Genomic DNA, 57,671 nt, shown 5'->3' with positions numbered 1-57,671 from the left:
GGCTCATCGAAATATTTGTTTAGTTTTGCCTTAGCAACTAAAAGCACTCCACCTCGAACAGCAGTTGTATCCGTATAAGTAGCGGCTACCTCATCACAAGCTTTTGAAAAATCCTCTACACTTTCTGCCAAACGGATTCTTTGAAATAAATTATAATTTGGGTTGGAGCCTAAATCATAGCCTTGTTCCACCATAAACCGACCTATCTTTGTAGGAACCTGTTCGTTTTTGGGATGTCTATCTACTTTTCTTTTCGATATTTTCATCAGTTCACCATCAAGAAAATCTTTAAGCGCACTTTCTTCATACATCGCTTCATCTAACACAGACATTTGCTTGAACTGTTTTTTTGCATTATCTCCACTGCCTTCTATTTCAATAACATAAAACGCAAGAGACTTAATATCAAAATCCATTGTTTTCACCATACTTCAATATAATCTATTTTTCTACCTATCTAAGTATAGATAGGGGATGGATGTAGGTCAATGTTAGCTATTCATTTCTCTAATTTTTCTATCCGAGGGCAATAGGAAGGTGAGGAGTCCTATCATTGGTAGACAAACGGTAAAAAAGATCGTATTTTTTAGCCCAATCCAGTCAGCTAATACACCGAGTGCCACTGAACCAACTGCACCCATTCCAAATGCCAAACCAACAATTAATCCTGATACTAATCCAATTCTTCCTGGAACAAGCTCTTGCGCATATACAACTGTCACGGAAAAGCTAGACAAAATAATAAATCCAATGACCGCCATCAACACATAGGAAAAACTCGGGCCTACAAATGGGAGTAATAATGCAAGGGGAGCAGAGCCTAGCATGGATAACGATATCACAACCCTTTTACCAAATCGATCAGCAAGCGGTCCTCCAAAAAAGGTTCCTATTGCTCCAGCACCTAAAAATACAAAAATATAAATCTGTGAATCTGCAATCGGTAGACCGTATTGTTCTATGGCATAAAATGCATAAAAATTTGTGATTCCAGCATGAAACCAAGAACGAGCAAACACGAGAAACACCAAAAGGCTAATGGAAAAAATAATCACTTGTTTATGCGTAACAGTGGATTTCTCATTTGATTTTATTGCAACAACTTTTTTAACTGGCTTACTTTTTAACACTTGTTGTTTGTACCAAGCTGCGATGAAAAGGAGAAGGAAAACAGCAGCGGCTGCTACAAGCGTAAACCATAACGCCCCTATCTGACCTAGTGGCAATAGAATGAAGGCTGCCATTAAGGGAGCTAATGCTTGCCCCGAGTTTCCACCAACCTGATAAATGGATTGTGCGAGTCCTCTGCGGTTTCCTGCAGCCATATAAGCAACCCGAGAACCTTCTGGGTGGAAAGCTGCAGAGCCAAGTCCGATAAATAGGACAGAAAGTAAAATAATCCAAAATGATGGAGCCAATGCTAGCCCGACGATTCCAAACAAAGATAAGGTAAGTCCAATAGGCAAGGCATAAGGGGAGGGCTTTTTATCTGTATAAATACCTACAACAGGCTGAATCAAAGAAGAAGTTGCATTCAAAGCAAATGCGATAAGTCCTAATTGAGTAAAAGTTAAACCCATGGATTGCTGAAGCACTGGAAATAAAGCAGGGACCACTGATTGTAGTGCATCATTCAGAAGGTGGGCAATGCCAATGACTATAAGGATAGGATAAACCGTTTGAGATTTTTCTTGTGTTGCAGAGAGGGAAAGTTTTTGTGCCTGCATCATTTGAACTCCTTTATTTTTCGATAGCACTATGATAGCACGAAAGAGGAAGGGTTGTGGGATTTTTTTCGAGAGTCGAAATATTATTATATAAAAGGAAGGGCCTACTCAGCCCTTCCACAAATGATCAAGGAGTTACTAAAGTTTTTACAGCATGCTCTCGCAATTTAAATTTCTGGATTTTACCAGACGCAGTCATTGGGTATTCTTCTACAATTTCAATATAATAAGGAATTTTAAATTTAGAGATGTTTCCATTGCAATAAGCTTTAATTTCTTCGCCAGACAGGGTTTCCCCAGGTTTAACTTTTATAAATGCGGCAACCTGTTCACCAAATCTTTCATCCGGAACACCAACCACCTGCACATCAAATACTTTCGGATGGGTATAGAGAAATTCCTCAATTTCACGGGGATAAATATTTTCTCCACCTCTAATTATCATATCCTTTAGTCTTCCTGTTATGACTACATACCCTTTTACATCCATCGTTGCAAGATCCCCTGTATGAAGCCAGCCTTCAGCATCAAGCGTATCATTCGTTTGATCTGGCATCTTATAATAGCCTTTCATAACTAGGTACCCTCTTGTACACAATTCACCCTGAACGCCATGAGGAACGGTGTCTCCTGTGACAGGGTCTATTACCTTTACTTCAACATTATCTAATGCCCGTCCAACAGTGGATACACGTCTTTCAATGGAATCATTTGGCCTTGTTTGTGTAATCACAGGGGATGCTTCTGTTTGACCATAAGCAATCGTTATCTCTTTTGCACCCATATCATTTACGACTTTTTTCATTATTTCTGTAGGACACGGAGAGCCAGCCATGATGCCTGTTCTTAGGCTTGATAGGTCATAATTTGAAAAGTCTGGATGGTTTAATTCTGCAATAAACATCGTTGGAACCCCATATAGTGATGTACATTGCTCTTGTTCTACCGCTTTTAACACAAGAAGGGGATCAAAGACTGTAATAGGCACCATGGTGGCACCAGTTGCAACTGCAGCGAGTGTACCCATTACACATCCAAAACAATGGAAGAAGGGGACAGGGATACAAATTTTGTCTTCTGATGTGATATTTTGACATTCAGCCACATTAAGCGCATTGTTAATAATATTAGAATGTGTTAGCATTACACCCTTTGGAAATCCGGTCGTACCGGAAGTGTATTGCATATTAATGACTTCATCTGGTGAAGTTTGTTTTTGTCTTTGAATAAGCTCCTCGTCGGAAATCCCTGTGCCGTTTGTTAGGAGGAAATCCCAATTATACATTCCTGGGTGTTGTTCAGACCCCATGTAGATAATATTTTTTAGCATGGGTAGCTTTTCAGAATGCATTTGTCCTTGGGCCATTTCTTTTAGTTCTGGACATAGAGAATAAATCATATCCAAGTAACTTACACCTTTAAATTCATCCATCAGTAAAAGCGTAGTGGAATCCGATTGACGTAATAAATATTCTAGCTCTTTTGTTTGATAGCTTGTGTTCACGGTGACAAGCACTGCGCCAATCTTGGCACTTGCAAACTGCGTGATGACCCATTCGGGTTTATTTGCCGCCCATACCGCAATATGATCCCCTTTTTTTATCCCTAAACTCATAAGACCTTTCGCAACTTGATTACAAATTTCTTGAAAAGCCCGGTAAGAATACCGTAAATTGTTTTCTACATAAACAACGGCATCTTTATCTGGATATCGGTCGGTGGTTTCATCTAACAATTGTCCAATGGTTTTATGTATAAGTGTTGCCATGTTACCAACCTCCAATTTTTATCATATTCTATTAGTATATTAGAATGAATCTTCAGAAAAATCAATTAAAAATTCAAAAGCGCAATGCGCCCGCTTTGCGACGTACAAACTGGACTGAGCCGTATGAGATATAGAAAACACGAAGAGCGAAAGCTTTTTCGTGTTGCCTTATCGTAAGGAGGCGAGGGAAGTTTGCTAGTCGCTGGCGCATGGAGCTGGACGCTGCTACCATGAGTATCCTAAAATTCAAAAGCGCAATGCGCCCGCTTTGCTAGTCGCAGGCGCATGAAGCTGGACGCTCCTAATTTTTGTTCCAGATATCCCAAAAGACTAAAAAAACAGAAGCTAGCATAGTGCTACTTCTGTTCAACTTCTACTTTTTCTTCATTTATTTTTTCATTAGAAGTAGGTTGTTTTTGAATAACACGTTCTTGCAGTCCAAAAATCCCACTAAAATAATGAAGGGTTTGTTTGTATTTTGTATCGATAGAGGTAATAGCAGATTCCACTTTTTCCATGAGGTTTTTCTTCAGAATTTCCAGCTGTTTAGTCATGTTTTGTGCTACTTCATCCTGATGAGCTAATCGTTCCATTACAGACTGATGAAACATTTCTTGAATTTCTAACTTTTCATTAATCCGCTTAAACAAAAGCTCTTGGTCTGATATTTTTGCGCGTATATCTTTATACAACTCCTCATAATTTTCTAGTCTGGAGCTGATGCTTCGTGTTAAATTTTCCTGACATGCTAGTTGATCGATCGTTGCTTGGCTTAACAGCTTTTCTTCTGCGAAAATAGTTTCCAATTTATCTAATCTACTTTGTAATTCAAGGCTGATTTGCTCATTAATTAACACGTGTAGACTTTCAATTTTTTGCTCTACTATTGCTTCATTGGATAAAATATTTTCTTTTATCTCATCACTTTTCGTTTCTTGTAATTGAATGATTTCCAATAGCTGTACAAAATGTTTCTCCTGTGTATCAAAATTTTCGTTAAAATTCTCTTTCATCTCATCAACAGAGGAAGACACAGTTTTGTTAATTTCTGATTGTTCTTCTAAAATGGCTGATAGATAGTTTTTACGATACTCCTGCTGATTAGATGAGATAGCGTGAGTATTCATAAATATTCTAGGTTCTGCAGGAATATTGTAATTGTGAAATTCCATAGACAAACTCCTTTTTGACGTCATTATTTTTTGTGTGCTAATGTATGGTATGAAAAAAACTCCACTTTGCCTATGGATTTAGGAAAACTAGGCATTTGTCTATCATTTTTTAGCGAGAAGTGGGGTATATTACTGCAGCAACAAAAGAAGAAAATCACAGTGATTTTCTTCTTTTATTGGTTTTGTAGGTGTGTATAGGTGGGGTGTAAGATGGGTTTAATAAAGCCAGAGGCAAAAACTTTTTTAGAGATGGGACGATAAGAGGATCGTTACCAATAAAAATTAGAAAGAAGTAGGACAAAGCAAACTCCCAGCTTAGATGAGCTGGGAGTTTTTTTCTACTATTTTTGGTTATCTGCAGGATAGATAATCCCAGTTTGTTTTCTAACATCTTCCATTATTGTTGCTGTATTTAAAGAGTGGGAGAGAGAATCACTTTTTTTGCTACCTTTTTGAATAGCATGGATAAATTCTTTTGCTTCATAATACATTGACTTGCTTTTTTGTGGAACTGAAATATCTTCTTCCATCCCATTGCGATAGATGATTTTAACATTCTCTGGGGTGTGAATTTTATCAATAATCATACTGCCATTTTCCCCTTGTATTTCGGAAGGAAGGTGGGAATTTGCAATTTTTGAATAGTGAACAGTCGCATCCATTTCTTCATATTGAAATACAATGCTTCCTTGACCATCCACACCGGTATGTAATTTATAACTTGTGGCTTGTATCTTCTTCGGCATACCAAAAAGAACGACCATTGGAAAAATGGTATACACTCCAATGTCCATTAATGCACCATTTGAAAACTCCGGTTTAAAGGCATTAAGAATTGTTCCTTCCTTAAATTTATCGTACCTAGAAGAATATTGACAATAGCTAGCAATATACTTTCTTACTTTTCCAATTTTGTGAAGATTAGCTTTGATGGCAAGAAAGTTTGGCAGGTAAATCGTTTTCATTGCTTCCATAAATATAACATCATGTCTTTTTGCAGCTTCTATCATGGCAGTGACTTCTTGTGTGTTAGAAGCAAGGGGTTTTTCACAAATCACATGCTTCCCTGCTTCCATGCAGGAGATCGCTTGTTGGGCATGAAGAGAGTTTGGACTTGCAATATATACGGCATCCATATGTTCACTTGAGGTGAAATCCTCAAGATTAGTAAATATATGTTCTGCACCATGTTTTTCAGCAAAGCTAGCTGCGGTTTCGCTATTTCTAGAATAAACTGCCGTTAACTTGAATTCATTTATTTCCTTTGCAGCTTCAATAAATGCTTCGGTAATCCAATTCGTACCGATAATTCCAAAACGTATCATTATCGTTTCCCTCTTTCTATCATAATGAAGAAAGTATAGCAGAAATGAATAGGAATATAAAAAAAGAAGGCACCTGAGGTAGGTGCCTTCTTGCGTATTGAGGCGATGAACAGCATGACCACATTCATGCCTTGCTCAAATAGCGTGTTCATCGACTTACACAATTCAGCTCATCGCCAAATAAATATAGCATTTCTTCATTAATAATGCAAGATAACAGTTTGTTCAGAAAACGATAAAAAATTCATCATTTGTTATTGTATTTTTATTCATAAGTAGTTATAATAATTCATATTATTAATCCATGGAGGGGATGAAAGTATTGAAGGTGGGAATAATTGGAGCCAATGGTTATAGTGGAGTGGAACTTATTAGGATTTTATCACAGCATCCTCAAACAGAAATATCATTTCTTGCTTCACATTCGTCAAGCGGAAAAATGGTTACAGAACAATATCCTCATTTACAAGGGATTGTAGAGGAAAAAATGGATGAAATGACGATGGAAAACCTAAAAGAGAAAGCGGATTTCTTCTTTTTTGCCACACCTGCAGGAGTAGCGAAGGAATGGATACCAGTTTTTTTAGAAGCAAAAATTCCAGTAGTTGATTTGTCAGGAGACCACCGATTGAAACATGCTGAATTATACGAAAAATGGTATAAATATTCATCTACACCAAATTCTATTTTGGCTAAAGCAGCTTATGGTTTACCGGAAATTAACAAAGAACAAATTAAGAAATCGTCCATCATAGCTAATCCTGGTTGTTATCCGACTGCGACGTTACTAGGGCTTGCACCGGTCATCAAACATCAAAAAATTAAGTTGAATTCCATCATTGTGGATGGAAAATCTGGTGTAACTGGAGCAGGTAGAAAAGCGACCTTGGGAACTCATTATTGTGAAGTGAATGAAAATGTTAAAGCATACAAATTAGGTAAACATCAACATATTCCAGAAATGGAACAGGTGTTGCAATCTCTTTCAGGAGAGATGGTGAAAATGACATTTTCGACGCATTTGATTCCGATGTCGAGAGGGTTGATGTGCACCATTTATGCTGATTTAAAGGAAACTGTAACCTCTATGGAATTGCTTGATTTGTATCAAGATTTTTATAAGAACCAATACTTTGTCCGGATTCGGAAAGAAGATCACTTTCCAGCAACAAAGGAAGTGTATGGCTCCAATTATTGCGATATTGGGTTAAAAGTAGACACACGAACAAACCGACTGATGATTGTTTCTGTTATTGATAATGTAATGAAGGGTGCCTCCGGTCAGGCGGTACAAAATATGAACATTATGAAAGGCTGGGAAGAGCATACAGGATTACAAATGACCCCGGTTTATCCATAAAGGGAGGTGCAATAAATGAAAACAACCGCATTAAAAAATACTACCTCATGGACAAAAAGTGATGGTGATATCTGTACACCTAAAGGTTTTACAGCAGGAGGGCTTCATTGTGGTGTGAAGCGGAAAAGAAAGGATTTGGGATGGATTTTTTCTTCTGTGCAAGCAAATGCAGCTGCTGTTTATACAACCAATCTTTTTCAGGCTCCTCCATTAAAAGTAACGCAAGAAAGCATTCGAATAGGGGAAACCCTTCAAGGAGTCTTAGTTAATTCAGGAAATGCAAACTCTTGCACAGGGCAAAAAGGACTTGAAAACGCATATGAAATGAGACGGATGTTCGCTTACAAAATTGGCTTAAACGAAGAGGAAGTTGCTGTTGTTTCCACTGGTGTAATAGGTGAGCAGCTTCCCATGCTAGCTATTAAACAAGGAGTGGAATCGATTACAGATGTCAAATCCAAAAAGGAGGCGCATTTTTTTCAAGAAGCCATACTAACTACAGACACCTTTACAAAAAAAGCCAGTGTAGAACTAAATTACAACGGATGCATCCTTACGATTGCAGGTGTTGCCAAAGGATCTGGTATGGTACACCCAAACATGGCAACCATGCTTGGTTTCATTACGACAGATATCCATATATCAGCATCTGCCCTAAATTTGGCATTAAAGCAAGTAACAGAGGAAACCTTCAACATGATTACGGTCGATGGAGATACCAGTACAAATGATATGGTACTTGTTATGGCAAACGGCCTTGCAAAAAACGAGGTATGGACAGAGCACGATGATCAGTTTCAACTATTTAAAGAAGGCTTAAAAATGGTTTGTGAATCCTTGGCAATGCAAATTGCAAGAGATGGGGAAGGCGCAACAAAACTAATTGAAGTTCATGTAAATGGAGCAAAAACAAAAGAGGAAGCACAAAAGATTGCAAAAACGATTGTTGGCTCAAGCCTTGTGAAAACAGCTGTATTTGGAGAGGATGCCAACTGGGGGAGAATTGTTTCTGCGATAGGATATAGTGGGGTAGCATTAACAAACGAAATTAATGAAGTGAGGATTGGTTCCACCGTTGTTGTAAAGAACGGTTTACCTTTTCCATTTAATGAACAAGAAGCAGCTGCATCATTAAAAGATGAAAAAATAATTATAACAATAGGGCTTGATGAAGGTATTCAACATGCGAAAGCTTGGGGATGTGATCTCTCTTATGATTATGTAAGAATAAATGCATCCTACCGAACGTAATGAGGAGGAAGTCTCATGAATGCGCTTGTTATAAAATGCGGTGGAAGCACCATCGATAAACTGCCAACTTCGTTTTTCACAGACCTTGTGGAGTTAAGAAATAAAGGGTTTCATCCTATCATTGTACATGGTGGAGGACCGAATATATCTTCCCTTTTATCGAGTTTAAATGTCGAGACCTTGTTTGTTAATGGCTTAAGAAAAACAACGGAACCGGTATTAGAAGTGGTGGAAATGGTGCTCTCAGGAAGCCTGAATAAACATATTGTCCGTAAAATCCTAAAAGCTGGAGGAAAATCCATGGGGTTGAGCGGAGTTGATGGCAGGCTCTTAGAAGCAGAACCAGTTGCCAATACAAATGAGTTGGGGCTAGTTGGAGAGATCATTCAGGTAAATATAGAGCTGCTATCTATGTTACTACTTCAAGACTACATCCCTGTCATTTCACCAGTGGCTGTGGACAAAGCAGGACAGCATTATAATATCAATGCCGATTTAGCAGCTGCAGCAATTGCTAACGAGCTTTATGCACCGCTTTGTATGGTGAGTGATGTAGATGGCGTGTTAGTGAATGAAAAAGTAATTCCTGCTATATCAGAAAACGAAATTGCTAGATTAATAGAGGAAAAACAAATAACAGGTGGTATGATTCCTAAGGTCCAGGCTGCCGTAATATCCCTGCATGCAGGTGTAAAGAAGGTCAGTATATTAAATGGGGAAACACCCGGTGCTCTGCAAACTTTTGTTGCTACAGAGGGTACTGTTGGCACAACGTTTTATATAGAGGAGGTCACTAGCAACCATGCTTAACACGCTAAATCAGCACACATCCATTATGTCTACATATAACCGTCTTCCCCTAAGAGTAATAAAAGGAAAAGGAGCGTACGTATGGGCAGAGGATGGCGAAAAGTACCTTGATTTCACATCAGGCATAGCCACATGTAACCTTGGTCACTGTCATTCAGCAGTTAAAAATGAGATTAATTTGCAGTTAGAAATGATTTGGCATACGTCTAACCTTTATGAAGTGCCAAAACAAGAAGAGTTGGCCTCCCTATTAACAGAACGGTCTTGCTTGGATCAAGTTTTCTTCTGTAATAGTGGTGCTGAAGCGAATGAGGCTGCGATTAAGCTTGTTAAAGCACATGAACAAAAATCATCAGGGAACGCAGCAACGATTGTTACCTTCCACCAAAGCTTTCATGGAAGAACTCTCGGAACGATTGCTGCTACGGGCCAAGAAAAAATCAAACAAGGATTTGAACCCTTACTAGAAGGCTTCGTACATTTACCCTTTAATGATGGGGAGGCACTAAAAGCAATTGAAGCGTTAAAACCTTCTGCCGTAATGCTTGAACTTTTGCAAGGAGAAGGTGGTGTTATCCTTGCAGACCCAATCTGGGTTAAGGCGCTTGCTTCCATTTGCAAGAAACAAAACACACTCCTTGTTGTGGATGAGGTTCAAACAGGAATAGGACGAACAGGGAGTCTTTTTCTCTATGAGCAATATTCCATCGAACCAGACATAATCACACTTGCAAAGGGGTTAGGCTCAGGCTTCCCCATTGGTGCAATGCTCGCCAAAAAAGAAGTGGCATCTGCCTTTAAACCAGGAATGCATGGAAGTACCTTCGGTGGTAATCCGCTTGCATGCTCAGCAGGAATAGGCACATTATCTGTCATGACGCAGGAATTTTTAGATAATACAAAGAAAGTGAGTGAGCTTCTATTTCAAGAGTTACAGCAACTTGCAAAAAAATTCCCAACCATAAAAGCGATTAAAGGCAAGGGTTTTCTTCTCGGTTTAGAAATGGAAGAAGATGTATCATCCTTCCTATTGGAAGCTTTACAACAGAAGCTTCTCCTATTAAGTGCTGGTCCTTTTGTTATTCGAATGCTCCCACCAATTAACCTAGTGGAGTCAGAAGTGCATGATTTCATTCACCGGTTTCAACAAGTATTACATAATTGGGAGGCGGCTAAGAATGACTAAGGGCTATTTAATATTGGAAACAGGAGAAGTATTTTCTGGAACGCTAATTGGAAGTGAGAAGGATTCCACAGGTGAAGTTGTTTTCAACACGAGTATGACAGGCTATCAAGAAATCATGTCTGACCCTTCCTATGCGGGACAAATCATCGTATTTTGTTACCCTTTGATTGGAAATTATGGGTTTAATCCAGCAGGTTATGAAGGAGATGCACTTCACCTCAAAGGAGTCATCATGGGGGAAGCTTGTAATCTGCCCAATCATTATTCCTCAGAAGAGGCTACACATCAACTTCTATATAAGCTTGGGATTGCTGGACTGGCAGATGTGGATACACGAGAGCTTGTTAAAACTATTCGTCACCATGGAACGGTAAAAGGTTTCATTACCAAGGATCCTCATCACATCTTTGTGGAAAAAGAGGAGACAAATTGGGTTGATGTCGTTTCTACGAAAGAACAGAAGCTTTACAGTGGTTATGGTCCACATATTGCTTTAATTGATTTTGGCTTCAAAAAATCCATTCTAAATGCCCTATTAAAGGAAGGATGTCAGGTTACCTTAATGCCATACTATACTTCCTTTGGGGAGGTGCAAAAACTCAACCCTGATGGAATTGTTTTTAGTAACGGTCCAGGAAACCCTAAGACATTAAATGCTCGCTTACCAGAATATAAAAAGATGGCAGAAACGTATCCAAGCTTGGGGATTTGCTTAGGTCACCAGCTTCTAGCCCTGGCATTCGGTGCAGACACTACGAAACTATTGTTTGGGCATCGGGGAGGAAATCATCCAGTAAAAGATTTGAAAACAGGGAAAGTGTTTATCACCTCACAAAATCATAGTTATGTGGTATCAGAGTCCTCCATCAAAACAAATACTTTTAAGGTTACGCATCGAAACATCAATGATCAAACAATAGAAGGACTTGCACACCAAAACCTGCCCATCCTAAGCGTGCAGTTTCACCCAGAAGCACATCCTGGTCCAGAGGATACCCATTATCTTTTTCAACAATTTTTACAAAACATCAAAGAAAAATCAGGAGTAATGTCATATGCCATTAAATAAAACGATAAACAAGGTGCTTGTGATTGGATCTGGACCTATAGTCATCGGTCAGGCAGCTGAGTTTGATTATGCAGGAACACAAGCTTGTCTGGCATTAAAAGAAGAAGGACTAGAAGTTATTCTTGTCAATAATAACCCAGCAACCATTATGACAGATTCTAATATTGCAGATAAAGTATATATGGAGCCGCTCACCTTAGAATGTTTAACAGAAGTAATTAAAACAGAGCTTCCTGATGGTATCATTGGAACACTAGGAGGCCAAACCGCATTAAATTTAATTGTGGCTCTATATCATGAAGGAATTCTAGACAGATTCAATGTCAAGGTATTGGGCACCTCTGTCGCTTCGATTGAACAAGGAGAGGACAGAGATAAGTTTCGTCAATTAATGAAGAGATTGAACGAGCCAATTCCAGATTCTATGATTATTCAAACAAAAGAAGAAGGAAAGAACTTTGTAGAATCTATTGGTTATCCTGTCATCATAAGACCAGCATACACACTCGGTGGGGAAGGTGGAGGCTTTGCTAATAATGAAAGGGAACTAGATTTTCTATTACAAAATGGACTTCAGTTAAGCCCTATTCATCAAGTGCTTGTGGAAAAAAGCATTAAAGGCTGGAAGGAAGTAGAGTATGAGGTAATGCGTGACGAAAATGATACATGTATAATCGTTTGCAACATGGAAAATATGGATCCAGTCGGTGTTCATACCGGTGATTCCATTGTGGTCGCACCATCTCAAACATTAACAGATAGACAATATCAAATACTGAGAAATGCATCCCTTCATATTATTAGAAATTTGAAGATTGTTGGAGGCTGCAATATTCAATTTGCGATGGATCCATATTCAGATGACTATTATATCATCGAGGTTAACCCTCGGGTTAGCAGATCCAGTGCTCTTGCTTCCAAGGCAACAGGCTATCCAATTGCTAGTATTGCTGCAAAATGCGCTATAGGTTACCACTTAGATGAAATCACGAATCCCATCACTGGGAAAACGTTCGCTTCCTTTGAACCAGCTCTTGACTATGTGGTAGTAAAGCTTCCGCGTTTTCCTTTTGATAAATTCCCAGAGGCAGATCACAGCTTAAGCACCCAAATGAAGGCTACTGGAGAGGTCCTTGCTATCGATCGTTCCTTTGAAGGTGCCTTGAATAAAGGAATTCGGTCGTTAGAACAAAAGCTAGATTCGGTGCTACATCCATCTTTTGATAGCATTTCAGAAAAAGAATGGAGAAAGCATCTTACAGAACCTACCCACATGCGGCTTTTTGCTTTAGCGCATGGATTAAAAACTGGGAGAAATGTCGAGGAACTCTACAACCTAACCAATATTGATAAATGGTTTCTATACAAACTAAACAATATTGTTCAGCTAGAAGAAAGAATAAATACGAAAACTCTTTCTACCATTTCATATAAACTATTAAAGAAAGCGAAAAAGTACAACATGAGCAACAAACGACTTTGCACTCTTTTAAAATGTTCAGAAGATCTTCTACAATCCGCTTTGCAGGAACATAAGCTTTTGCCTTCCTATAAACAGGTGGATACTTGCGCAGCGGAATTTGATGCCATTACCCCATATTATTACTCCACCTTTTGCGGAGGGGATGAAGGAAAGGTGACACCAATCAAAAAAGCCCTTGTTATTGGTTCAGGTCCAATAAGAATAGGGCAGGGAATAGAATTTGATTACTGCTCTGTTCATGCGGTGTACTCATTGAAGAAGGCAGGCTATGAAACAATTGTTGTCAATAACAATCCAGAAACAGTTAGTACTGATTTTTCTGTCGCAGATAAGTTATATTTCGAGCCGATTACCATTGAGGATGTAGTACCAATCATTCAAAAAGAAAAACCTGAATTGGTTTTCATTCAATTCGGTGGGCAAACAGCCATCAATCTAGCAGAAGAGCTTGAACGCTTAGGAGTAAGAATAGCTGGTACAACAGTAGATGCCATAGATATGTTGGAGGAACGAGCACGCTTTTACGATATGCTGGAAACTATTGACATTCCTCATATAAAAGGAAAAATGATAACAACACCAACAGAACTGAAAAAAGCAGCGGCAGAGCTCGGCATGCCCATCCTCGTTCGTCCATCCTATGTTATTGGCGGGCAATCAATGTACACTCTTTACGACGAAGAAGACATAGAATCTTTTATAAGAAAACAAGTAAACGACGATAGATGGCCGTTGTTAGTAGATCAATTTATTCCTGGACTAGAATGTGAATTAGATGTCGTATCTGATGGAAACGATGTGTTAATACCAGCTATTTTTGAACATATAGAAAAAGCTGGTGTTCATTCCGGAGACAGTCTTGCAGTTTTTCCAGCCTTAACACTTACACATAACATAAAGCAAACTTTGGTAGATTACACAAAGAAAATTTGTTCCTATACAAACATCGTGGGAATTGCAAACATTCAATTTGTTATTTCAGGTGATACTGTTTACGTATTAGAGGTGAACCCTCGTGCATCTAGAACGGTACCCATTACAAGTAAGATTACTGGTATTCCAATGATTGATCTTGCCGTTCAAATGCAATTAGGCAAAACACTAGAAACGACTGGCCTCTTACCAGAGCCTAGCTTTTGGACAGTGAAAGCTCCTGTTTTTTCAGGAACGAAGTTAAAGGATGTGGACCACATTCTCGGACCTGAGATGAAATCAACAGGGGAAAGTATCGGGATTGGAGCAAGCTTTGATGAGGCGCTAAATAAAGCTCTTTTTTCAAAAGAACGAAACCCTTTTACAACAGAAAATCCAAATGCGATAATCTTTTGCTCTATCACGGATCGAGAAAAAGAGAATGCTCTTCCATTACTAAAGGAGCTAAACGCTAGAAAATTCACCCTTCATGCAACAAAGGGAACAGCGGAATTTTTAATAAAAAACGAAATTCCTGCCATGGCAATAACATTTGAGGAAACAGTAGACCTTGTCAAGAAAGAGAAATGTCAAGCAGCCATCATCATTCCTACAAAAGGAAGAGAAAAGAACCGAAATGGAGCTAGCTTAAGATCGCTATTTTTAAAGCATGGGATCATATCCTTTTCAAACTTAGATACAGTTAAACACGCCATACTTTTGAAAGCATACATGAAAGTGGATTACCTTACCATCAACCAATTTGTAAATTTACCAAAAAGAGAGGTTGAATATTTATGCAAAGTGTACTAAGATGGGAAAATGAAAAAACATATAGAATGAGCCAATCACATTTTCTAACCTTAGGCTCTTTAACAGCAGATGACTTGCATTTTTTACTTGAAGAAGCTAGTAATCTAAAACACTTACAAAAAGAAGGCATCCCTCATCCTTACTTAAAGGGGAAGGTGCTTGCGATGCTTTTTGAAAAATCCTCCACTCGAACTAGAGTTTCATTTGAGGTAGGAATGCTTCAACTAGGTGGAAATGCCATTTTCCTTAGCTCCAACGATATTCAACTTGGAAGAGGAGAAACACCAGGAGATACCGCTAAGGTTTTATCAAGATATGTTGACGGAATGATGATTCGAACCTTTGGGCACAACATCCTTGAGGAATTTGCTACAGAATCAACCGTTCCTGTAATTAATGGACTCACAGACTTACATCATCCAGCTCAAGTACTTGCCGATCTCTTAACCATTAAAGAAAAGAAGGGCAAGTTAAAAGGCTTAAAGCTATGTTACCTTGGAGATGCAAATAATAATATGTGCCACTCATTAATAGAAGGTGCGGTAAAAACAGGCATGAATATTACTATTGCTTGCCCAAACGAATATCAACCTAACCAAGAGCTTGTAACGAAAGCAGAACAAGAAGCTAAACGATCTGGCGCATCCATTCAAATCTCAAGCTCTCCAGAAGAGATGATAAAAGATGCCGATGTTGTTGTGACAGATGTATGGACCAGTATGGGTCAGGAAGAAGAAACAAAGGCTAGACTCTCTATATTTAAACCGTATCAAGTTAATTCTGATATATGTAGCTTTGCGAAGAATGATTTTATTTTTTTACATTGTTTGCCTGCGCATCGTGGAGAAGAGGTAACCTCAGAGATACTGGATGGTCCTCATTCGGTCGTTTTTGATGAAGCGGAAAATCGTCTTCATACTCAAAAAGCAATATTAAAAGCATTAATGGGAAGCTAAATTTTTTTACAGAGAAATGTATAAAAATACAACAAATCATATTTTTATACCAGAAAGGGTGTTTCAAAATGGCAAAAGAAAAAGTAGTATTAGCATATTCCGGAGGTTTAGATACTTCTGTTTCCGTAAAATGGCTACAAGAGAAATATGGCTACGATGTTATCGCACTTGGTTTGGATGTGGGGGAAGGAAAGGATTTAGAGTCCATTAGACAAAAAGCATTGGATGTCGGTGCCATCAAGGCAATTATGGTTGATGCTAAGCAACTGCTTGCAGATGGTTTTATCGCTCCCGCATTAAAATCAAACGCAATGTATGAAGGGAAATACCCGCTTTCCTCTGCCCTATCCCGACCCTTAATTTCTAAGTTGCTTGTGGAAGTGGCAGAGCAAGAAGGAGCGGTTGCCGTTGCTCATGGCTGCACAGGGAAAGGAAATGATCAAGTGCGCTTTGAAGTGTCCATTCAGGCGTTAAATCCTAACTTGAAGGTCATTGCTCCTGTTCGTGAATGGGGAATGACTCGTGATGAAGAGATTGAATATGCGGTAAAACATAACATTCCTATTCCTGTAAATTTGGATAATCCGTTTTCCATAGATGCCAATATTTGGGGAAGAGCATGTGAGGCTGGAGTTCTTGAAAATCCCTGGAATGAACCACCTGAAGCTGCCTTTGCGTGGACAAATCCTATTGAATTAACGCCAGATGAAGCAGAATATGTGGAAATATCGTTTGAGAAAGGGATACCTGTTGCCCTAAATGATAAGCAGATGGGACTTGTCGATTTAATTGAAGAATTAAACCTTCTTGGTGGAAAGCATGGTGTGGGACGAATTGATCATATTGAAAATCGTCTTGTAGGAATAAAATCCCGTGAAGTATATGAAAATCCAGGAGCCCTTATCTTAATACAAGCACATAAAGAGCTGGAATTTCTAACGCTTCCTAGAGAAGTAACACAATTTAAATCATCGGTAGACGATCAAATGGCAAAAGCAATATATGAAGGTCTATGGTATTCCCCACTTGTCCATGCACTTAGTGCTTTTATTGAAGAAACACAACAATGTGTATCAGGAAAAATCCGTGTAAAGCTCTATAAAGGAAATCACACTGTTGTTGGACGCATGTCCCAATATAGTCTCTACAACGAGGAGCTTGCCACCTATTCTAAGGGTGATATGTTTGACCATCAGGCAGCAGTAGGATTCATTAAGCTCTGGGGCTTACCAACAAAGGTATACGCAGATATTCACAAAAAACAAAAAATGCCGATTACTTGATAGGAGGGAGCAGCGATGACGAAATTATGGGGCGGAAGATTTACGAAAGCAACGGATAAGCTAGTTGAAGAATTCACAGCCAGCATTGAATTTGATAAAGAACTTGCCCTAGAAGATATTCAAGGGAGCCTTGCCCATGTGCAAATGCTTGGAGACACTGGAATCATTCCTTTAGAAGATGTTGACACCATTAAATCTGGACTCTCAACTATTGAACAGAAGATACTATCAGGAGATGTAGAGTTCTCGGTTTCCCATGAAGACATCCACATGAATATTGAAAAAATGCTCATTGATGAGATTGGACCTGTAGGGGGGAAGCTTCATACAGGACGAAGCCGCAATGATCAGGTTGCTACTGATATGCATCTTTACTTGAAAAAGAAAACAAATACCTTAATTGAACTTCTAGAGTCCGTTCAACATGCCATTCTAAAAAAAGCCAAAGAAAATGTTTACACCATCCTACCTGGTTATACGCATCTTCAGCGTGCACAGCCTGTGTCCTTTGCACATCATCTTTTAGCATATTTTTGGATGCTAGAACGTGATAAGGAACGCCTGCAAGACAGCTTAAAAAGAATCGGATGGTCGCCTCTAGGTGCTGGTGCATTGGCTGGGACACCTTTTCCTATCGACAGACAACAAACGGCAATGTTGTTAGGTTTTGATAAAGTATATCCCAATAGTATGGACGCGGTGAGTGACAGAGATTTCATCGTCGAATTTTTATCACATGCATCGCTTATCATGACACATGTATCCAGATTATCGGAAGAACTCGTAACATGGTCTAGTCATGAGTTTAACTTTGTTGAGCTAGATGACTCGTTTTGCACTGGATCAAGCATTATGCCGCAAAAGAAAAATCCAGATGTTCCTGAGCTTTTTCGGGCAAAAACAGGAAGAGTTTATGGGAATTTGATTGGTTTACTTACTGTCTTAAAAGGTCTGCCTCTTGCCTACAATAAAGACATGCAAGAAGATAAGGAAGGCATGTTTGATACTGTTAAGACACTTGATGGTACCTTAAGATTGCTCGCTCCAATGATTGAAACAATGACTGTCAATCAAGGCAATATGTACAAGGCGGTGTCACAGGATTTTTCCAATGCAACCGATATTGCAGATTATCTTGTTACAAAGGGGCTGCCCTTTAGACAAGCACATGAAATCATTGGGAAAATTGTCTTGCATGCGATAAATCAACAGAAATTTCTTTTGGACCTTAACTTAGAGGAGTACCAACAATTCTCTCCTTTATTTAACGAGGAGATCTATCAAGTGCTTCAACCTAAACAAGTAGTGGAGGCTAGAATGAGTGAGGGCGGGACGTCATTTGCTCAAGTAGAAAAACAAATGGAACTTGCCGAAACATTTCTTTCAAAATGAATTGCAACCTATTTGCAAAAGATACTTCCCTCGTTCACAATGAACCTATAACATTGTGAAGGAGGTTTTTTTGTGAAACTGCAAAATATAAGAGTGATTCAGCTAGTAAGTGATGATTTTGAAGACTTGGAGCTATGGTATCCTGTTTTACGACTTAGAGAAGAAGGGGCAGAAGTAGTAATTGCAGGAGAAAAACCCAACACAACGTATACAGGAAAATATGGAGTTCCGATTGAGTCAGACATATCCTTTCACGATGCCGATCCAGGTAATTTTGATGCAGTTTTAGTTCCAGGTGGCTGGTCACCTGACAAACTAAGAAGATATGACGATGTCTTACATTTAATTCAGCAAATGAATGAAGATAATAAACCGATTGGACAAATATGCCATGCGGGATGGGTATTGATATCCGCTAACATTCTGAAAGGTAAAAAAGTCACAAGCACCCCAGGAATTAAGGATGATATGATGAATGCAGGTGCAGAATGGGTGAATGAAGCCGTAGTTGTGGATGGAAATATTGTTTCCAGTCGTCGCCCACCAGATCTTCCTGACTATATGCGCGAGTTCATAAATGTTCTAACACAAAACAACTAAAACAGAGAATGGGACAGCTCGAACTGGGCTGTCCTTAAAAGGGAGAAGAAACAATATGCATACATATAAAGTGGGGATTGTTGGCCTTGGTGTCGTCGGTCAGCGATTAATTTCACAATTCCAAAATAGTACGAATATTCAAATCGCATCATTGTGTGACACAAATCTTGAGATATTAAACAATACAGCAAAAATAATGAAAAATGTGAACGTATATACTAATTACCAGGAGATGTTCAGCAAGGAAGAACTAGATTTCGTCTATATTGCAGTTCCTCCTGCATATCATCACCCTGTAGTAATGGCTGCTGCACAGCATGATCTACATATTCTTTGCGAAAAGCCTTTAGCAAATTCTATAGAAGAAGCGGAGCAAATGCTTAGTGTTGTGCAGGAAAAGAACTTAGTGAACGGCATCCATTTTCCAATGGCTTATGAAAAAGCATTTGCAACAATTAATAAAATGATGACAGATGAAGCATTTGGTGAGCTAAAAAGAATTACGCTAAAAATGCATTTCCCAGAATGGCCCCGACCTTGGCAAAAAACAAGCTGGATTTCTTCGCGATTACAAGGTGGCTTTATTCGAGAGATCTCGCCTCATTACTTGCACCTAATCATGCATTTTTTTGGAGATGTCAAAAGGGTCATTACCTCTGTTGAATTCCCTGATGATCCAAATGTTTGTGAAGAAGGCGTTTTAGCTATTTTGGAGCTTGAAAACGGCAGGAAAGTATTAGTTGATGGTATGAGTGGGCAGGCAGAAAAAGAGGAAATTGCTTTCACTATCCATGGTACAGAGAAAAGCTTTCGATTGGAAAACTGGCGCACCGTTAAAACGGCAGCAAAAGGAGAAGCCTGGACCATTGTGGATGAAGCACATTTAGCACCAGCAAAATTTGATTTGATTCAAGAGTTTGTCAAAAGTTTAAACGGGGAAGACGCCCACCTTGTCAACTTTAAAGATGGACTTAACATTCAATATACTTTAGAACAATTACTGGGACACCAGTAATCCCTTTCCTAAACGCTGTTTTCGTAAACTTGGTTGACCCGAAATCAACATTTCTGTCGTGCTCATTTCGTGAAAGAAGTATGAAAGATGAGGCAATTTTCTTTGCTAAAAGATTTGATAAGCTCTAAAAGCTCATTTTTTCCTGGTAAATAGCAACAAACTTTTTTGAAAAAAGCCTTCCAAAAATCTCATTTTTTCTTGTTTTTTACCAATTATAGTTTTGAAATTTAAAGCAAAACTAAAGGGGTATCAAAACAAGAAAAGGAGATGTAACATGAAAAAAGCATTACAATTTACAATCATATTTACCCTTTCTCTATTGTTGCTTGTTGCTTGTAATAATCCTAATGACGCTCAAAATGATTTGAACAATAACAATACAGCATTTGATGATAGAGATACTGGAATTACGAGAGTAGGGTACAACAACGCTCAAGGTGGCCATGAAGGACAACACGCTGAAATTCAAGAAATGAATCATGGTTATTTAACAATTGACCAGAACTCTTTTAGCACGACCATTCCAAGTGAAAAATTCCCTCATTTTGAGAACTTTGCGCACAAAGGACCTTTTGATATCTATAAGTTTCAGCAGGAAGTACCTCAAGGGCAACAGCCTGGTGGTGGGCAAGAAGCAGCTCCTGAAAATCAGCCTCAGCAAGAACAAGCTGAAGGGGATACCAATAAACAGGCCCAAGAGTCTACAGAAGGAATTTCTGAAACAGAAATGAAGGTCATTGAATTGACCAATGCAGAACGCAGAAAAAATGGTTTATCTGATTTGAAAGCAGATGCATCCCTAAGCAATGTAGCACGTGATAAATCTAAGGATATGCAGCAAAATAATTATTTTTCACATACAAGCCCAAACCACGGATCTCCATTTGATATGATGCGTGACTATGGAATATCCTACAGAACAGCAGGGGAAAACATTGCAATGGGACAACGTTCACCTGAGGAAGTAGTTCAAGCTTGGATGAATAGTGAAGGACATAGAAAGAACATCTTAAATGGCCAATTCACGCATATTGGTGTAGGATACGTAGAAGAAGGAAACTATTGGACACAAATGTTTATTGGAAAATAAGTTAATACTAATGAAAAGCAAATTTAATGTAACCGTTAGATTTGCTTTTTTTTCTATCATGTTTAAACAACCTTTAGAATTGGGAATGTATCTTAAGACAAATAAAGTTGAACGGAGGAAAGATACGTGAGCCTTAATCTTGAACAGGAGACGTTTTCAGTGAAAAACACTTGTAAAAATGAGTACAATGAATTAAAAAAAGTGCTTGTTTGCCCACCCTTACATATGAAAATTGATGAAATTATCAATGAAACACAAAAGCATTTTGCTGAAGAAAACATTGACGAAACGCTCGCAACAAAGCAGCATCGAAAATTCGTAGATACCATGATTGCTCAAGGAATTGAAGTTTACAGCTTACCTCCAGCTGAACACTTTCCAGAGCAGGTCTTTACGCGAGATATAGGCTTCACATTAGGGGAAAAGGTCTTTGTTTCACATATGGGCAGTGAGATTAGATCTGGAGAGGAAGAGATTCTTAAAGGATGGTTAACAAAGGAGAACATCTCCTTCACCCCACTAACCGGAAACAGTGTGGAGGGTGGAGATGTGATCATAGATAACGACGTAATTTATGTTGGCATCAGTGGTAGAACCACCATGGAAAGTCTTGACGCATTAAAGATGGAACTTCCTGGATATGAGATAATTCCCATCCCTATTGATAAATCCTATCTTCATCTTGATTGTGTCTTTAATGTAATTTCTGAGAACGAAGCAATTATTTATCCAGACGCAATTGGAGAGAAAAAATATGACTATCTCTCAAACAGATATCACCTCCTGGAAGTCACGAAAGAGGAACAATTTACGATGGGAACGAATGTTTTATCCATTGGAAATAAGACCGTCATCAGCTTACCATGTAATAAAGATATTAATGCAAAGCTGAAAATGCGAGGTTATCAAGTACTGGAAGTAGATATATCAGAAATAATAAAATCCGGCGGATCATTTCGGTGCTGTTCCATGCCTTTAGCAAGAGGGTAAAGAGAAGAGAGGAGGAGCCTTGGCATGAAAAGATTTGTTATTTTTTTAAAGAGGCTTTGGCGGGAAATGGAGGAGGACAGAGCAACAGGCCTTGCAGCAGAACAAGCATATTATTACATGCTCTCTCTTTTTCCATTATTAGTATTAGGGCTATCCTTAATGCCTTACTTAAATATTGATCCACAAAAGGCGATTGAATTCCTCCAAACGATGATGCCTTCAGAAACAGTAGCTGTTTTTGAGCAAAACATTGATGAATTTTTAAACAAACCTAATGGAGGACTCCTGACTGTTGGAATCCTCGGGACAATTTGGTCAGCATCCAATGGAATTAATGCTTTTATAGGTGCAATGAATCAAGCATTTAATGTCGAAGAAACAAGGCCATTTTATCTAGTTAGGCTGCTATCCATTGGGCTTACTATTGGATTGATTTTTGCCTTTCTCATTGCTTTTTTCCTTCCTGTTTTTGGAGGCATTATCATAAAACGACTAGATTCCATGTTATTTTTAGAAGAATACACCTCCATTTTGTTGAATGTATTCAGATGGATTATCGCATTTATTGTTATTTTCACCATCATTACACTTTTATATCGAATCGCACCTAATATTAATAAGACCATAAAAGAGTTACTACCTGGAGCTCTAGTTGCAACCATTATATGGCAGACGGTATCGTTAGGTTTTTCCTTTTACATCAGCAATTTTGGAAACTATTCCGCAACGTATGGAAGCCTTGGTGGTGTTATAATTTTAATGCTATGGTTATTTTTAACGGGCCTTGCCCTTGTTATCGGTGGGGAGATTAACGCTATCTATCATAAAGACAGGCTAACGAGGCCACCACACTATAAAGATGAAACGTTTACTGCATTATAAGAAAAGCACCGAATCAGAAAGTGGATTCGGTGCTTTTTACATGCTTCGATCATATTGTGTGTGCTTTTTTCTAGTAGAGCTTTTAAACGAATATGGCAATTTTTTCAGTTCTCCTAGCGTGAACTGAAATACTGATTTCTTCCAGTCTAAATCATTTTTTAAGTTCGTTTGTTTTTCCTTCATTTTTTCCATCTGTAATTGAATCGCCTCTTTTTCTTCCGTAATCCGTTCATTCATTGTATTTAATGCTTGAAAAGTCGGTTCGGATTTCTTTCGGAAAGAAAGATAGGCAACCACCAATATACTAACGGAGACAATAAATATCACGACACTTAAGTAAACAGCAAGCATTCTCTCATCCTCCTTACTTTTTATCTTCCCAATTATTGAGATGGATGAAACGTAAACCGTCCATTCAAAAATAGTAGACTAAAAGATAAAATGCTGGTACGATAGTTTTTCTTAAATTGTATACCTAGAAGGAAGAAAAAAATTGAAAACCTCTCAACATATAAAAGAATGGAAAAAAGCATTACAAGCAGAAATTTTTCACATGAAGAAGTTCGGCAGCACCGAGTATTTGCTTTTAAACGGAAGAATGGTCAATAGCGGTCCGCCATACAATTACTATTTTGATACAGTATTTTCCATTAGCCTCCCACCAAACTCTCTAGTCACAGTAGAGTGGGGAGAGATAAAAACAGAGGCAAGAGTGTTATCGTCTGATGGGAAAAACCTTATTCTCTCCTTTGAAAAGAATCTAGGAGATATACTAACCAAAGCATATTTGTCACACAACCCCTGGGAATTGTTAGATCAATTAATACAACGATTAGATGAAATCAAAAAAGAGAAGAAGAAACGGGGAAGAGTAAGAAAGCTTTTACAACCTGATATAGAGCCTAAGCATCCCACTTCCATTATAAAATCAAATGTTCACGAATTAATTCTCCGAAGTAAGTATAATCCGGTCACGTTTGTATGGGGACCTCCCGGAACAGGAAAAACCTACACTTTAGCCAGAGTAGCAGCCAATAAATATTTTAAGGCAAAGAAGGTACTCCTGCTTTCTCACAGCAATCAATCCGTTAATGTCCTTATGAAAGAGATAACCTCCTTTATCGTAAAAAAGAGAAAGTTTAAAGAAGGGGATATCCTTCGGTTTGGTACTGTGACACCAGAATTCGAATTAAACTTTCCACCTATTACAAGCACAACACTTATACAAGCACAAGATCCTGAGCTTGCAAAAGAAAAAGGAGCAAAGACAGAAGAACGAAAACAGTTGAAGCTTGAGCTATCCGAATCCTATTCTGAAAAGAGTTCCGAGCGATTATTGAAACTAGAAGCTAACCTTGCAAAAATATTGGAGAAGGTCAGACAGAAAGAGCTGAAGCTAATAAAAAGTGCTCAAATTATCGGTACCACCTTGTCAAAGGCAGCAACTGATCCGTCTGTTTATGAAGCGGATTACGACCTTGTAATTATAGATGAAGCGAGTATGGCCTATATTCCACAGATTGCTTTTGCGGCTTCCCTCGCCAAACACATTATTGTATGCGGAGACTTTAAGCAACTACCGCCAATTGCATCAGGAAGACATGAATTAATTGATAGATGGTTAAAAGAAGATGTATTTCATCTAACAGGGGTAGCTGATTCGATTAATAGCGGGACTTTACATGCACATCTATTCTTATTAAATGAACAAAGAAGAATGCATCCAGAGATTTCAGCTTTCACAAATAGGTATATCTATTCTTCTTTAGTTGGTGATTACCCAGGACTAAAAGAGGTACGGGAAAAAATTGCTAAACAAAAGCCTTTTCCTAACACAGCTTCCCTCATGCTTTCCACTTCAGGATCAGGCGCGTATGCTTTTACAGAAAGAGACTCTAAATCTAGAGTAAACATATGGCATTTAGTGCTATCTTTTCAAGCTATGTACGAAGCCTATATTGATGGAGTAAGGTCTATAGGATTTATTACACCATACAGGGCACAAGCAAGTTGGATGCAGGAGCTAATTGAGGAGATGCTGCCACAGGAGCAGGGGAAGGATACTATCATTGCTGCAACGGTTCACAGATTCCAAGGTAGTGAGCGCGACATGGTCATTTTCGATTCTGTTGACAGCCATCCATTTGAAAGGCCAGGAATGCTGTTAACAGGAAAAAATAGTGAAAGATTAATCAATGTTGCTATCACCAGATCTCGTGGAAAGTTTATTCATGTGGGTGACGCTGACTTTATTCAATCCAAAGCATATAGGGACAAAACCGTGCGAAAACTGGTCGACTTCCAAAAAAACAATCAATTATCGGTCCTTCCACATCATATTGGGAAATGGGTCAAGCAGCAGCATCCCAACATGCAATGGATGCATGCACAAAAATTAGATAGGCTTTTTTATGATGTTGAAAATGCTACCAATTCGGTTTGTATTTACCTTCCTAATAACAAGGAACTTCCTGTTGATTGGAAGCAAAGATTGGATAACATGAGAATCTCTGTCCATTTGGAGAAAAGCAAGGGGGTCTACCCTTTTCCATTTGTTATCATTGATCAAGCTACTCTATGGCTTGGTGTACCATTTGAAGCAGTACACTTGGCGCAACCACCACATGTATGTGTGCGTGTACAATCAAGATTACTGTGTAGGAGACTGCTTGAGTCCAAAGAATGATCCTTTGAGCACATACAAAGAGCTTTTAAGATAGATATGTTATGATATACCCAACAGGAAAGAGAAGAGGTGCAACAATGAAAATAGAAATCTGGTCTGATTTTGTTTGTCCATTCTGCTATATTGGGAAACGCAGATTAGAAGCAGCGTTGGAAAAATTCCCTCACCGAGAAGAAGTGAAGATTGAATTTAAGAGTTTTGAACTTGATCCAACTGCCAAGGTGGACCCAGACTTTACAGTATACGAAATGTTAGCAAAAAAATATGGCATGCCAGTCGAAGAGGCGAAGAGAATGAGCGCAAACGTCGCCAAACAAGCAGCAGAGGTTGGTTTAACCTTCAACTTTGATACAGCCATTACAACAAACACGTTTGACGCTCACAGGCTTGCAAAGCTTGCAGAGAGCAAGGGAGTAGAAAAAGTGGTGACAGAAAGACTGATGCAGGCTTATTTTACCGATTCAGAACATATTGGAGACAGAGAGTATCTAAAAGAACTCGGTACAAGCATTGGTCTTGAAGAAGCGAAAATAGAGGAAGTTTTAGAAAGTGATGCCTATGAAAAAGAGGTTCGATTTGATCAACAAGAGGCAAGAGAAATAGGCGTACAAGGTGTACCATTCTTTGTCTTTAACAGTAAGTATGCCATTTCAGGAGCACAGCCAGGTGAGGTTTTCCTAGAGGCACTTGAAAAAGTTTGGGAAGAAGAAAACGGGAAACCAACGCTCCAAGCTTTTGAATCAAAAAAGAAAAGTGACACATCTTACTGTTCAGATGATTGTTGTGAATAGATAAAAGGAACTCCGGCCACTAAGGTGAGACCGGAGTTTTTATTTTGTTTAACATAATTAAGTTATGTTAACTTTTTTAGTTTTCGGACCTATATACTTCGATAAAGGCCGAAAAATCACATTTTCCTCCGCCTGCTCCAAGACATGCGCTGTCCAGCCTACCATTCTGCTGGCAGTAAAGGTAGGTGTAAACAAACTCGGCTGCATGGCTAGGGCCTTCATAATTGCTGCAGCATAATACTCTACATTTGTATGAAGGCTTTTACCTGGCTTTTCTCCCGCTAAAACCTTTAACACATATTGTTCTACTAGTATTGAAAAATCTAACCAATCGTTTTTTCCAAAAGAATCTGTTAAAAGCTTCTTTAAAGCTACTGCTCTTGGATCGCTTGTTTTATACACACGATGTCCAAATCCCATTAGCTTTTCGCCTGCTCTAACTTTTTCCCTTAAATGCATCTCTATATTTTCTACCTGTGAAAGCTCATCGAGAAGAGCTATCACTTCAGATGGCGCACCACCATGGAGAGGGCCTTTCATCGTACCAATAGCGGAGATTACAGCAGATACCATATCTGATTGAGTGGAGGTTGTTACTCTAGCAGAAAAAGTTGACGCATTCATCCCATGCTCCATAGTTAAATTCATGTACGTTTCTAGAACCCTAATAGATGCTTGTGGAATTCTTTCACCTGTTAACATATATAAATAATTTTCAACATGACCTAGATTTGCATCTGGTGCAATCATTGTTTGCCCTTTTAATTGTCTAAAGCGAGAGGCGATAATGGTAGGGGTAACAGCTGTGAGTCTAATCGCCTCCTCTATTGTTGGTTTGCTCGAGTATGTGTTATCACCCTCAGCAGATAACACGGTTCTAAGAACATTCATGAGCTCCATGTTTTTTGGAAGTGCTTTTAAAACATTTTCCATTACAGGCGAGAGACCTCGCTTTTCTTTAAAGGACCGCACGATTTTTTTCCTTTGTTCAGGTGACGGTAACTCTCCATGCCAGATTAAATATGCTATTTCCTCAAACGTATAGGCTGACGCAAGCTCACCAATTTCATAACCCCTATAAACAAGCCTCCCATTCGTTCCATCTACTTCTCCTATTTGCGTTTCTGAAACCACAACACCTTTTAACCCTTTTTGAATTTCCATTTGTATCCCTTCCTTTCTTTACGTAAATTGTATAAAATTTAATTAATTATGAAAATTAAATTATTTTAAACAAAATAATTAATAACTTTAATCAAAAGGAAATGAATGCATATGGACTTTAACTGGCTCCAAACATTTGTAGTGGCAGCAGAGCATAGCAACTTTCGAAAAACTGCAGAGCTTCTATTTTTATCTCAACCTACCGTGACTGTTCATATTAAACTTTTAGAAAAAACGGTTGGGGCAAAGCTATTTGAACGAGTGGGGAGAAAGGTCATTCTTACGGAAGAGGGGAGAAGGTTTCTTATTCATGCGAAGGATCTTTTAAAGGGGTATGAAGCAGGATTAAGAGACATTCAAACGATACAACAAGGCTTTCAATCATCTTTCATCATTGGAATTTCCCCTTCAATAGCAGATACTATTTTACCTTTTGTGCTAAAGCAATTTATCAAAAAGCACCCTACCATTGAAATAACTGTCAAAATTATTGAATCCACATTCATTGAGGAAGCACTTTTTGAGGAGACAGTTGATTTTGGTCTATCTTGTCTGGATGCTATAGCTTCTCCAATCATCTCTTATCCCGTTTCTTCTGATACGCTCGTACTCGTTGTACCTCATGATGGTTATGATTTAGAACGAGGTTCGCCAATGGATGAAGAATTAATTTTTAAGGAATATTCATTTCTCACTCATAATCATCCAGGTTACTGGGATGATCTTTGTCAGCAGATTAAAATAAAATACCCGAATACCAAAATGATGAAGGTTTCTCAAACACATATCACCAAACGATTTATTATCGAGGGCCTTGGTGCTTCCATTCTTCCTCGCTCGACCGTTAGACGCGAGCTTTTAGAAGGGAGTTTATTGGAAGTGAATGTACATTCTATCAGCTTACCAGAAATCGGTACCTACGCCTTAATGAAATACGAACACTCTATTCAAAAAGAATTTCTTACTTTTATATCAAAATATCATTTCTAAAGGAAATACCATCTATTTATCGAAGTATGTCTTATTATGAAAAAGGAGTGTATCTATGTCAGACAAATGGATAGAATGGATCAAACAGCTTCAAGCAATTGCTCAAGCAGGGCTAACTTATTCCAAAGATAAATACGATATGGAGAGGTTTGCGCAACTAAGGGAAATTAGCGTGGAAATGATGGAGGATAGAACGGGAGTACCAAAAGAAAAGCTTCGAACCATTTTTGCAAATGAAACTGGCTATCAGACCCCAAAAGTTGATGTAAGGGCTGTTGTCTTTAAAGATGGAAAGCTTTTATTAGTAAAAGAACAACAGGACGGGGCATGGGCATTACCTGGTGGATGGGGAGACATTGGTTACTCTCCCAAAGAGGTTGCGGTAAAAGAGGTCTATGAAGAGGCTGGCCTACATGTAGAACCTGGAAAACTTTTAGCTGTAATGGACAAAAAGTGTCATCCACACCCTACATCTCCCTACCATGTTTATAAAATGTTTATCCGTTGTGAAATAATTGGAGGGAAAGCGCAGGCAGGTATGGAAACCTTGAATGTAGATTTCTTTGGAAGAGATGAACTTCCAGAGTTGTCCATAGATCGAAATACATATACCCAATTACAGAAAATGTTTGCTTATTATGACAATCCCAATATGGAAGTGTATGCGGATTAATAGTTAGAGAGTGTCTATAAACAAAACATGGAGATGAACATCATCGTGAGGTGCCTTGACGCCTCTTTTGATGTTCATTATCTTTTTCCAGGATTAAATCTCCCCAACAACACAACCTTCAAACAATTCTATAAAAATCGTCATTTTCTCCGTACAAGCTTTATATAGTAATAGTAGTGGGACAAATATACCTATCTATTGCTCTCTACAAAAGGAAGGTAAGGAGGGATTGACTTTGCTTCATATTGTTGCCTGTATTAAACAAGTTCCGGACACCAAGGTAATAAAAATGAACCCCAAAACAAACACCATGGACCGGGCGAGTGCCCCAGCAATTTTAAATCCATATGACGCACATGCAGTAGAAGAAGCCGTGCGTTTAAAAAACAAATACGGCGGAACCGTGTCCGTCTTAACAATGGGACCACCACCAGCAGTGAAAGCCATCCGAAAATGCATAGAAATTGGTGCGGATGAGGGATATATGATTTCTGACCGAGCATTTGCAGGCGCTGACACCCTAGCTACCAGCTATGCACTAACAAAAGCCTTAGATAAAATTGGTGAGATAAAACCAATTGACCTTATCATTTGCGGCAAGATGACCATTGATGGAGATACAGGTCAAGTTGGGCCTGGAATTGCAAGACGTCTTGACATACCGCCACTTACCTCTGTAAACAAAGTAGTAGAAGTAAATAAGGACGAAGCGAACATGGTCGTTCACAGGAAGCTAGAGGATGGCTACGAGGTTATTCGTACCTCCTTACCATGCCTGCTAGCAGTAGAAAAAGAAATAAATGACGTTCCTTACTCCACTTTTCCTAATATGTTAAAGGCTGCCAGGTATCAGCCGCATATCTGGTCTGTGAACGATTTAGATGAAATTGACAGAAAACAGCTTGGCTTAAAAGGATCACCTACGATCGTTGCAAAAGTGTGGGCACCTCCTAAACCAGAAGGCGGAAAAATTTTAGAAGGTTCTCCCGAAGAACAAGTACAACAACTAATATCCGTATTACTTGAAAAGAAAGAGTTGTTTGCGGAAATGAGGGGATTAGAATGAACTTTGAAGAATACCACGGTGTCTGGGTTTTCATGGAAGAAAAGGAAGGGAAGATTGCTCCAGTGTCCCTTGAATTGCTAGGTGCGGGGCGAAAGTTAGCAGACAAAAGAGGCACGGAACTTGCTGGCGTTTTAATCGGGAGCGATATCACTCATCTTGCTAGCACCGTTTTCGAATACGGTGCGGATACCGTGTATGTGTATGACCAGCCAATATTTGAGCTTTACCGAACAGAGTCTTTCATGAAAGCCCTTCTTCATTGTAGTGAAAAATACAAACCAGAAATCATTCTTTACGGAGCAACATCTACAGGAAAGGACCTGGCTAGTGCCGTTGCAACGGACCTACCAACAGGTCTTACGGCAGATACCACAGAACTTGATGTGGAAGTGGATACCGGATTACTTCTAGCAAGCCGCCCGGCATTCGGTGGAAACATCATGGCGACGATTCTCTGTAAAAAATATCGACCTCAAATGGCGACTGTGAGGCCTAAAGTGATGAAGGCTCTCCAACAGGAAAAAGGTCGAACAGGTAAACTGGTTAAGGAAACAATAGCTATTAAAGAAGAAGATATGCGAACCAAAGTGCTGGAAATTGTCCGCCATACAACCAAGAAAATTAAAATAGATGAAGCCGATATTATCGTCGCTGGCGGAAAAGGGCTCGGCAGTGCACAAGGCTTTGACCTTATTCATACCCTGGCGAATACCCTTGGCGGAGTAGTTGGCGCAAGTCGGGATGTAGTGGAGGCGGGATGGGTGGAGCATCATCATCAGGTTGGACAAACCGGGGTTACTGTTACACCAAAAATCTATTTTGCAATAGGAATTTCAGGGGCCATTCAACATATTGTTGGGATGAAAAATTCCGGACTAATTATTGCCATCAACAAGGATCCAGAGGCTGCGATTTTCCAGTCCTGCCACTATGGGATCGTTGGAGATGCCTTTGAAATAGTTCCTGCATTGATTCAAGCTTTCAAGCAAGCTTTACATGGAGAGGAGGTTGAGGTGTAGATGCCAGAAAAGTTTGATTGTATCGTGGTTGGTGCCGGACCTGCCGGCATATCCTGTGCTTATGAACTTGCAAAGGGCGGAGCAAATGTATTATTGCTAGAAAGAGGAGAGTACCCTGGCAGTAAGAACGTGATGGGTGGGGTTCTGTACCGAAAAATGATGGAGGATATTATTCCAGATTTCCATAAGGAAGCACCACTTGAACGCCCAGTCGTGGAACAACGCTTTATGATGATGGACAAAGAGTCCGCTGTGACCTTTGGGTATAAGGGTCTGGAATGGGCACAGGAACCGTACAATAATTTTACCGTAATGCGGGCAAAATTTGATCAATGGTTTGCCAACAAAGCAGTAGAACAAGGGGCGCTTCTCGTTAATGAAACAGTAGTGTTAGAATGCATCGTAGAAAACGGGAAGGTAGTTGGCGTCCGCACTGACCGCCCTGATGGCGAGGTATATGCAGATGTAGTTGTGCTGGCGGATGGTGTCAATTCTTTACTCGGAAAATCACTTGGCTTTCATAAAGAATACCGTCCGGATGAGGTAGCACTTGCCACCATGGAAATCATCAAACTAGATGCCAAAACAATTGAAGAAAGATTCAATCTCGAAAAAAACCAAGGCTGCACGATTGAATTATTTGGTGATGCAACAAAAGGAATTCTAGGCACAGGTTTCTTATATACAAACAAAGATACACTAAGTATCGGAGTTGGAACACTTCTATCTGGGCTAATTGAGCATAAAATAAGACCATATGAGCTTTTAGAATATGTAAAAAATCATCCAATGGTCCGACCATACCTAGCAGGCGGAGAACCTGTGGAGTATTTGGCACACTTAATCCCAGAGGGTGGACTGAAATCTATGGGACGTATTGTGGCAGACGGGGTGGTAGTTGTTGGGGATGCGGCACAACTTGTCAATGCTATTCATCGCGAAGGCTCCAACCTTGCTATGACTTCAGGAAGACTTGCAGCCCAAACGATTCTTGAAGCAATGGCTATAGGTGATTTCTCTGAAAGCACCCTTGATCAGTACCGAGTAAACCTTATGAAGAGTTTTGTCGGACAGGATATGAAAAAGTACAAGGATTCCACCCATCATTTTAATAAGTTTCCGCAATATTTTGATCAGTACATTCCAATGGTTAACAAGGCTGCTAGTCAGATGTTTACAGTGGATGGAAAATCTAAATGGGAAAAACAGAAAAAGATATGGAAGGATCTTGGTTCTCCAAAAGAAAAACTTAAATTAGCTCGAGACGCTTACCGGGCATGGAAGGTGATGAAGTAATGAGTGAACAGAAAAAATATCAAACTATCGAAGAAAAACAATATCTTGTTCGTTTCAATGCTGACACCAAATCACACTTAACGGTAATGGATGAGGACATATGCTTAACAAAATGTCCAGATAAAATATGTACGATTTTCTGTCCAGCAGAAATTTATAAATGGGAAGAAATACGAATGCATGTTGGCTATGAGGGCTGTCATGAATGCGGTAGCTGTAGAATAGGCTGTCCTCATCAAAATATTAAATGGGAATATCCAAAGGGTGGGCACGGAATCGTGTTCAGACTAGCTTAGGAACCTATCGCAATCGCGGTGGGTTTTTTTATGGAGAGAGGAGGGGGTATGTATATCTTTTCACAAACATTTCCGAAAAGAAAAACACACACATTTTTCTTTTCCCGCAGGTACTACGGTGTTTATCATCCTGCTATTGTATAGAGTTGGCCTTCTTTTGCCATCTTTTCTACTTCTGTCGTAAAATCGATTGCTTCGTCTATTGATAGAAAGAATGACGATACATAAAGGGGGTGTTTAAAATCGAAACTTCCGCCAATTTCAGCTGGGAAAACTACCACCTGCCAGTGATAATAATCTTCTCCGAGGTTCATTTGTTTGCCTTCTAAGGCAATGAGCCAATGGCTAAATTGATCACAACAGTCCATTTCCGTCACTTTTTCCAAAAAAATCACATGGTCATTTTTACTAATGGGCACCAATGACTTAGGATAAAATTCTCCAAAATTTCGAGCCTCATTCATCTTCATCGCTCCTTTGTCCCTAGATTAAGTATTAGTTGTATTATTATATGAACGCCAAGCAAAAATATTTTGTATTTTTAGAAAATTAATGATGAAGAGTTTACTATAAAGAAAGGGATTTCAAAAACAAAAAACGAACTTATTATAATGATATGAAAAATAAAGGAGATGATTTGTCGTGAATCAAACAGAAGTTTTGTCTGAGATTCAAAAACTACAAGAAGATATTATGGAAAAAAAGCAACGATTGGCGGAGATGATGCGAAATGTTGCACCTAAGAAAGTGAAGAATTATGTTTTTAAGTCGTTTCGACAAGGTGACGTTTCGCTTTTGGACTTATTTGAAGAAAAAGATGAACTGATTGTTGTACATAATATGGGAAAAAGCTGCATGTATTGCACGACTTGGGCAGATGGCCTTAACGGACTATATCATCATATTAGAAGAAAAGCTGCTTTTGTCGTCTCGACTCCTGATTCCACAGAGGTACAAGAAAATGTTGCCGCAGAAAGAAGCTGGGTTTTCCCAATGGTATCAACAAAAGACACCACATTTAAAGAAGATACTGGCTTTGCTAAAGATAACTTGTACTATCCTGGAGTGTCCATTTTTTCAAAAGACAAAGAAGGCAATATTTATAAGCATGCGGATGCTCCTTTTGGACCTGGTGATGACTTTTGTGCCGTGTGGCCATTATTTGATATGCTGCCATCAGGCTATTCAAATTACAAACCGCACAAAAAAATCAATGACCGTTCTGCCTTTCAGTTAACAAACAACATCGCTGTTCAAGTAAGTGACTACGAGAAAGCGGTGGATTTCTATGAAAAGACATTCGGCATGCAAAAGATCAAGAATAAAGAAAATGAAACACAGTTCATCATCAATGGCGTAAATTTCTTTATTGAAGATAGTGCGTCGTCAAAAGGAAAGGTATTTTTTGAATTTGCAGTAGAGGACATAAAAGAAGCCATGCATGACCTAATGGAAAAGGGCTGCACGATGACAAAGGAGTATAACGAAAAGAGTGTGATGATGAAGGACCCGTATGGCCTTCACTTTCATCTCTTTGAAATGTAAACTAGTGAAATTCGCTTTTCTTTTTCGAAAGGCGAATTTTTTTGTTATACTAGCCTAAATGTAGAAAGCTAAGGAGAATTAGAACATCTATGAAATTAGTATCTTGGAATGTTAATGGATTACGAGCATGCGTGAAAAAAGGCTTTTTAGAATATTTTCATAGCGTGGATGCAGATATTTTTTGCGTTCAGGAGACAAAATTGCAGGAAGGCCAAATTGAGCTATCACTAGATGGGTATCATCAATATTGGAATTATGCTATGAAAAAGGGCTATTCAGGGACAGCAGTATTTACGAAAATAAAACCGCTTAACGTTACATATGGTTTAGATGAGGAGTCATCTGATGAGAGAGAACCGGAAGGAAGAATAGTATCCTTAGAGTTTGACTCATTCTTCTTAATCAATGTTTACACGCCAAATTCACAAAGGGATTTGGCTAGACTACCATTTCGACTGGATTGGGAAGACAGATTTTTTTCATATGTTAAGAAATTGGATGCCAAGAAGCCAGTCATCGTTTGTGGAGATCTGAATGTTGCACACCATGAAATAGATTTAAAAAACCCGAAATCCAATCGCGGTAATTCTGGTTTTACCGAGGAAGAAAGAGGGAAAATGACTAGAATGCTTCAGTTCGGTTTTACCGACAGCTTCCGCTATTTTTACAGTGATGCTAAGGATAAATTTACATGGTGGTCCTATATGAATAAGGTAAGGGAGCGGAACATAGGGTGGCGAATTGATTATTTTATTGTGTCAAATCGCATGCAAAATAGTTTAATCTCAGCAGATATTCATGGGCATGTAATGGGAAGTGATCACTGCCCTGTTATACTAGAGCTGAATAGAGAAAAGGTAGGGGAGTAACCTATGAAAATATTTTGGAACGATACTATTGTTGATAAAAATGACGTGAAGGTTGATTTTGAAGACAGAGGCTATCAATTTGGAGATGGCGTATATGAGGTTGTAAATATTTATGATGGTATTCCATTTACGTTTACCGAGCATTTAGAAAGACTTTACCGTAGCGCACATGAAGTCGGAATGAAAATACCCTTCACCCAAAAAGAACTAAAACAGCACCTAACCAATCTCATCCAAGCAAATGACATGAAAAAAGGCGGGCTATATTTACAGATTACTAGAGGGGTGGCACCTAGAACACATCACTATGATGAAACCTTAAAACCCATCCTTATTGCCTATCCATTGCCTTTTACAGATGTCCTGCCGACACAGAAAAGTGGGGTAAAGGCCATTACTGGCGAAGACTTGCGTTGGCTTCGTTGTGATATTAAGAGCTTAAACCTTCTCTATAATGTGATGATGAAACAAAAGGCATCCCAAGCAGGGGTAACTGAAACTATTTTAATCAGAGAAGATACAGTAACAGAAGGAACATTATCTAATATTTTCATCGTGAAAGCTAATGTGGTAAAAACGCATCCTGCAAACAACAAAATTTTAAATGGAATCACAAGGACGAAGCTACTACAAATTATGGATGAACATGGGTGGAAATATGAGACTACCCCTTTCTCTAGTGCAGAACTGCTTCAAGCAGATGAAGTGTTTTTAACCTCCACCACAAGTGAGGTTATGCCTATCATTCAAGTGGATGATACCGTATACCATAATGGTAAACCTGGACCGATTACGTTAAAATTGCAACAAGCTTTTCGAGAAGCTGTAAAAATAGAGGTACAAACGACAGAAAAAGCTTAGAGGATGCTCTAAGCTTTTTGCATTTTACTTTTTATTTGCGATGGCGGAAATCCCATATGCTTTTTGAACATTCGATTAAAATAAGATTGATCACAGTACCCTAAATACTCTGATACTTCTTTTATTGACATATTCGTTGCTTTGATCAAATGTGAAGCTGAATTTATTCGCAGCTGATGAAGATATTGGATAGGAGTAATATCTAACACTTCCTTAAATATGACCGTTACATAATTAGGTGTGACATCAACTATATCAGCTAATTCCTCTATGGTAATGTTTCTTCGATAGTTCGCTAAAACAAACTCCTGAAGCTCTCTAACAGTCGATTCTTTTACAGGAGATGTCTGCCATTCTGCTTTTTCTTGCGAAATTAAAAGAAGAAGCTCTGAAAGGATATTTTCAGAGATTTCTTGAAATAGGATTCTCCCACCTAGCCACTGTTCATATAAAAAAGCAAGTCGTTGTTCATAATATCCTGATTTTCTTGGCTTATAGAAAAATAGTTCTTCATCAGAAAACGGTTGTTCCATTTTTTCAAAAACAACCGCATATTTTTTGTGAGAAACATGTTCATCATTAGACCACTCTCGCTCAAAGCTTGCAGGGATATATAGCAAATCTCCCTTTTCGAGTCGCACTATCTCACTTCCGATTTTATAGTTTACTACTCCTTCTGTTACAAAAACGAGGGTGTCTAATCCCTTCGCTTTTTCTACGCTCCAAGAAGGGGCGATATCGTAAAAAACGCCATGAATCGCACACAAGAGCCCCACTCCCATTTACTGGTTTATAAAAGAAATAAATCGATAAATCATCCAAATAGTATCGTTTTGTCTATTTTCTTTTTATTCGTTATTATATATGATTAACTATAGTTTTTGAAATATTTTTTACTAGGTTTATTTTAATAAAATGTACAATTTCTAAAAGAGGAAGGAGAACCGTCCATGCCTACTAACCATTATGAAACACTCCCTACAAAAATAAAAACGTTTTTCGACCGTCAATACTTTGACGCTTATGCTCTGTATGAAGCTTCCAGAAACCCAAGAACAGGGTTGTATGCAGATGGATATATGACACTAGGGGAAAACCCAGATTATCGGAGCTCTATCGCTGCAACAGGTGTGGGATTGATTAGTTTAGCCATCGCTGATGAAGAGGGGTGGGATGAACAAGCTTCAGAAAAAGCCCTCATCACATTAAAAGGTGTGTCAGGTGAAATAGAAGGGTGTCATGTAGCAAAGGATGAGGAGACTGGATTTTTCGCTCACTTCGTTGACATGGAATCTGGCGAGAATCTACACTCTGAATACTCTACGATTGATACTACTTTATTAATTACAGGTGCATTGTTTGCTGGCAAGCAATTCCAAGATAAAGAACCACGCATTTTAGAAATGGCGGAAAAGCTTCTTTATTCTATTGATTGGAGTATTGTGGTTGCAGATAAGGATAAGGGTGTTATCAACATGATTTCAAAGGATGGAAAAGGAATTGCCCCTCTTCCAGCATTTAATGAATATGTGATGGTGTCGTATTTAGCACTACTTGGGAAACCTGAAGACCAATCTATCCAAGACCTGTGGCATAACAATTTCGCAGAAGACAAGATCGATCAATTGTCTCAGGAGGATTTTAGAGGCCTCGCAGTTCTAAATGATCATCCGGGAGCATTCCTGTCTTCCTTTGTCCATCAATTTCCTTATTATTTGGTCCCAGAATATGCCGATAGCAAAACATATCATCACTATTTCAACAATGCGTGTTTAGCTGACAGATTAAAGTGGAAAGAGCTAGACGATGTACCATCTTATATTTGGGGTTATGGGGCAGGTCCCAATGACGGATTAGTGGATATGTATCATGCTGATAAAATAAACAATGCACCGCATAACATTGCTTCTTCTTATATTATTGGAGGTTATCTTCCTGTGTATCCAGCAGGGATTTATGATTTGTATGCACAATATTCCATACACATTCCGTATGATGTATATGAAAACCCTCAAGATAAAGAAGATGAGCAAAAGTTTAGAGCAGCTTATAAATATGGACTTCATCGTTTATCCTGGTGGCATTTAGAGCAACCTAATCGCTGGTATCCAACTAAAGTAACGCTCATTGACTGGAGTAGTATGTTATATGGATTAGCAGCTTTCAAACATGGCATGTCATTTTTCAGCAATCGTTTACCTCGAGTAGAAACAGTTATTACTAAGTAATATTATGTAACAGCAGCAGTATTTACTGTTGCTGTTTTTTCGTCCACTAGACAAAAGAAGCGGGACATGATATTTTTGGTAACACAGGATATACATAGAGGGGGTATTGTAATGAACGCATTTTTACACACAATGGAAAAATACGCAGACCTCGCTGTAAAGGTAGGGGTAAATATTCAAGAAGGTCAAACATTAATTGTAAACGCTGACATAGCGACTGCACCATTCGTTAGATTAGTGACAAAAAAGGCCTATGAAGCAGGAGCAAAGCTTGTCCAAATTGAGTGGACAGATGAAGAAGTCACAAGGATCCGCTATGATTACGCACCAGATCAATCATTTGGTTATTTTCCTGCATGGAAAGCGGAAATGCTAGAGAAAGCATACTCTGAAGGTGCTGCCATGCTTGCTATCACCTCGGTGAATCCAGACCTTTTAAAAGGAGTCGACGCGGAGAAGATTGCTTCCTTGCAAAAAGCTGCTGGTGAGGCTACCAAAGGGTACCGGAAAATGGTCATGGCCGATAAAATCAGTTGGTCGATAATTGCCGTACCATCCAAAGGCTGGTCGGAAAAAGTATTTCCAGATCTTCCTGAAAAAGAACAAGAAGAAAAGCTTTGGGAAGCCATTTTCCATGCTACTAGAGCTAATCTTGATGACCCAGTGCAAGCATGGATCAATCATAAAACTAAATTAAATGAAAAAGTAGAGTTTCTAAACGAAAAGAAATTCAAAGCACTTCACTACCGAGCTGAAGGCACCGATTTAACCATTGAGCTTCCTGAAAAACATTTGTGGATTGGACCAGAAAGCATCAATGAGGATGGAGTATCCTTTATCGCAAATATGCCAACAGAAGAAGTCTTTACCACTCCTTTGAAAACTGGCGTCAATGGAACGGTGAGAAGCTCTAAGCCTCTAAACTATGGTGGTAATCTAATTGAAGACTTTGCACTTACATTTGAAAACGGCCGCATTGTTTCCTACGAAGCAGCAGAAGGTAATGAAACGCTTGCAAAATTAATAGAAACAGATGAAGGGTCGCATTACTTAGGAGAAGTAGCATTAGTTCCACATGACTCACCAATTTCCAATACCAATCTAATTTTTTATAATACCTTATTTGATGAAAATGCTTCCCATCATTTAGCAATTGGGAACGCCTACTCCTTTGCTCTAGAGGGTGGCAAGAAGATGTCTGATGAAGAACTAGAAGCTTGTGGAGCAAATTCTAGCATTACTCACGTAGATTTTATGATTGGTACTAGTGATATGGATATTGATGGGATTACGAGCACTGGTGAAAAAATACCCTTGTTTAAAAAGGGGAACTGGGCATAGAACCAATGTTTTAGTCCCCTATGTCACTACTGCCTATACGAAGGACATGTATCACGCATAGATTGTATTGTAATCTATGTTAGGGAGGTTTTCTCATGTCTGGTGGTAATTATGGTGGAGGCTTTGCGCTCATAGTGGTTCTCTTTATTATCTTAATAATTGCGGGTGCAGGTTTTGTAAAATAATAATGATAAGCAGGGAAGAAGAGGCTGGAGTTGATATCCAGCCTTTTTCTATTAAGCTCTTTTCTAAAAAGTTGTTTCTTTTTCAAAGATATTGGTGAACTAAAGAGCCACGAAAAGAAAACGGCAGTAACTGTCAATTAGTGGAGCTGATCTTAAAAAAGCGATGATGGTTGCGAAGACAGCCTAGTATAAGCAAAAAATTATATTTCCGTAATGTTTCGTGTTACGATATTTTTTACAAATAATAACGTTGGGTTGGGGATAGATATGAAGGATTCAATGATAAAGTTTTTGGACGAGCAACAACAGAGTTTCTATGATATCAGTACATACATTGGGGAAAATCCAGAATTGGGCCATGAAGAATTTAAATCATCTAAAATCTTGGCAGAAAATCTAGCACAACATGGGTTTCAAGTAGAGACGGGAGTTTGTGGCTTAGAAACTGCTTTTGAAGCAACTTACGATAGCGGAGTACCAGGCCCAATAATTGGATTTATGTGTGAATATGATGCATTACCTGAAATCGGTCATGCTTGCGGACATAATTTAATAGGTACGATGGGGATAGCCGCAGGAATCGCAACTAGTAAGGTGCTAAAAGAAACTGGAGGCAAGGTTATTGTCTTTGGAACTCCAGCAGAAGAAACAAAGGGTGGAAAAGTGACCATGGCAGAACAAGGCTTGTTTGACCAACTTGATGCAGCCATGATGGTTCATCCCCTTCATTCGTATGTAAAGAGTGGAACTTCCCTTGCAATGGATGCCATACAGTTTGAATTCTTCGGTAGACCTGCCCATGCTGCTGCAAGTCCTGAACAAGGAATAAATGCACTTGATGCTGTCATTCAAACCTTCAATGGAATCAATGCCATTAGACAGCATGTAACATCTGATACAAGAATTCATGGTATTATTCCTGAAGGTGGGAAAGCTGCAAATGTCGTCCCAGAGTATGCCGTTGCACAGTTTTATGTTCGTGCAAAGACTAGAGGCTATGTAAATGACCTGGTGAAAAAGGTCGTTGCCATTGCAGAAGGTGCCGCCATGATGACTGGCGCGAGAATGGAAATGTCTCATTATGAGCTTTCTTATGACAATATGGTCACAAACGAAGGACTATCAGATGTTTTTACTCAACAATTGGAAGCGCTTGGAGTAGATTCATCAGAAATTATGGATAATAGAGATGGCTCAGGATCCTTAGATATGGGAAATGTTAGTCTCGTTTGTCCAGCCATTCATCCTTATATAAAAATTTGTAATGAATTGTATAGCTGCCATACGACAGAATTTCGAGATGCTGCGTTGAGCGAACAGGGGAAAGAAGCCATGATGCTTGGGGCAAAAGCTATGGCGCTTACTGCATACGAATTACTAACAAACCCAGACGTTTTAGAAAAAATAAAGAATGAATTTGCAAAATCAAAAAAGTAACCCAAAAAGAAGGGAGTTTTACCATTGCAAAATAACAATATTCCCTTATCTGTATTAGATTTGGCTCCCATAACAGAAGGAAGTGATGCAAGCTCGGCCTTTACAAACAGCGTGGAGCTTGCTCAGCATACGGAAAACCTCGGATTCACAAGGTATTGGTTAGCAGAACATCATAATATGCAGGGAATTGCAAGCTCAGCAACTGCTGTTATCATCGGTCACATAGCAGGAGCTACCAAAACAATTCGCGTAGGATCAGGTGGGATTATGCTTCCTAACCATGCTCCACTTGTAATTGCAGAACAGTTTGGCACACTTGAATCTCTTTATCCAGGGCGAATTGATTTAGGGCTTGGACGAGCACCAGGCAGTGATCAGCTAACTGCCGCTGCGCTGCGACGTGAGCGAAAAAGTGGAGGAGAGGATTTTCCAAACCAATTGGCAGAATTAATGGCCTATTTTAAACCAGACACCACAGCCAAAGTCCGTGCAGTACCAGGCGAAGGACTCCATATTCCTATCTGGCTTCTTGGGTCTAGTGGCTTTAGTGCAAAATTGTCCGCAGAGCTTGGACTTCCTTTCGCTTTTGCCAGTCATTTTTCACCAGACTATACATTACCAGCATTAGAATATTATAAAACAAACTTCAAACCTTCTAAATCACTTTCTAAGCCTTATGCCGTGATTGGGGTTAATGTTATCGCAGCTCAAACCGATGAAGAAGCAGAATATCTTGCCACCTCTATCAAGATACAGTTTCTTAATTTAATTCGAGGAAAACCTGGTAAATTACAGGCACCGGTGGAAAACATGGATTCTTTATGGAGTCCCTATGAAAAGCAGATAGTCGATCAACAATTAAAATATACAGTCATTGGCAGCCAAGAGACGGTGAAGCAAAAATTATCCGCAATTCTAGAAGAAACTGAAGCAGATGAAATCATTGTGAATACCCACGTTTTTGATCAAAAAGCTAGACTCCAGTCCTACAGTATTTTGGCAGACACGTGGTTTTAATTCCCGTCCCAACTATGGGATGGGTTTTTTTATTCATAAATCTCTTGTCTAAAAGATTGTTGCTATTCACTAGAAAAATTCGGCATTAGGACTTTTTCCAGTGATGCAACCAATAAAATTGCCATTTTTCAATGAATAGAACACGGCAGCAACGCTCATTGCTTGCATCATATCTATACGCAGTAGCCACAAAGTTTGCGAAACAACCATTAATAAAGGGGAACCACTAACCTTTGCAAATCATCTGATTGATAGAAGCATTTTCCTTTTCCACCTCTGGAAATTCATGTATGCTTAAATTAACAATGATTTAGGGATGGGGGTCCTTTATGAAAAGACTATTATTTATCTTTACTGCTCTAGCAATTCTATCAGGCTGTCAAAAAGAACCTGTTAATCCTTACGATGTCCTAAACAAATACATAACATCATGGACGGAAAAAGATTATGAAAAGATGCATCAAGAATTTTTGCAACCTTCTGATAAAGAACAAGTGTCACTAAAACTTTTTAAAGAGAAGCATCTTGAGGTTTATGATTTCTTTCAAATGGAGAACTTAACAATCGAAATACTAGATAAAGAAATATTATGGGAGGAAAAAGAATCGGTGACGATTCCAGCTAAAATTTCCTATGATACTTTTGCAAGAAAAGTAGACTATGAGGTTGAATTTGTCCTAGCAAAAACAATAGATGAGGAAGAAAATGAACACTGGCATCTCGATTGGGATCCTACCTTTATTTTTCCCGATTATGCACTAACAGATACATTTAAAGTCGCCTATTCACCTGCCCCTAGAGGGGAGATATTTGATAAAGAAGGCCGGTTGCTTGCAGGGGATGAAGAACTAATCCTACTTGGAATTATTCCGGGAAAGTTTGACGCAGAAACAGACCTCACACGACTTGCCGAACATATTAATCTGACAGAAGAGGATATCACCAAGCTATATACAGTAAGCTGGGCTCAACCAGATCAATTAATGGTTATTAAAAAATTTCGAGAAGAGCAAAGAGAGCATGTTCTCGAAATTATCGACTTTGAAAAAGGAATTTGGAATAACAGAGAAGTACAACGGGTATACCCATATGCTGAAGCTACAGCTCATTTAGTTGGTTATATCGATGAGGTTACGGCACAAGACTTGGAAGAAAATGATGAGTATGAAGCTGGTGACAGGGTAGGAAAAGCAGGAATGGAGGCCCTTTATGAAGAACAACTAAAAGGAACAGAAGGAATGCTTGTGACTCAAGTGAAAGAGGACGGAACGGAAAAAACAGTTGCCAGAACAGAGCCTGTCAGGGGAGAGGACATTACGCTCACGATAGATGCCGAGATTCAAGCTAAGTTATATGAGACGATTAAAGATGAAACAGGCCAGGCCACGGTGTATGAACCAAGCACTGGAAAAGTACTAAGTCTTGTAAGTGTCCCTGCATATGATCCCAATAGTGTCACAATAGGTCCACGTAATAATGCAACACTGAATACTTTCCGTTATACCTATTCTCCAGGATCTACAATGAAACTCTTAACAGCCATTATAGGACTAGAAAGCGGAAAGCTAGATCCAAATCATCAATATGATATACCAAAGAAACAATGGAATATCGGAGGCAGCAACGTTACAAGAGTGTATGAAGATGATAAAAAGGTTGATTTGCGAAGTGGGTTGAACAATTCAGATAATATCTATTTTGCAATGGCAGGGGTGGAAATTGGTGCAGAAACTTTTGAAGAGGGTTTGAGAAAACTCGGGGTTGGGGAAGAACTTCCTTTTGCATATCCAATAGAAAGCAATTCACAAATCTCTAACTCAGGCAAATTTAACAGTAATGTCATGTTGGCACATACCGCATATGGACAAGGTGAATTTTTGATAAGTCTTGTTCATCTGGCAAGTATTTATGGGGGTATAGTGAATGACGGGACCATGATGAAGCCGTTATTATTGAAAGAAGAGGAGTCAAGCGTATGGAAGGAAATCGCTTCATCCGATACAGCAGCTTTACTTAAAGGACTTTTACGGCAAACGGTTACAGAAGGAAAGTCGAGCGTTGCTAATCTACCTGGCAGAGAAATTGCAGGTAAAACCGGAACGGCTGAAATAGATAAAACAAAAGGTATGGAAAACGGCCTTTGGATTTCTTACGATCAAAAGAATCCAACACTCTTAACCGCCATGCTAATAGAGGATGTGCTTGAAAAAGGCGGAAGCAAACACACAATAGAGCTGACAAACAAATTTTATGGTGCACTATCAAATTAACTCAGGTGGGTGTTAAGGATGAATCAGTCACAAAATCCGCTAATATTAAGCAATTATGAGATTGTAAAAAAGGTGATTAATGATTGGGATCCCATGGACCTTCTTGCATTAGGCGGTGCTGAGGATGAATATTCCCTCGAAATCAAGAAGATTTATAAAGCCTTACGATATTGTGATGAATTGGAGAATTTAGCGGTACAAATAAAAAAGGTCATGGATGCTTCCTATTCCACTGACCTTGCTCCTATTGTGTGTTTGCAAGTGGCAGATATCATTTGGGAAGAATTACGGTAACTATCTACAACAAGCCTATTTTTCGAGTAGGGGTTGGGTTTTGGAATAGATACCATTACTAATAAAGCAGGGATAATTCACATAGGAATTATCCCTGCTTTATGTGTTGGTATAACAATGTTTTCAATCAATTATGTGGCAATTAACACTGCAAACAGCATTTCCATTAGCAAGCGTAAATTATTTATTGCACAGCAAAAAATGAGGTGCTATATAGGGGGTTACATGACTTGTCAAATCGCAAGTGTTCCTGCCAACTTATGTGATATAATTGAAAATAATGGATATTTCATTAAGGGCCGGATTGTAGAACTAGCAACACATAATATTTGTTTTTAAGGAGGGAGTCATTAATGCCATATTTTGAAAGGGTTAAATGGTTGTCAAAAATTTTATTTGGTATAAGTGGTATGTTTATTTTTCTTATCATCATCAGCTAAATGAACCACCCATACGAAGATAATAACGCTAATTTATATCGATTGGTGTTCATAATTTTTTCAATATTCAGCCTAATGCTTGCTATTATACTAAAATATATTATTAAGGATGCTAAGGAGTATATTGATAGGGCTATAAATTTTAGAAGCAAAAAAAATCATTCAAACTAATGAAAATTTTCACTAGAATTGCCGTTAATTGGGAGCAATTGCAGCAAAGCGGGTCGCTTCTTACTTAAGAATGGGGCAGGATTTTGGAAGAAAAACATATTATAAATGAGGTGATTTATAATGCAAATGCCAGTACATATTGTGGCTGCGGGGGGCTTTGTTGAAAATGGTAAAGGTGAAATATTATTAGTTAAAACCCGTAGAGATGGTCACTGGGTATTTCCAGGAGGTCAAGTGGAGGTAGGTGAAAATTTAATAGATGGGGTAATAAGAGAAGTTAAAGAAGAAAGCGGGATTGATGTTAAAGTATCTCATTTGGTAGGGGTTTTCTCTAATACGGGCACATATGAAGGACATAGCGGGGTAAAGATAGTACCTACAAAAGTGATGTTTGATTTTGTATGTGAACCTATAGGTGGGGAATTGACAACATCTGATGAAACAGCAGAAAGTCGCTGGGTTAGTAAAGAGCAAGTCCTTAATATGGTCTCAGCTCCTGCACTGCGTACACGCTATCAATCATATTTAGACTTTAACGGAAGTGTCCATTATATGGACTATAAAACTAAGCCAGAGTTTGAATTGAAATTTAAGAGAAATATATAAGAAAATTGAGCTAAATGATTACATTATTTATACTCCAGTATGCAACAAACTGGAGCGTTTGTTGCAAAACGGCTCACTCCTTACATAAGTATTGGAAGGTTGTTTAAAATAGGCGGGAGGGGAAATAGGTGAAAATAAACTCATATCTTATTCAATTAGCAGTTACTATAATAGCTATTTTTGGAGGAACTTTTACTATTCGTTATTTCAGAACTGGTGAACTTCTATTAGACCAAATTATTGGTGCTTCAGTTGGTGTAATACTCCTAATTACATCATGGATATGGAGAAAAATGAACAGATAGAGATACTAAACAAACTGGAGCAAGTATCTATATTTGCTTCTTAATTGGTTTAGGGATAGGTTTATTCTTTCTAATGTTTGGTGGATTGTTCTTATATTTAATAAGAAAGATGATCCAAAATCTTTAAGGCTAATTTCTCTTTTATCTTTTGAAGGTGGAGCAATACTGTTAGGTTTCTTTATTATTCTTATGACTATCCTTCCCTATCTTGGGAACTGGAACGCGCGAAAGTGATTTTTTCAATTAAATAGGAGCAATTGTAGCATAGTAGATTGCTCCTGAGGAAGGGGGATTATGATAGGAATGAAAGGTCAGCACGTTTTAATTACAGAGCGAGCTTATATTCACTAAGGTAAGCTTCTTTTTTTATGGAAAATTTTTCTTGAGTAAATGCCTAATATTTGAAATAATTGGCATTAAGGAGTAGGGACGAACAATTAAATTTGTAAAAAGGGGAATGATTGATGAATAAACAAGCAATGTTATTTTTTATTTTAGGGATTATTATTTTAGTAATTAGTTCTCCTCTTGGGTACAGCCTAGTTAAAATCGTGTATCGAAACCAGAATTTAACTGGAGAATTTGTACCTCTTCTAAATGGATTTATACATTCATTAATGTTAATTGGTATTTTGGTGTTTAGTATTGGAGTAGTTACTATATTAAAAGAAAAAAATTAATAGCATTACTATCTAAAGCAAAAGTTGAAGAATAGGCTGCCATTTCATTTAGATCTTATCTTGTATTAAACTAAAATAGAAGAAATAAAAATATTTAAATAGAAAATAAATCTAACATTTAACGGATAAATGGGGGGCTTTTTATGTTAAAGGCTAGTTGGAAGTACTTCCTTTATATCCTTGACCATAAGCTAAACGTGCTTATTGAATGCTGGAAAGAAGGATTATACATACAAGGCATTATTCATGATTGGTCAAAATTTTCACCAAAAGAATTTTTTCCGTATGCAAAGAAATTTTTTTATGATGGAGAAAAAAGTGCTGATGATGAATTGAAATGGAGATATGCCTGGCTGCACCATCAACATAAAAATAAGCATCATTGGGAATATTGGGTTGTTGATTCGAATAATAATCAGGCTTTGCCTATGCCCAGAAAATATCTCATCGAAATGGTATGTGATTGGCGTTCGTTTTCAAGGAAATGGGGAAGAAAAGTCAAAGATTCCACCTTAGATCTTACCAATAAGATTGTTTTACACCCTGATACGAAAAAAGAACTAGAGGGTATTACTAGAAATATAAGAGAAACTGGAAGCAAAAATATTTGCTAAATTGTCTATATGATTTTCCGTTATCGAGCGCAATCCTAGAATAAGAGACTTGCGCTCATTTAGCATTTTTATGGCCAGATTCTTGAATGACGGGCTGAAAGTATAAGATGGTAAAGCGGTTAGGCACCTTTATGCTTGTAAGAAAACGAAGACATTTTGATACTTCAGCATTTTCCTTTTTGGTGAATGGAGTATTTAAATCTGCAATAGGAACTGGAACGTACAAAAGGGGTTACTTCCATTTACTAGGAGTTTTAACGGAATAACAAGTTAAAAAATCGTAAAAACCCAGAGCCATTAAGTCTGGGTTTTTTGCTGTTAAATACAGTGTTTTTAGCACTGTTTTTCTTTTCTCTCCTTAAACGGAACAGGTTTTTTACGCTTTAGCTGCTTGCAATTGTAAAGAAATTTTGATTTGGTCTCCAACAAGTACGCCACCAGCTTCTAGCGGAGCATTCCAAGTGAGACCGTAATCACTACGTTTAATTTTTCCTTCTACTGAAAAACCTGCTTTCTCATTTCCCCAAGGGTCCTGACCAGACCCTTCAAACGTAACTGAAAAAGTCTCAGATTTTGTCGTTCCTCGCAGCGTTAAGTTACCTGTAACTTCATACTCGTTTTCATCTGCTTTTACAATGTTTGTCGCGACGAACGTCATTTTCGGATGATTATCTACATCAAAGAAATCCGCTGAACGAAGGTGAGCATCACGATCACTGCTTCGAGTATCAATACTTGCTACATCTATTACAAATTCAATCTCAGCATCTGTTAAATTTGTTGGATCTGCTACAACTTTTGCCTCATATTCCTGAAACCCACCCTTTACGGTAGCGAACATCATGTGTTTAACTGCGAAATCTACTGAACTATGAGATTTGTCAATATTCCAAACTGTTTTTGCCATTAACTATTCCTCCTCATTTACTTTTAATTAAATTATCTTTACTTCAAGATTTATAACTTCAAGATAAATTATATGTAGGAAACCATTAATTGTCAACAACTTTCGAAAAATATTATCATGTGCAAGTCCCTAATATTAAAATTGAATGTTTTTTCATTTTAAGTAATAAAGTATAGGGAGGAAATATGAGTGGGAAAGGAGTGTTCCGTTTGCCCTCATGGATAATACGTGGCAATAGAGTACAGATTACAACTGGAATAATAAAGATGCACCTAGAATTGTATGAACACCTCCATGTCACCCAATTAGAGATAGGAGATAAAATTTACTATGCTGATCAAGAAGGAATAGAATACATTTGCAAGCTAACTAGTAGCACTCACGAGGAATGTATCACGCTAACAATGGAAATTGTTGAATATGGCAAACTGCTAACCTTAAAGAATTTACGTAAAATATGGGGATTAAAAAATCTAGATTTATTCAGATTGGAAAACATTAAGGTTCAGCCCCTAACAATGGAAGAAGATCAACTTTTATACTCCTTTTGGAAAATTCCAGGCACATTAAAAGGAAGAGCAGCTTTTGAGGAATTAGATCAATATTTATTTTTATATAAAAGTCTTGCAGAGAATTGGATAGGGGATATTGAGGTTGAAGAAAAGAGGTACCACTATTTTCAAAGGTTTCGTATGATAGAAAGCTTGTCTTGCCTGGAGTGGAAAGACATTCAAGAACTAGGAGATCAGCTAAGTATCTTTCAATTTCCCTTGGCTAGGGAAAGAGCACTTGGACAAAAACGTGTACCACTTGAACAGTATCGAAAAAGCTTCCTTTATTTTGCGCTTGGGGAAGGATTGATGGAAGAGAGGATTCAAAATTTCTACGCGAGTCCAGATTATAAGCTAACAGGATTTGGCCAGCAAGCAGTTGGAGAGCTTTTGCATTACCTGTTTCCTCACTATTTTTGTCGGTTCTCTAAATTCGAATGTATCGCTGTGGAGGCTATTTACAAAGAAGCAGCAAGGATTAATTCCTTGTCATTAGGAACTAAGATTCAGCATTACCAACAGCTAATTCAAAAAAGTTTTCTTGCTGACAAATATATTGAAATTGTCGGGAGAAAAACAGAGCTCCCAATTTTTTATGAAATAAGCTGTTTTCTTTACTATTTCTACAAAGAACATGTGGAAACTAAGGATGAGAAGGTATTGCTCACCAGAAGTGAAGATGTTCAGTACTGGATGTGCGAGCTTCCTGATGGTAAATTTCATCTTGAAAACGGGTTATTAATTATGCAGCATGGAGAACTAGGGGACATAAGGACATATAAGAGCAAACAAGATTTATGGCAGGCCATGAGAGAACTAAATAATCAAAAGGATTCCTATCTACATGCATCAGCCTTATATCAATTTTGTCATAAAATGAAAGTTGGCGATTATGTATTCATTAGAAATGCAGAGGAAGAAATAATCGGACTAGGAAAGATTGCCTCTGAATACATGTTCCCGAAGTTCTCCAATGCTCCTTCCTACCGAAAAATGGAAGTATTAAAAACAGGGAGATGGAAGCTTAAAGGGAGGATATCGTATCAAAACAAGCTCTTAAATCTTACAAAATATGAAAGAACGTTGACCTATTTATTAGATTTCTTTATTGAGAAATAAAGGCACCCTTCTTTTGAATGGGTGCCTTTACTTTTTATTGTTATGTGGAAGCGATTTTCTTCTAACAAGAACTCCTGCCATGGTAATAAGACCTGTAAATAAAACTCCAGCTCCCCACAACATCAAGCTATAAGAAATTGTTGCAGTGTTTGGTGGGTTGTTTGCTGTTTTCTCATCTTACATTATTTAAACATAGTATCCTAAACTTGAGTACTCAAAGTATTCAATGTTTAGGATTTTTTTATTTACACTCTATGAATTATTTACTATCTATGGAAAATTTATTAAATAAAAGAGTGCGAGTACCAATAATTCTAACTTTTGCAATTGAAATTGTCACAATCATTCTCCTTTCTGTACTTATAGTTATTATTTTGCAAAAAAAAGATAGTTTATGCATCTTATCTGGAAAATTTCTCTTTTTTATTCTAAATAGAGAGGTGATTTCCAAATGTCCGACTTAGTTAAATTTATTGGAGCGAGAATAAGGAAAATTAGGAAATTAAGAGGTTTAACTCAAGAGATACTTGCAGAAAGAACAGGATTACAAGATTCATACATTGGTGGTATAGAGAGAGGAGCAAGAAATATATCCTTACAAACCCTTGAAAAACTAATTATTGGACTTGAAATTACTCCATTATTTTTTTTCAATTTAATGCTATGGATATTGAATCCGAAAAGAGAGGACATGTATGGCAGGTAAAATAATTATTGACACTAATGTATTTTTAGAGTTTTATAGGTCTAATCAAACATCTTTAACAAAGATAGAAGAATTGGTTCGTTATGCAGAACATCTAATTTTACCTAAACAGGTTTATTATGAATATAAAAGAAATAGGAATAAACAATTTAAAGCTATATCTGATGACTTTAGAAAATATAAGAAAGTGTTAAATCCCTACAACTCTCATTTTGTGGACTCTATTGAGGAATATAAGGAATTAATTAATCTAAAAAAGAAGTTGCAAGAAACCGTTGATAGATTAATCAGAAAAATTGATTCTATTAAATTTAATGAAGAGGATGATCCTATAAATAAAGTTATCAATAAGCTATATGCTACAGAAGTTGTAGAAAAGCTTGAAATTAATGGTGAGATAATAAAAAAAGCAAAAGATAGGCAATTAATAGGAAATCCTCCTGGAAGTAAAGATGCAGTAACAATAGGTGATGAAATAATATGGGAGTCAATACTTGCTAATATTTCAGATGACATTGTAATAGTTACTAATGATAAAAGCTTTTTAGATAACATAAATTTCTTATCCGAGGAAATTAGAGAGAAAGGATTCAATCTCTTAGGTATAACAACTTCAATCACAGAAGCAATCAGTAAAATAGGAGCAGAACCATCAAAAGAACTTGAAGAGTTAGAAAATGAAACGAAGGAATCTCATCGTTTTAGTAGTCATAATAGGAAAGACTTAGAAAAGGATAGCACATGTGGGTGTTTTTACTGTTTGAAAATATTTAACCCAAAAGAAATTGTTGAATGGTGGGATGATGATAACACAGCAGTTTGCCCTTATTGTGGAATTGATTCGATTATTGGGGAGAGTTCTGGATTTCCCATCACAGAACTGTTTCTAAAAAGTATGCATAAAGTGTGGTTTTAGTGTGAGAAATTTATTATTCACTAACGTATTCCTTCCTTCATTAACGTTATTCAGCAATCGGGCGCTATCCTGTAACAAGGATCAGCGCTCGTTTTAATGTTGACCAGGAGGAATATTGTATTGACGGTTTTTTTTAATTTTAAAATAATTGGAATTAAGCAAACGGGCAGAATTGTGAAACAAGCATAATCAATATTACATAAAGAAGAATTTTGGAGGTTGGTTATGTATAAATGGAAAACTCTAAGTTTAATATTGCTCTAGATTATATAATAAAAAAACTACTCATATACATAGACCACTAGAGATATACATTAATTCTCTATGTAAAGAAGGTATCATTATAGAAAAAGTGGTCGAACCTGTACCGAATGAGGAAGTTTCACCTTTTTTTCCAAAAAAAGAACAATACCCTATATTTTTAGCATTTAAAACTAAACTACCTTAGTTAATAATATTACTGCGTTCCCAGTGAGAAAGTTGAATGGGATCCAAAATGGAAACCATTTAATAACTGAACCGTCTTACTCTTAAAGATTTTCGCTATCGGGTTTTATAAAAACCAAACTTATATCTGCTAAGGAGAATCCAATTTTTCCAAAATGGATTCTTCTGATTTATCTTAAAATAAGGGATTACGAGATATTTTTGATCAAACTATATTTCAAAGCTACAGAGAGCACCCTATTAATTACTTAAACAACTTCCACAATCCTCTACCAGTTATCTGTCTCATCATTTCTCCTTTCAACTTGCCTTCCAATTTCATAATTTCCTTCTCTCTCTTGTCTATATCAAATTAATATCTATAAGAATTAGTTTTGTAAAGCCTTTTCATATTTCAGGAAAGTGATAGTAAAAATATAATATTTATCCAATAATTTAACCTACTAATTTCCCAAGTGGAAAATAAATGGATATGTGCAGTGCATGTAGAATTATTTATGATGAATAAAAAAGGAGGGTGCGTTTATATTAATGCTCAAAAGTGAAACAAGCATTGTAATTGGATTATAACAAAACTTAGGGGGAAACTGAATGTTTAAAAAAATTTCAATATTAATTGTAATATTACTTATGATAATAAGTACAAACTCTCCTATTACATCAGCAGCTAAAAACACAAACATAGATAAAAGTGAATTCACCGATAGGGAATTGGCTGTATTAGAAACTCTCCAAGGAAGAACAAATAGTATCACTGTTGACGATAAAGAGGATGTCAAAATTTTGGATAATAACTTTTTTACAGATACAGTAGATAGCTTTACTTTGAAAAATAAAAAAGTAAAAATGCGTGATATTAAACAAGAAAATGCAGCCCCAAAAAATCACTTACATGTTCAAGTATTTGAAAATATAAATAATACCGAAGTATTGAATACTGTAGTGAAAAAACTAAAGGAAATTAATGATTTTGAAATACAAGCTCCACCGGAATTAGTAGCAAATAATGTTGGTGAAGCATATTATAAGATCCCTTATACTATCATCATAAGTTCTCCGAAGTATACAGGTGTGTTTGACTTTGATAGATTCTACATTAACGATATTGATAAAATGTCAGAGGATGAAATAAAGGGGATTGTAGAATATAACACTATAAATAATCTTGATAAACCGATGGAGTTCTTTTTCTATGAACACGAATTTAAAAATAATTACTTAGAAATGGAACCAGGGGAGTTTAGCGTTGCTTGTATAGCGTGCGTTGGTGGATGGAATTTTATAAGCTCTAATAAAACAACAGCTTGGACTAATGTAGGAGAAGTAAATGCAATTAAGGGAGTAGATACGACTTTTACACTGAGTTCAAATAAAACTGCTAAAACTTCTGTTCAAGTTAAACTAGTAACACCTAATTTAACCCAAGAGGCAAGTGGTTCGTCATCTGTAACTCTAAGTGGTACCACAACATTCCCATTAGTTACTTCTACACTACTGACATCAAATGGAAAAATTGCTCAAACTCAAATTGAATACAGTAGAAGTATTTATAGAACAATTTCGGGTAATGAACACACAAAGGTAACCGCTCAAAACTTTGTTGGAGGTTCCAGATGGTCATCAAGTATCACTTGCTGTAATGGTGCTAGTTATAACTCTGTAGATGGACCAGAGTTTACTCCTGGTACTGGTTCATCACACGAGGAAACTCAGACAAGCTCCTATACATTCTCTCACGCTGTTGGGGTCACCGTATATGGTAATACTGTTAATCTAAATAACACTACAACGACAAGCACCGGTAATAAATGGAAATTTCTATTTAAATCAGGTTATGGATACCAGAAATATAAATTATACAATCAAGGAACTAGAAAAAACTTAACAGCAAGATAGAAACTTATGGAACGGAGAGGTTTAATTGCGAAGATATATAATTATCTTATTATCAGTCTTCTTACTACTATCTGCGTGTAAAGGTGTCGATTCAAAAACTAATGTACAGGTAACACAAGTGACAACTTTACAGGAAAACGGAAAATACTACGTAGTTCTTGGGGTTATTGTTCAAGAAAATAGTAACAAGGAAATTTATTATGAGTCTGTTAGTATAGAAGGAATTGAGGTCGATGAGCAGTTTTTAGCTAATGATGTTATGAATAATACACCTGATGTTTTTTTTAGCAATAAAATACCGTCTTCCACCCTTTTAGAAACAGATAAACTGTATAATATTGTATTGATTTCAGAAAATCCAAGCTTGATAGAATTTCAAAAGGCTTATATTAATTTTAATAATTATACCTTAGAGTATAATAGATAGTAATAAAACTATAGATTATTAACTTTCTTCTGTTTTATTAAATTTTTCAATTTAGATTTTTCAATTTAAAAAGCTAATACATGGACAATCTTTTGTCTGCGTACTAGCTTTTTCTATTGGTATCAAATTAAATATATTCTGCTAAAACCCCATTTTTCCAATGATGAATCGCATTTCACTTCTGTTCAAATACTTTGGCAGGATAGATTACTTTCGTTTCAATCTGCTCATGTCTAAGACTTCAACTAATGTCATAGATATCCGAACTGCTTTTATTAGAAATTATCGCAAATCATGGTATGGGGAGATCGGATTCTCCCTGTTTTTTTATATTTCCAATGGGTTCCGTTTTATGGCTGTTTTAATATAGGTAGAAAAATATGAATTTGAATAGGGTTTGCCTGTGTTGGTTGTATATAGGTGAGAATTATCAGTATCGCTAAGCAGATTGGGAATCCTTTAACTCTCATAAATTCCACAATCCTTACAAAGACCTTTGGTTTTATGACACAAATTCTATTTTTATTTCCTTTTCCCAACACTTCAACGTAATAGTCTCCTTTAGCATAATTCTTCATCACATCCTTTACTTTCAACCTGCAGAATTGTATATTTCGTATTCCTGTTGTTACAAGAAGATGAATAATACCGAATATAATAGGATTATTTTCTTCTTTTAAAACCCCAGGTATCTGTTAGTTAATTCCTCTCTTTTTACATTTGTAACTATAAACCCTGAAGCTACATCCTTCTCTATATACTGTGAGTTTGTATTCTTTGGATTTATTACATTCTGGTGATATCTATAAAGATATGTAGTCAAAGTAGATTAGTTGATCTTTTAATGTTTTTTTCAATTTACTATTGATAAGATCCTTTCTTTATCCTGGTTGCTTCCAGAAGGTGGCCTACCTTCCTTTACTTCATCTTTATCTTGAACAGGAGGCTCCTCTTCAACAGGTGGTTCTTCCTTAACTGGTGGCTCCTTTTTAGGAACGATTGAAGTTACTTCAATCGAGCTTAAAGCATAAGCACTAAAATCCTCACTGAAAATACCAAGAACAGTATAGACACCATTTTCCGAAACCTCAAAAGTTGATTTTGTAATAGTATGGACTCCGCTTGCGTTCATAAAATCTTCCGCTTTTCTCTCGCCAGGCATCCACAATAACTTCAAAGGAACTTCACCCTTTGTATCCACATGGATTGTTAAAGGTCCCTCTGTCTCATCCGTAGAATAACTTAATTCCAGTTCATAAATAGGAGGTGGCTCGGGTTGCGGTATAAAGGCTAGGAGTTCCTCTGTTGCTAGAGATGCTAGTACCACATGTCCTTTTTCTGTTGGATGCACATCATTTGGATATACATATTCAAGCTGCTTCCCATTAAACGCATGATAAGCGTCCAAAACGATGGTATTAGGGTAGAGAAGAGGAATTCCACCTAAACTTGTATTTACTGGCTTTAGAATTTCTTCTCCAAGAGCATGAAGTGTTTTAAAAGGTTCTGATTCTAAGTTTGGAAACGGATTGTACATATTGTATAAAAGGATGACAGCATCTTCATTTTGTGTGCTGATAGAAGCTAATATTTGTTGAAGATTTTCACCTGCTAGTTTTGACGCTACACCAACTTTTGCTTTAATTTTTTCGAAATCAACTGGATTTCCTTTTAAAAGTGCTTCTTGAATTGCTTTAATATCTACAGCTTGTAAGAGATCATTATTTCCTATGTTAATGGTAATGACATCTGCAACCTCAATAGCTTCCATAGTGGTAGAATCTGAGGTTATCTGTGTAAGTAAACCATCGCTCGTTAATCCTGGGACACTTACATTCTTTACAACAGCATTTCCTTCTAAAATAAGATTAGGAAACGCATACGACCGATCAGGAAGGCTTGTCCCATACGGAATGGAATCCCCCAAAGCTAGCACTTTGGGTTGGAACTCTGTTTCACTTTCTGCAAACACTGAGGTGGAGGCAAAGACGTTTAGAATGAGGATTACGGTAAAAATCATAGAAAAATGTTTCAGCTTCAACAAACTTATCCCCCTTGACTAGTTATGTATGCAAATGAAATTACATGAATCTTCCATAGTATATGCTCATTTACCGAAGCATTCAATATTTTTTAGGAAGGCTCTTTACTAAAAGCTCTTTTCAAAAAGATTGTTGCTTTTACCCAGGTAAAAGTCGGCTTTAAGACTTTTTCTAATCGTCAAGCTAAGAAAAATTGCCCCGTGTTAAAAACTCTTCTACGAAAATAGCAAGCTAGGAAAGAAGTCATATCTTCTAAAGAAATGACAAGATACTACTTTTTCCTCTAGATTTACACCTGCTCATAATAGCAGAAGGTATTTAGTATGAATTTTCAGAAATTAATATTGACAACGCTTTCACCTGCGAGTACGATTTTCTTGTATACATAGAAAAAGGGAGGAGTTAGGGTGAATTCTGTTTGGCTTGCTATAGTTGGAATTATCGTATTTGCTTTAGGTTATCGGTATTATTCAAAGTTTATCGCAGCGAAAATTTATCGCCTAGATCCTGATTATGTAACACCAGCTCATAAGTATAATGATGGAGTGGATTTTGTTCCTACGAAAAAAGTAGTTTTATGGGGACATCATTTTTCATCGGTTGCTGGGGCATCCCCAATTTTAGGACCCGCCATCGCATTGTATTGGGGATGGGGACCTGCGTTTTTGTGGGTAATTCTTGGAACGGTTTTTGCAGCGGGAGTGCATGATTTTGGAACTCTTGTCTTGTCTG

52 protein-coding genes and 2 pseudogenes (2 of these 54 cut by a window edge) are annotated in these 57,671 nt (G+C 37.8%); 43 read left to right on the top strand and 11 right to left on the bottom strand.

The window, feature by feature from the left end; all coding sequences use genetic code 11:
* The 5 genes from FIU87_RS10655 to FIU87_RS10635 form a co-directional block, all read right to left on the bottom strand.
* Positions 1 to 416: the 5' end (the start) of a DUF3900 domain-containing protein gene (locus FIU87_RS10655; protein ID WP_152446511.1), read on the bottom strand. Its footprint begins 652 nt before the window's first position; 416 of the gene's 1,068 nt are visible here — the first part of the coding sequence; the start codon lies at positions 414 to 416; its stop codon lies off the left edge, out of view.
* Between the two features lie 75 nt (positions 417 to 491).
* Positions 492 to 1,727, bottom strand: a complete 1,236-nt coding sequence (locus FIU87_RS10650; protein ID WP_152446510.1) for an MFS transporter — start codon at positions 1,725 to 1,727, stop codon at positions 492 to 494.
* Between the two features lie 127 nt (positions 1,728 to 1,854).
* Positions 1,855 to 3,495 carry an AMP-binding protein gene (locus FIU87_RS10645; protein ID WP_152444575.1) on the bottom strand — a complete coding sequence of 547 codons (1,641 nt, stop codon included), beginning with the start codon at positions 3,493 to 3,495 and terminating at the stop codon, positions 1,855 to 1,857.
* Positions 3,496 to 3,851: 356 nt separating this feature from the next.
* Complete coding sequence (locus FIU87_RS10640; RefSeq protein ID WP_152444574.1) at positions 3,852 to 4,667, bottom strand: hypothetical protein; 816 nt, start codon at positions 4,665 to 4,667, stop codon at positions 3,852 to 3,854.
* A 341-nt stretch (positions 4,668 to 5,008) separates the two neighbouring features.
* Positions 5,009 to 5,992, bottom strand: a complete 984-nt coding sequence (locus FIU87_RS10635) for a Gfo/Idh/MocA family protein (RefSeq protein WP_152444573.1) — start codon at positions 5,990 to 5,992, stop codon at positions 5,009 to 5,011.
* Positions 5,993 to 6,314: 322 nt separating this feature from the next.
* Here FIU87_RS10635 and argC point away from each other — a divergent pair, with 322 nt between their 5' ends.
* The 14 genes from argC (at position 6,315) to FIU87_RS10565 (ending at position 23,084) form a co-directional block, all read left to right on the top strand.
* On the top strand, positions 6,315 to 7,352 hold the full coding sequence (argC, locus tag FIU87_RS10630) for an N-acetyl-gamma-glutamyl-phosphate reductase (protein WP_152446509.1): 1,038 nt from the start codon (positions 6,315 to 6,317) through the stop codon (positions 7,350 to 7,352).
* A 15-nt stretch (positions 7,353 to 7,367) separates the two neighbouring features.
* Entirely contained in the window at positions 7,368 to 8,603 is a 1,236-nt protein-coding gene (gene argJ / locus FIU87_RS10625; RefSeq protein ID WP_152444572.1) for a bifunctional ornithine acetyltransferase/N-acetylglutamate synthase, read from the top strand.
* A gap of 15 nt (positions 8,604 to 8,618) precedes the next feature.
* Positions 8,619 to 9,413 (top strand): acetylglutamate kinase, encoded by a 795-nt coding sequence (gene argB / locus FIU87_RS10620; RefSeq protein ID WP_152444571.1) that lies wholly within the window; start codon positions 8,619 to 8,621, stop codon positions 9,411 to 9,413.
* Positions 9,406 to 10,599: an aspartate aminotransferase family protein gene (locus FIU87_RS10615; RefSeq protein ID WP_152444570.1), complete on the top strand. Its 1,194-nt coding sequence runs from the start codon at positions 9,406 to 9,408 to the stop codon at positions 10,597 to 10,599. Before argB ends, FIU87_RS10615 begins: the two co-directional genes overlap by 8 nt.
* Entirely contained in the window at positions 10,592 to 11,668 is a 1,077-nt protein-coding gene (locus FIU87_RS10610) for a carbamoyl phosphate synthase small subunit (protein WP_152444569.1), read from the top strand. The genes FIU87_RS10615 and FIU87_RS10610 overlap by 8 nt, the downstream gene beginning before the upstream one ends.
* On the top strand, positions 11,655 to 14,876 hold the full coding sequence (gene carB / locus FIU87_RS10605) for a carbamoyl-phosphate synthase (glutamine-hydrolyzing) large subunit (RefSeq protein ID WP_152444568.1): 3,222 nt from the start codon (positions 11,655 to 11,657) through the stop codon (positions 14,874 to 14,876). Before FIU87_RS10610 ends, carB begins: the two co-directional genes overlap by 14 nt.
* Positions 14,861 to 15,832, top strand: coding sequence for an ornithine carbamoyltransferase (gene argF / locus FIU87_RS10600; protein ID WP_152444567.1), 972 nt, complete (start codon positions 14,861 to 14,863; stop codon positions 15,830 to 15,832). The genes carB and argF overlap by 16 nt, the downstream gene beginning before the upstream one ends.
* A 68-nt stretch (positions 15,833 to 15,900) precedes the next feature.
* Complete coding sequence (locus FIU87_RS10595) at positions 15,901 to 17,115, top strand: argininosuccinate synthase (protein WP_152444566.1); 1,215 nt, start codon at positions 15,901 to 15,903, stop codon at positions 17,113 to 17,115.
* A gap of 15 nt (positions 17,116 to 17,130) precedes the next feature.
* Entirely contained in the window at positions 17,131 to 18,507 is a 1,377-nt protein-coding gene (argH, locus tag FIU87_RS10590) for an argininosuccinate lyase (protein WP_152444565.1), read from the top strand.
* Between the two features lie 72 nt (positions 18,508 to 18,579).
* Positions 18,580 to 19,107: a type 1 glutamine amidotransferase domain-containing protein gene (locus FIU87_RS10585; protein WP_152444564.1), complete on the top strand. Its 528-nt coding sequence runs from the start codon at positions 18,580 to 18,582 to the stop codon at positions 19,105 to 19,107.
* Positions 19,108 to 19,162: 55 nt separating this feature from the next.
* Complete coding sequence (locus FIU87_RS10580; RefSeq protein ID WP_152444563.1) at positions 19,163 to 20,122, top strand: Gfo/Idh/MocA family protein; 960 nt, start codon at positions 19,163 to 19,165, stop codon at positions 20,120 to 20,122.
* A gap of 274 nt (positions 20,123 to 20,396) precedes the next feature.
* The gene (locus tag FIU87_RS10575) at positions 20,397 to 21,212 is read left to right on the top strand and encodes a CAP domain-containing protein (protein ID WP_152444562.1); all 816 of its coding nucleotides are present in this window, start codon (positions 20,397 to 20,399) and stop codon (positions 21,210 to 21,212) included.
* A gap of 159 nt (positions 21,213 to 21,371) precedes the next feature.
* Positions 21,372 to 22,202: a dimethylarginine dimethylaminohydrolase family protein gene (locus tag FIU87_RS10570; protein WP_253905554.1), complete on the top strand. Its 831-nt coding sequence runs from the start codon at positions 21,372 to 21,374 to the stop codon at positions 22,200 to 22,202.
* 24 nt (positions 22,203 to 22,226) lie between these two features.
* Positions 22,227 to 23,084 (top strand): YihY/virulence factor BrkB family protein, encoded by an 858-nt coding sequence (locus FIU87_RS10565; protein WP_152444561.1) that lies wholly within the window; start codon positions 22,227 to 22,229, stop codon positions 23,082 to 23,084.
* A gap of 36 nt (positions 23,085 to 23,120) precedes the next feature.
* Here FIU87_RS10565 and FIU87_RS10560 read toward each other — a convergent pair whose 3' ends face one another.
* Positions 23,121 to 23,435 (bottom strand): hypothetical protein, encoded by a 315-nt coding sequence (locus tag FIU87_RS10560; protein ID WP_152444560.1) that lies wholly within the window; start codon positions 23,433 to 23,435, stop codon positions 23,121 to 23,123.
* A 142-nt stretch (positions 23,436 to 23,577) separates the two neighbouring features.
* On the opposite strand from FIU87_RS10560, the gene FIU87_RS10555 reads away from it, so the two are divergent.
* Positions 23,578 to 25,770: a DEAD/DEAH box helicase gene (locus FIU87_RS10555; RefSeq protein ID WP_367643907.1), complete on the top strand. Its 2,193-nt coding sequence runs from the start codon at positions 23,578 to 23,580 to the stop codon at positions 25,768 to 25,770.
* A 77-nt stretch (positions 25,771 to 25,847) separates the two neighbouring features.
* A complete protein-coding gene (locus FIU87_RS10550) occupies positions 25,848 to 26,561 on the top strand; it encodes a DsbA family oxidoreductase (RefSeq protein ID WP_152444559.1) in 714 nt (237 codons plus the stop codon).
* Positions 26,562 to 26,618: 57 nt separating this feature from the next.
* Here the strand turns inward: FIU87_RS10550 and FIU87_RS10545 are convergent, their stop codons facing one another.
* Positions 26,619 to 27,725 carry a citrate synthase/methylcitrate synthase gene (locus tag FIU87_RS10545; RefSeq protein ID WP_152444558.1) on the bottom strand — a complete coding sequence of 369 codons (1,107 nt, stop codon included), beginning with the start codon at positions 27,723 to 27,725 and terminating at the stop codon, positions 26,619 to 26,621.
* Between the two features lie 111 nt (positions 27,726 to 27,836).
* On the opposite strand from FIU87_RS10545, the gene FIU87_RS10540 reads away from it, so the two are divergent.
* The 6 genes from FIU87_RS10540 (at position 27,837) to FIU87_RS10515 (ending at position 33,065) form a co-directional block, all read left to right on the top strand.
* Positions 27,837 to 28,715: a LysR family transcriptional regulator gene (locus FIU87_RS10540; RefSeq protein WP_152446506.1), complete on the top strand. Its 879-nt coding sequence runs from the start codon at positions 27,837 to 27,839 to the stop codon at positions 28,713 to 28,715.
* Positions 28,716 to 28,770: 55 nt separating this feature from the next.
* A complete protein-coding gene (locus FIU87_RS10535; RefSeq protein ID WP_152444557.1) occupies positions 28,771 to 29,388 on the top strand; it encodes an NUDIX hydrolase in 618 nt (205 codons plus the stop codon).
* Positions 29,389 to 29,623: 235 nt separating this feature from the next.
* Positions 29,624 to 30,454, top strand: coding sequence for an electron transfer flavoprotein subunit beta/FixA family protein (locus tag FIU87_RS10530; protein WP_152444556.1), 831 nt, complete (start codon positions 29,624 to 29,626; stop codon positions 30,452 to 30,454).
* A complete protein-coding gene (locus tag FIU87_RS10525; protein WP_152444555.1) occupies positions 30,451 to 31,473 on the top strand; it encodes an electron transfer flavoprotein subunit alpha/FixB family protein in 1,023 nt (340 codons plus the stop codon). The genes FIU87_RS10530 and FIU87_RS10525 overlap by 4 nt, the downstream gene beginning before the upstream one ends.
* Positions 31,474 to 32,769, top strand: coding sequence for an FAD-dependent oxidoreductase (locus tag FIU87_RS10520; RefSeq protein WP_152444554.1), 1,296 nt, complete (start codon positions 31,474 to 31,476; stop codon positions 32,767 to 32,769).
* A complete protein-coding gene (locus tag FIU87_RS10515; RefSeq protein WP_152444553.1) occupies positions 32,751 to 33,065 on the top strand; it encodes a ferredoxin family protein in 315 nt (104 codons plus the stop codon). Before FIU87_RS10520 ends, FIU87_RS10515 begins: the two co-directional genes overlap by 19 nt.
* A 125-nt stretch (positions 33,066 to 33,190) precedes the next feature.
* Here FIU87_RS10515 and FIU87_RS10510 read toward each other — a convergent pair whose 3' ends face one another.
* Positions 33,191 to 33,529, bottom strand: coding sequence for a hypothetical protein (locus tag FIU87_RS10510; protein WP_152444552.1), 339 nt, complete (start codon positions 33,527 to 33,529; stop codon positions 33,191 to 33,193).
* Positions 33,530 to 33,707: 178 nt separating this feature from the next.
* Between FIU87_RS10510 and FIU87_RS10505 the strand changes: the two genes are divergently transcribed.
* From FIU87_RS10505 to dat, 3 genes are all read left to right on the top strand, one after another.
* Positions 33,708 to 34,610: a DUF899 family protein gene (locus FIU87_RS10505; RefSeq protein WP_152444551.1), complete on the top strand. Its 903-nt coding sequence runs from the start codon at positions 33,708 to 33,710 to the stop codon at positions 34,608 to 34,610.
* A gap of 89 nt (positions 34,611 to 34,699) precedes the next feature.
* The gene (locus FIU87_RS10500; RefSeq protein WP_152444550.1) at positions 34,700 to 35,479 is read left to right on the top strand and encodes an exodeoxyribonuclease III; all 780 of its coding nucleotides are present in this window, start codon (positions 34,700 to 34,702) and stop codon (positions 35,477 to 35,479) included.
* Between the two features lie 3 nt (positions 35,480 to 35,482).
* Complete coding sequence (gene dat / locus FIU87_RS10495; protein ID WP_152444549.1) at positions 35,483 to 36,340, top strand: D-amino-acid transaminase; 858 nt, start codon at positions 35,483 to 35,485, stop codon at positions 36,338 to 36,340.
* Between the two features lie 8 nt (positions 36,341 to 36,348).
* Here dat and FIU87_RS10490 read toward each other — a convergent pair whose 3' ends face one another.
* Positions 36,349 to 37,122: an AraC family transcriptional regulator gene (locus FIU87_RS10490; RefSeq protein ID WP_152444548.1), complete on the bottom strand. Its 774-nt coding sequence runs from the start codon at positions 37,120 to 37,122 to the stop codon at positions 36,349 to 36,351.
* A 168-nt stretch (positions 37,123 to 37,290) separates the two neighbouring features.
* On the opposite strand from FIU87_RS10490, the gene FIU87_RS10485 reads away from it, so the two are divergent.
* From FIU87_RS10485 to FIU87_RS10440, 11 genes and pseudogenes are all read left to right on the top strand, one after another.
* Positions 37,291 to 38,568, top strand: coding sequence for a hypothetical protein (locus tag FIU87_RS10485; protein WP_152444547.1), 1,278 nt, complete (start codon positions 37,291 to 37,293; stop codon positions 38,566 to 38,568).
* Positions 38,569 to 38,679: 111 nt separating this feature from the next.
* Positions 38,680 to 39,909: an aminopeptidase gene (locus tag FIU87_RS10480; RefSeq protein WP_152444546.1), complete on the top strand. Its 1,230-nt coding sequence runs from the start codon at positions 38,680 to 38,682 to the stop codon at positions 39,907 to 39,909.
* 101 nt (positions 39,910 to 40,010) lie between these two features.
* Positions 40,011 to 40,094 (top strand): annotated as a pseudogene (locus FIU87_RS10475) (YjcZ family sporulation protein); the annotation flags it as partial.
* 267 nt (positions 40,095 to 40,361) lie between these two features.
* Positions 40,362 to 41,531 (top strand): M20 family metallopeptidase, encoded by a 1,170-nt coding sequence (locus tag FIU87_RS10470; RefSeq protein ID WP_152444544.1) that lies wholly within the window; start codon positions 40,362 to 40,364, stop codon positions 41,529 to 41,531.
* A 24-nt stretch (positions 41,532 to 41,555) separates the two neighbouring features.
* On the top strand, positions 41,556 to 42,548 hold the full coding sequence (locus FIU87_RS10465; RefSeq protein ID WP_152444543.1) for an LLM class flavin-dependent oxidoreductase: 993 nt from the start codon (positions 41,556 to 41,558) through the stop codon (positions 42,546 to 42,548).
* Between the two features lie 329 nt (positions 42,549 to 42,877).
* A complete protein-coding gene (locus FIU87_RS10460; protein ID WP_152444542.1) occupies positions 42,878 to 44,818 on the top strand; it encodes a penicillin-binding transpeptidase domain-containing protein in 1,941 nt (646 codons plus the stop codon).
* An 18-nt stretch (positions 44,819 to 44,836) separates the two neighbouring features.
* Positions 44,837 to 45,112 carry a DUF1871 family protein gene (locus FIU87_RS10455; protein ID WP_152444541.1) on the top strand — a complete coding sequence of 92 codons (276 nt, stop codon included), beginning with the start codon at positions 44,837 to 44,839 and terminating at the stop codon, positions 45,110 to 45,112.
* 731 nt (positions 45,113 to 45,843) lie between these two features.
* Positions 45,844 to 46,329, top strand: a complete 486-nt coding sequence (locus FIU87_RS10450) for an NUDIX hydrolase (protein ID WP_152444540.1) — start codon at positions 45,844 to 45,846, stop codon at positions 46,327 to 46,329.
* A gap of 128 nt (positions 46,330 to 46,457) precedes the next feature.
* Positions 46,458 to 46,634, top strand: a complete 177-nt coding sequence (locus tag FIU87_RS21035; protein ID WP_172971027.1) for a hypothetical protein — start codon at positions 46,458 to 46,460, stop codon at positions 46,632 to 46,634.
* A 464-nt stretch (positions 46,635 to 47,098) separates the two neighbouring features.
* Positions 47,099 to 47,314: a glycosyl transferase gene (locus FIU87_RS10445; RefSeq protein ID WP_152444539.1), complete on the top strand. Its 216-nt coding sequence runs from the start codon at positions 47,099 to 47,101 to the stop codon at positions 47,312 to 47,314.
* Positions 47,315 to 47,457: 143 nt separating this feature from the next.
* Positions 47,458 to 47,928 carry a DUF5662 family protein gene (locus tag FIU87_RS10440; RefSeq protein WP_152444538.1) on the top strand — a complete coding sequence of 157 codons (471 nt, stop codon included), beginning with the start codon at positions 47,458 to 47,460 and terminating at the stop codon, positions 47,926 to 47,928.
* Between the two features lie 376 nt (positions 47,929 to 48,304).
* On the opposite strand, the gene FIU87_RS10435 is transcribed toward FIU87_RS10440, so the two are convergent.
* The gene (locus FIU87_RS10435; RefSeq protein ID WP_152444537.1) at positions 48,305 to 48,835 is read right to left on the bottom strand and encodes a YceI family protein; all 531 of its coding nucleotides are present in this window, start codon (positions 48,833 to 48,835) and stop codon (positions 48,305 to 48,307) included.
* 185 nt (positions 48,836 to 49,020) lie between these two features.
* On the opposite strand from FIU87_RS10435, the gene FIU87_RS10430 reads away from it, so the two are divergent.
* The 6 genes and pseudogenes from FIU87_RS10430 (at position 49,021) to FIU87_RS10405 (ending at position 54,897) form a co-directional block, all read left to right on the top strand.
* Positions 49,021 to 50,505, top strand: coding sequence for a hypothetical protein (locus FIU87_RS10430; protein ID WP_152444536.1), 1,485 nt, complete (start codon positions 49,021 to 49,023; stop codon positions 50,503 to 50,505).
* A 451-nt stretch (positions 50,506 to 50,956) separates the two neighbouring features.
* Positions 50,957 to 51,211: a helix-turn-helix domain-containing protein gene (locus FIU87_RS10425; RefSeq protein WP_152444535.1), complete on the top strand. Its 255-nt coding sequence runs from the start codon at positions 50,957 to 50,959 to the stop codon at positions 51,209 to 51,211.
* Positions 51,201 to 51,743 (top strand): annotated as a pseudogene (locus tag FIU87_RS21390) (PIN domain-containing protein); the annotation flags it as partial. The gene FIU87_RS10425 and the pseudogene FIU87_RS21390, both read left to right, overlap by 11 nt.
* 105 nt (positions 51,744 to 51,848) lie before the next feature.
* Positions 51,849 to 52,127 (top strand): cytoplasmic protein, encoded by a 279-nt coding sequence (locus tag FIU87_RS21385; protein WP_152446505.1) that lies wholly within the window; start codon positions 51,849 to 51,851, stop codon positions 52,125 to 52,127.
* Positions 52,128 to 53,165: 1,038 nt separating this feature from the next.
* Positions 53,166 to 54,470 carry a hypothetical protein gene (locus tag FIU87_RS10410; protein ID WP_152444534.1) on the top strand — a complete coding sequence of 435 codons (1,305 nt, stop codon included), beginning with the start codon at positions 53,166 to 53,168 and terminating at the stop codon, positions 54,468 to 54,470.
* Positions 54,471 to 54,588: 118 nt separating this feature from the next.
* A complete protein-coding gene (locus FIU87_RS10405) occupies positions 54,589 to 54,897 on the top strand; it encodes a hypothetical protein (RefSeq protein ID WP_152444533.1) in 309 nt (102 codons plus the stop codon).
* An 853-nt stretch (positions 54,898 to 55,750) separates the two neighbouring features.
* Here the strand turns inward: FIU87_RS10405 and FIU87_RS10400 are convergent.
* Positions 55,751 to 56,938, bottom strand: coding sequence for a GDSL-type esterase/lipase family protein (locus FIU87_RS10400; RefSeq protein ID WP_152444532.1), 1,188 nt, complete (start codon positions 56,936 to 56,938; stop codon positions 55,751 to 55,753).
* A 408-nt stretch (positions 56,939 to 57,346) separates the two neighbouring features.
* On the opposite strand from FIU87_RS10400, the gene FIU87_RS10395 reads away from it, so the two are divergent.
* Positions 57,347 to 57,671 carry the 5' portion of a carbon starvation CstA family protein gene (locus FIU87_RS10395; RefSeq protein ID WP_152444531.1) on the top strand. It continues 1,418 nt past the right edge of the window, so the window shows 325 of its 1,743 coding nt (coding positions 1-325); its start codon is at positions 57,347 to 57,349; its stop codon lies off the right edge, out of view.

It is taken from the genome of Bacillus sp. THAF10 (assembly GCF_009363695.1).
GTDB lineage: Bacteria > Bacillota > Bacilli > Bacillales > Bacillaceae_I > Sutcliffiella_A.
Note: the sequence above shows the minus strand (reverse complement) of the source record. Positions and strands in the feature narration are given on the sequence as shown.

Coding starts and splice junctions, on each gene's coding strand:
- FIU87_RS10535 (WP_152444557.1), top strand. CDS start 28,771: ATGTCAGACAAATGGATAGAATGGATCAAACAGCTTCAAGCAATTGCT.
- FIU87_RS10485 (WP_152444547.1), top strand. CDS start 37,291: ATGCCTACTAACCATTATGAAACACTCCCTACAAAAATAAAAACGTTT.
- FIU87_RS10445 (WP_152444539.1), top strand. CDS start 47,099: ATGAATAAACAAGCAATGTTATTTTTTATTTTAGGGATTATTATTTTA.
- FIU87_RS10460 (WP_152444542.1), top strand. CDS start 42,878: ATGAAAAGACTATTATTTATCTTTACTGCTCTAGCAATTCTATCAGGC.
- FIU87_RS10615 (WP_152444570.1), top strand. CDS start 9,406: ATGCTTAACACGCTAAATCAGCACACATCCATTATGTCTACATATAAC.
- FIU87_RS10540 (WP_152446506.1), top strand. CDS start 27,837: ATGGACTTTAACTGGCTCCAAACATTTGTAGTGGCAGCAGAGCATAGC.
- FIU87_RS10480 (WP_152444546.1), top strand. CDS start 38,680: ATGAACGCATTTTTACACACAATGGAAAAATACGCAGACCTCGCTGTA.
- argB (WP_152444571.1), top strand. CDS start 8,619: ATGAATGCGCTTGTTATAAAATGCGGTGGAAGCACCATCGATAAACTG.
- FIU87_RS10435 (WP_152444537.1), bottom strand. CDS start 48,835: ATGGCAAAAACAGTTTGGAATATTGACAAATCTCATAGTTCAGTAGAT.
- FIU87_RS10515 (WP_152444553.1), top strand. CDS start 32,751: ATGGAAGGTGATGAAGTAATGAGTGAACAGAAAAAATATCAAACTATC.
- FIU87_RS10490 (WP_152444548.1), bottom strand. CDS start 37,122: ATGGGAGTGGGGCTCTTGTGTGCGATTCATGGCGTTTTTTACGATATC.
- FIU87_RS10430 (WP_152444536.1), top strand. CDS start 49,021: ATGAGTGGGAAAGGAGTGTTCCGTTTGCCCTCATGGATAATACGTGGC.
- FIU87_RS10510 (WP_152444552.1), bottom strand. CDS start 33,529: ATGAATGAGGCTCGAAATTTTGGAGAATTTTATCCTAAGTCATTGGTG.
- FIU87_RS10520 (WP_152444554.1), top strand. CDS start 31,474: ATGCCAGAAAAGTTTGATTGTATCGTGGTTGGTGCCGGACCTGCCGGC.
- FIU87_RS10545 (WP_152444558.1), bottom strand. CDS start 27,725: ATGGAAATTCAAAAAGGGTTAAAAGGTGTTGTGGTTTCAGAAACGCAA.
- FIU87_RS10650 (WP_152446510.1), bottom strand. CDS start 1,727: ATGCAGGCACAAAAACTTTCCCTCTCTGCAACACAAGAAAAATCTCAA.
- FIU87_RS10580 (WP_152444563.1), top strand. CDS start 19,163: ATGCATACATATAAAGTGGGGATTGTTGGCCTTGGTGTCGTCGGTCAG.
- FIU87_RS10575 (WP_152444562.1), top strand. CDS start 20,397: ATGAAAAAAGCATTACAATTTACAATCATATTTACCCTTTCTCTATTG.
- FIU87_RS10500 (WP_152444550.1), top strand. CDS start 34,700: ATGAAATTAGTATCTTGGAATGTTAATGGATTACGAGCATGCGTGAAA.
- FIU87_RS10550 (WP_152444559.1), top strand. CDS start 25,848: ATGAAAATAGAAATCTGGTCTGATTTTGTTTGTCCATTCTGCTATATT.
- FIU87_RS10635 (WP_152444573.1), bottom strand. CDS start 5,992: ATGATACGTTTTGGAATTATCGGTACGAATTGGATTACCGAAGCATTT.
- FIU87_RS10610 (WP_152444569.1), top strand. CDS start 10,592: ATGACTAAGGGCTATTTAATATTGGAAACAGGAGAAGTATTTTCTGGA.
- FIU87_RS10440 (WP_152444538.1), top strand. CDS start 47,458: ATGTTAAAGGCTAGTTGGAAGTACTTCCTTTATATCCTTGACCATAAG.
- argH (WP_152444565.1), top strand. CDS start 17,131: ATGACGAAATTATGGGGCGGAAGATTTACGAAAGCAACGGATAAGCTA.
- argF (WP_152444567.1), top strand. CDS start 14,861: ATGCAAAGTGTACTAAGATGGGAAAATGAAAAAACATATAGAATGAGC.
- carB (WP_152444568.1), top strand. CDS start 11,655: ATGCCATTAAATAAAACGATAAACAAGGTGCTTGTGATTGGATCTGGA.
- dat (WP_152444549.1), top strand. CDS start 35,483: ATGAAAATATTTTGGAACGATACTATTGTTGATAAAAATGACGTGAAG.
- FIU87_RS10560 (WP_152444560.1), bottom strand. CDS start 23,435: ATGCTTGCTGTTTACTTAAGTGTCGTGATATTTATTGTCTCCGTTAGT.
- argJ (WP_152444572.1), top strand. CDS start 7,368: ATGAAAACAACCGCATTAAAAAATACTACCTCATGGACAAAAAGTGAT.
- FIU87_RS10410 (WP_152444534.1), top strand. CDS start 53,166: ATGTTTAAAAAAATTTCAATATTAATTGTAATATTACTTATGATAATA.
- FIU87_RS10450 (WP_152444540.1), top strand. CDS start 45,844: ATGCAAATGCCAGTACATATTGTGGCTGCGGGGGGCTTTGTTGAAAAT.
- FIU87_RS10425 (WP_152444535.1), top strand. CDS start 50,957: ATGTCCGACTTAGTTAAATTTATTGGAGCGAGAATAAGGAAAATTAGG.
- FIU87_RS10565 (WP_152444561.1), top strand. CDS start 22,227: ATGAAAAGATTTGTTATTTTTTTAAAGAGGCTTTGGCGGGAAATGGAG.
- FIU87_RS10645 (WP_152444575.1), bottom strand. CDS start 3,495: ATGGCAACACTTATACATAAAACCATTGGACAATTGTTAGATGAAACC.
- FIU87_RS10640 (WP_152444574.1), bottom strand. CDS start 4,667: ATGGAATTTCACAATTACAATATTCCTGCAGAACCTAGAATATTTATG.
- FIU87_RS10455 (WP_152444541.1), top strand. CDS start 44,837: ATGAATCAGTCACAAAATCCGCTAATATTAAGCAATTATGAGATTGTA.
- FIU87_RS10525 (WP_152444555.1), top strand. CDS start 30,451: ATGAACTTTGAAGAATACCACGGTGTCTGGGTTTTCATGGAAGAAAAG.
- FIU87_RS10470 (WP_152444544.1), top strand. CDS start 40,362: ATGAAGGATTCAATGATAAAGTTTTTGGACGAGCAACAACAGAGTTTC.
- FIU87_RS10595 (WP_152444566.1), top strand. CDS start 15,901: ATGGCAAAAGAAAAAGTAGTATTAGCATATTCCGGAGGTTTAGATACT.